Below are 57,671 nucleotides of genomic sequence, written 5' to 3'. Positions count from 1 at the left end.
TGCTATGACGAAAATAAATAACATTAGCATCGCTGCAAAAATCGTTCCTTTCACTTTCATCGCATATTGAAACAATCGTTTTGAAACACTCATATTTTCACCCCACTATCCGCACTTTCACTTTCACCTTGTTGTCTTTCAAACTGCTCCGCATACCAGCCTCCGCTTTTGATAAGCTGATCATGCGTACCCTCTTCTATTACTTCACCTTCATCCATAACGAGAATCCAATCAGCATGTTGTACGGCAGATAAACGGTGCGTCGTAATAATCGTCGTTTTTCCGCTTCTTTCTGTTCTTATATTTTCGATAATCGCTGCTTCTGTACGAGCATCAACAGCTGATAAAGAATCATCCAAAATTAAAATTTCTGGATTTTGAATAACAGCTCGCGCAATCGAGATCCTTTGTTTTTGCCCTCCTGATAAAGAAACACCTTTCTCTCCAACGAGCGTTTCTAACCCTTCTGGTAAAAACTCTAAATCCTTTTTAAACGCCGCAATTTCAATTGCTTTCTCAAGCTCTTCTTCCGTCGCTTCCCTGTTCCCAAACAAAATATTTTCCTTCGCTGTTTTAGAGAACAAAATATGCTCCTGCGGTACATAACCAATCCATCCAAGTACATTTTCATTCGTTATTTTATCTAACGTCACATCAGAGACTGCAATATCCCCATCTCCAAGCGGATATTGGCGAAGAAGCTGACGTACGAGCGTCGTTTTTCCGCTTCCTGTTTTTCCAACAATCCCAAGTGTTTCCCCTTGTTTTAATGTAAACGAAACCTTCTTTAAATTTGTTTCAGTTGATGAAGGATATGAAAAGGTAACGTCATCAAACTGAATATAATCCGGCTCTTGTACAAGCTTTGGATTTTCAGGATTTTTCACATCTGGTTCATACGCTAACGTTTCATTCACACGATCTAATGAAGCATTTCCTCTTTGCATAACATTAATTAATTCGCCAATTGCAAACATCGGCCAAATCATCATCCCTAAATACACGTTAAAGGAAACAAGTTCGCCAAGTGTCACCTTTGATTGAAATACAAGATATGCGCCGTACACTAAACCAATTAAATAACTAAGGCCAACAAGCATTTTCACAGTTGGTTGGAATAGTGCATCAATTCTAGCTACCTTCATATTTTTTTCGTAGACGTCATCTCCTAAATGATGAAATCTTTCTTGATCTGCATTTTCTTGTACGTATGCACGAATCACGCGCACACCAGCTATTGACTCTAGTACTTTATCGTTCATATCACCGAACGCATCTTGCGCAACTGTAAATCTTTCATGCAATTTCTTTCCATATATATTCATTGCATACGCCATAATCGGAAGCGGTATAAGTGCCGCAAATGTAAGCTCCCAACTAATTGTAAATCCCATCATAAAGACAATCGTAAGCATATATAAACTAGAATCAACGAGCGTTAATATACCGAAACCAGCTGTCATAGCGATTGCTTTTAAATCGTTTGTCGCTCTCGCCATTAAATCACCAGTACGATTTTTTTGATAAAATGTTGGCGTCATCTTAAGTAAATGCCCCATAAATTTAGAACGCATCGTTTTCTCAAGTACGAATGCTCCGCCAAACAATTGATGTTGCCACACAAAAGTAAGACCATATCCAACAATCGTAACCCCTATTAAAATAAGAATAGACTGCATAATTGCTTCGTTCGTTAACGTTCCTGTTTTTATATTATCAATCGTAACCCCTAACACTTTCGGGGGAATAACCTCAACTATATTCACAATTAAAAGAGCTCCAATGGCGATACTATATCTCTTCCAATGCTCTTGAAAAAACCATTTTAACTTTAGTAATACTGATAACAATGTAACCTCTCCCTTCTCGTTCTCGTTTCAATCTCATTTCTTTATCCGCTATCCAGACCCATCACATTTACATTTCGTAACCCATACAATCTCATCACATTTTTCCACCTTCCAAAATTTTATATAGTAACATGGAAAATAAACAAAAAAAAGCATACCGTCGCTTGACGATATGCACAAAAATGCATAAAAAGCGTACGTTACGATATACGCAACGTACGCTTTTTATAAGACAAAGATGCCCTATATATCCGCACGGGTTGCGTAATGATATAAATGTTTTCTGCCATTTAACAGAGCTAAGCCCTTTACATTTACGATTACAATCATTACGCACACCCCCTTCATTTATTTTCCATTTATAATCTTACAACTTTATTGAGTATTCTGTCAATTATTTTTTCACACATTAAACAAAAATATATGATACACCATTTTGAAATAAGGGAATCTTCTGTAAGAAAGGGCATACAAAATAAAAAAAGAATAAGAAATCGTTTTCACAAACATTTCATTTGAAAAATGTTATCAAACCCCCTACAATCACCTTATACTCACTCTTACAAGTTGCTATTTTAGGAGGACTAATCATGACAACTAGCAATACGTACAAATTTTATTTAAACGGAGAATGGAGAGAAAGCTCTTCAGGAGAGACAATTGAAATTCCATCTCCATACTTACACGAAGTAATTGGACAAGTACAAGCAATTACTCGCGGAGAAGTAGATGAAGCAATTGCATCTGCAAAAGAAGCTCAAAAATCATGGGCGGAAGCTTCTCTACAAGATCGCGCAAAGTATTTATATAAATGGGCTGATGAGCTCGTAAATATGCAAGATGAAATTGCCGATATCATTATGAAAGAAGTCGGTAAAGGATATAAAGATGCGAAGAAAGAAGTTGTTCGTACAGCTGACTTCATTCGTTACACGATCGAAGAAGCTTTACATATGCACGGAGAAAGCATGATGGGCGATAGCTTCCCTGGCGGAACGAAATCTAAACTTGCGATCATCCAACGTGCACCACTTGGTGTTGTATTAGCAATCGCACCATTTAACTACCCAGTAAACTTATCTGCTGCAAAACTTGCACCAGCATTAATTATGGGTAACGCTGTTATTTTTAAACCAGCAACTCAAGGTGCAATTAGCGGTATTAAAATGGTTGAAGCACTTCATAAAGCTGGCCTTCCAAAAGGTCTTGTAAACGTAGCGACAGGACGTGGTTCTGTAATTGGTGACTACTTAGTAGAACACGAAGGTATCAATATGGTATCGTTCACAGGTGGTACAAACACAGGTAAACATTTAGCAAAAAAAGCTGCAATGATTCCACTTGTATTAGAACTTGGTGGTAAAGACCCTGGTATCGTTCGTGAAGATGCTGACTTACAAGACGCTGCAAACCATATCGTAAGCGGTGCATTCTCTTACTCTGGTCAACGTTGTACAGCTATTAAACGTGTACTTGTACACGAAAACATAGCGGACGAGCTTGTTAGCTTATTAAAAGCGCAAGTAGCTGAGCTATCAGTTGGATCTCCAGAACAAGACAGCACAATCGTTCCATTAATCGACGACAAATCTGCTGACTTCGTTCAAGGTTTAGTTGACGACGCTGTTGAAAAAGGTGCAACGATCGTTATCGGTAACAAACGTGAGCGTAACTTAATTTACCCAACATTAATCGACCACGTAACAGAAGAAATGAAAGTTGCTTGGGAAGAGCCATTCGGCCCAATCCTTCCAATCATCCGTGTTTCTTCAGATGAACAAGCAATTGAAATTGCTAACAAATCAGAGTTCGGTCTGCAAGCAAGTGTCTTCACTAAAGACATTAACAAAGCATTTGCAATTGCTAACAAAATCGAAACTGGTTCTGTTCAAATTAACGGACGCACAGAGCGCGGCCCTGACCACTTCCCATTCATCGGTGTAAAAGGTTCAGGTATGGGCGCACAAGGTATTCGTAAGAGCCTTGAGTCTATGACACGCGAAAAAGTAACTGTATTAAACTTCGTTTAATCTTATATGTAGAAGCTGATCTAGTTTTAGATCAGCTTCTTTTTGTATACATACTTCAAAAAACAGAGTATGTAGTTCTACTTCTGATTTGGTTTCCCAAACCGAACTAAAACATGCCATAATAATTTTAATTCCTGAAGCACTTCCTCATAAGTTCCACGATCACTCCAAGATAATGGATTGTGTTTCAAATCCACTACAGCAGGGCCAATTATATTTGCATCGATACAATTATTCCGTGCAATGCGTCTTGCTAAAGATGGCATTTTTGAACCTCTAAAATCCATTGGAACTTCATCTACCATAAGTACAAAGCCCATGTGCCAATACAAATCAATAGTATACTTCATACAAATTTCTTCTAAAGTTCTTCCTACATCCGTACCCTTAAATGAAGGATCCGCAACAAGCGCTTCCACGTCTTCTTTAAGAGAAATATCTCCATGAACTTGCGCTTCAATATAATGATTAAGATTACGGGCTGGCTCTTTGTCTGCTGAATCTATTAACGGCCTTTCCAGATTAGCCAGTAAATGATTAATGAATCTTGTTGGATTCAAATTCCCTTCCCCAATTGCAAACTCTCTTACGAATGTCTCTTCCAAAAGAGCAGCTAAAATCATATCAAACTCTTCATAAGTCCCCTTTTCTTTTGGATCTTGATGCGAATCTAAATACGTATATGTAGAGCGATAAGAAACTTTTGGAGATAAGAGAAAGTAACATGATCCAAAACGCGGAGCAGGCCCATCTGGGTGTAACATCAAATTTAGCGCTCCATACTTTGGCCGTTGGTTATTCGTTACACCCTCTAGTTGATATGCTCCTCCAAATATTCTCTTTTCCCAAAGATCACGCTCACCACCAGGGTAAGCAGATACACTTCCATTAGACAGCAATGTTTCAAACTGACTTTTATATATTCCTTGCTCAAGCAGTGCTTCAGCAATATTTTTCATATTCGAATCTAGTCTGTCTGGATGAAAGTGTAAAGCAATCCTTGCATGAGATTTTAAATTAGCAACAGCTTCTTCAAACATTTCATCTGTAATATTAGACATTTTAAGTATATGATTAATTGTTGCTTTAGCCCCGCGTTTTTCGTTCTCTGCATATTTTGAAATATACTCTAAAGCAAATAATTGAGACCTTGATAAATCCATGATCAAACCTCTCCTTTAATTGAAATGACCTTAATCCTTTCAATTAAAGGTGCATTTTTTCCTTCTTATACAAATTGAACAAAAAGCACTTTAACAAATCCTAGTTATAGATACGAGCCTTTTTTATAGGTAAATTCACACATTCTACAGAAATTTGATACCCTAGCCATCGCTCAGCAATATGTTCAAATGATAAGGCAGAGCCTGTTGTAAAAAAGCGATGCTTCGGATTCAGGTTATCAGACAGGATTCCTTTGTGCTGTAAAATTGTGCTTAACTCTATCGCTGTTTCTTCTGCGGAACTAATAATCGTTACATCTTCTCCTAGTTCCTTTTTTATATAGGACTCTAAAAGTGGATAATGCGTACATCCAAGAATTAACGTATCTATATCTTCTTTCGTTAATGGCAGTAAAGCTTGTTTCACTTGCTGCGTTACATATGCAATATCTTCTAATTGATTTTCTACAACTGTAGCTAAAGTCGGGCACGCGTGACTATGTACTTCCAAATATGTATCAAGCTCGTGCAATGCTTTTTCGTACATATTAGACTGTATCGTACCTACAGTTCCAATTACTCCGATTTTCCCTTTCTTTGTCACTTTAATTGCCGCTCTTGCTCCCGGATGTATAACGCCAATAACCGGAATGGACAGTGCTTCTTGTAGCGCAGTCAATGCAGCAGCTGCTGCAGTATTACATGCTACCACTAGAGCTTTTAACGGAAATTGTTTGAGGAACTCAACCATTTCAAATACGAAAGATTGTACCTCTTCTACACTTCTTGGCCCATACGGACAACGCTCATTATCACCAAGATAATAAATGCTCTCTTTAGGCAATTGTCTTATAATTTCGCTCGCAACTGTTAATCCCCCAACTCCCGAATCTAACACACCTATCACTGAATGTTTATGACATACAGACATATACTTCATCCCCTTTTCAATCTTCTAGCGTCAATAACATTTATTATATTATGAAAATTCAATATTACATAATAATCCCTCTCCCTTTTAATCACAAACTCTTCTCTATAATCTGATTATTACTATATCCATTGACGTATAAAAATTCATTTGTTACTCTTAAAGACGTTAATTTAATATTTAAATCCTCATTCGTATCTCGGTGAGGTAGAGGTTGCAATCATTAAGAGTATCATTTCAGGAGATGTAGTGGCATTGATGAAGGAATGAGAAAGGAATGATTGCCGAAGTAAGCCCGTGTCCACCATGCACGCTTGCTGGGTCTGCATTTAATAAGTGCAGAACTGTCACAAACGAAACGTTTCGTTTGTGGAGAGCTATCGAGAGGTATGTCGTGGGTTTCTTATAAGATAGAAAGCATGTAGCGGCAGATTACGTGCTTTTTTTGTTTTGTTTGGGACTTCTCTTCTCTACTAAGAAGACATACATATCTCCTCGCTTGACTTGGTTATACTAACTTTGGAGGTATTTTCTATGCAACAAAAAAAATGGGGCTTTTGGGTACTAACAGCTTTCGTTGTCGGTAACATGGTTGGCGCTGGGATTTTCATGGTGCCAAGTACGTTGGCACAAACAGCAAGCCCTCTCGGTGTCACTTTAGCTTGGTTAACAACAGGGTTTGGTGTTTTAATGCTAGCTCTTGTTTTCGGTAATTTAGCAATTCGTCGTCCTGATTTAACGACAGGACCACAAAGTCATGCATATGCTTTATTCTCAACACCAAAAAAGAAAAAAATGGCTGGTTTCAGTATGGTATGGGGATATTGGGTTGCAAACTGGGCAAGTAATGTTGCCATCATTACATCTTTCGCGGGATACTTATCACTCTTCTTCCCAATTATGAAAGATACACGACTACTATTTTCAATCGGTTCTTTTAACATAGAAGTCGGAAAACTAATTACATTTACGATTTGTTCCATCTTACTTTGGGGAACTCATATTATATTAACAAACGGTGTAAGTGGAGCTGGAAAACTAAACTTCTTAGCAACAACAACGAAAGTAACTGGATTCCTTTTATTCATCGTCGTTACGTTATTTGCATTCGAAGCTTCTAAGTTTGGACAATGGTACACACCGATGATCGATAAATCAGGTGTATCACACGGTCTTCTTTCACAAGTAAACTTAGCTGCTCTTACAACGCTTTGGGCATTTATTGGAATTGAATCAGCGGTTCTTTTATCAAACCGTGCTGTTTCTCCAAAAACGGTAAAACGCGCAACAGTTGCTGGATTACTTATTACAGTTGCGATTTACTTAGGAATTACAATTTTAACAATGGGTGTACTTCACGTTGATAAATTACAAGCTTCAGAACGTCCATTAGCAGATGCATTAAACGCTGCAATGGGTCATGGCGGCGGGAAACTGATGGCATTACTTGCTCTTACTTCCCTATTCGGTTCGATCTTAGGCTGGATTTTATTAAGCTCAGAAGTACCTTATCAAGCAGCAAAAGAAGGTTTCTTCCCTTCCTTCTTCACAAAAACAAACAAAAAAGGAAGTCCAATTTACTCATTACGACTAACAAACATTATGTCGCAAGTATTCTTATTCTCAACATTATCAGGAACAATTGCAGAGGCTTATACATTCGTTATTACCGTATCAACACTGGCCTACCTCATTCCATATCTCGTTTCACCAATCTTCCAGTTAAAACTAGTCGCTACTGGTGAAACATATAAAAATGAAATGCGGGCAAGAATTACAGATGGCATAGTCGCAGTGATTGCACTTTGCTACGCACTATGGGTTATTAAAACGGGTGCATCGGATATTAAAACGTTCCTTCTCGGAATTGGTTTATTCGTAATTGGCTTTGCCTTCTATCCACTAATGAATCGTGACCAGAAAAAAAATAACGAAAAGAAAAACGGGCAAGTTGCATAACGCAATTTGCTCGTTTTTTCTTTTGTAAAACATATATAATAGAACAAAGAGGTGAAAAACATGTCAATTGAATCACTATGGAGCAGCCGCTTCCAACAACATATTCAAAATATCATTACATACTTTGCACGTATGATTAACGGTTTACTATATAGCTTTATCTTTATTTCATGCGTTGGTGCATATTACTATGCTCAGTTTCTAAAAACATCTCCTTCTAAAGGAATATCTTTACTACTCATAACGCTCGTACTTACATTCATTATAACGAGATGCCCGATCCGTACATTTATCCAAAAGCCTGATGCTGTCTATTTACTAGCACTAGAAGAGAAATTAACATCTTATTTTAAAAAATCTCTTCTATATAATTACATCATTCAGCTTTTCCCATTGTTATTTACATTCCTTATTCTCGTTCCACTTGCCATGCAACCCTTACAATTAACTGTACCTTTCTTATGTACAATCTTTATCGTTTTAATGATTACGAAAGCTTGGAACATATACATACATTGGATGTGGCGTGATAGTTATGAAAAAAACATATGGCTTATCATTCGTATTGCTTGTAACGCACTCCTTATTTACATGCTGTTTTATGCGGCAAATGTTCTCATATTAGGCGGATTACTCTTGCTACTTACTTTCCTTTTTCTATATACGAAAAAGCAACCTACAAAACGAATACCGTGGGATTACATAATTGAACAAGAAGAAAAAATGAACGTTCGTTTCTATCAATTTGCTAGCATTTTCACCGATGTTCCGCAACTGAATAAGCAAGTAAATAAACGAAAATGGCTTACAAATTGGATTGAACCTTTATTACATAAAAAGCAAGCAACTTTCTTCTATTTACATACACTAGCATTTTTACGTGGGAATGATTATTTCGGTATATATATTCGCTTAGGGTTAATCGGTGCTTTCGCCCTATACTTTATTCCAAATATATACGTAAAAGGTGCTATTGCTTACATCGTCCTATATATGATTTCTATGCAGCTCCGTTCCCTGTGGAAATATTTTTCAGGAAATATTATTGTAGCATTATATCCAATTGATACTGAAAAAAGAATGAATCAATTTCTTCGCTTAATCTTTATATTACTAAGCATTCAACTCATTGTATTTTCAATTGTTATACTCATTGCTACCGTACAATTTTTACATAGCCTTATCATTATGATTATCGGGTTACTCTGGATCAAATTTATTATTGTACCAAAAACGAAGCAACGCATTTCTTCGTTTTAACGAAAAGAATTATCTTAAAAGCCAAGGAGAAAATAAATTATCTCCTTGGCTTTTTTATTTTTCTTCCTCAAACAAGAATAACTGAAACAACCGATATTTTATGATTTTTACATACAAAAACGATAATACATGTTTACGTCCTAATAAAAAGGGTATTTATTAAATTAACAGGGCAAAGGAGGGGCCTATATTGTGAATAAAAAAATTGAACAACTGGAACAACACGTTACCAATAATCAATGCAAACATGCTTTAACAACAAACCAAGGATTAAAAATAGCCGAAGATGAATTTTCTTTAAAGATGGGCTTAAGAGGCCCAACCTTAATGGAGGATTTCCACTTTCGCGAGAAAATGACCCATTTTGATCACGAGCGAATTCCCGAAAGGATTGTTCATGCACGCGGAGTTGGCGCTCATGGTTATTTTCAGCTTTATGAATCGTTAGAAGCATATACGAAAGCAGATTTTCTTACCAATCCTTCAAAGAAAACACCTGTATTTGTACGGTTCTCGACCGTTCAAGGTTCTAAAGGATCCAACGACACAGTAAGAGATGTACGCGGATTCGCCACAAAATTTTATACAGATGAAGGAAACTATGATTTAGTGGGTAATAATATGCCAGTATTCTTTATCCAAGATGCTATTAAATTTCCTGATTTTGTCCATGCAGTTAAACCAGAACCACATAATGATATTCCTCAAGGAGCTAGCGCTCATGATACCTTTTGGGACTTTGTTGCGCATAATCCTGAGTCCACTCATATGGTCATGTGGCAAATGAGCGACCGAGCTATTCCGCGTAGTTTACGAATGATGGAAGGTTTTGGAGTTCACACATTTCGACTCATTAACGCAGAAGGAAAAGCCCATTTCGTAAAGTTTCACTGGAAACCTGCCCTTGGGGTTCACTCATTAGTGTGGGATGAAGCTCAAAAGATTGCTGGGAAAAATCCTGATTTCCATCGTCAAGATTTATATGAAGCAATTGAAAAAGGGGATTATCCGGAATGGGAGCTCGGATTACAGCTAATTCCAGAAGAAGATGAGCATACATTTGATTTTGATATTTTAGATCCAACGAAATTATGGCCGGAAGAAGAAGTTCCTGTAAAACTAGTTGGTAAAATGACATTGAACAAAAATGTTGATAACTTCTTTGCGGAAACGGAGCAGGTAGCTTTCCACCCTGGTCATGTCGTACCAGGTATTGATTTTTCAAATGACCCTCTTCTTCAAGGAAGATTATTCTCCTATACAGATACACAATTATCTCGTTTAGGAGGCCCTAATTTCCATCAAATCCCTATTAATCAGCCCGTATGTCCTTTTCATAATAATCAACGTGATGGTATGCATCAAATGCAAATTCATCGTGGTCAAACAAGCTATCATCCTAATGGCTTAAATGATAGTCAACCAGCAACCGTCCAAGCCGAACAGGGCGGATATGAGCATTATCAAGAAAAGATTGATGGACATAAAATTAGAGGCCGCAGTAAAAGCTTCCTTAACTTTTATTCGCAAGCTAAACTTTTCTACAATAGTATGAGCCCTATTGAAAAGCAACATATAAAAGAAGCTTTTTGCTTTGAAGTTGGGAAGTGTAAATCAAACATGGTGAAGGCAAATGTAATTGCTCTACTGAATCATGTTGATCGTCAATTAGCACAGGAGGTCGCTAACATTATTGGAGCTCCCTTGCCTAAGGAAAATCACGAAGTAAATTTAGATGCAAAATCACCTGCACTAAGTATGTCCAACACTATTTTTAAAGCTGATTCCAAAAATGTTGCAATTCTATTAAATGATGACCCAAGCATCTCCCTGCTATCCGAATGGATTCAAGCTTTTGTACAGCATCGCATTAACTATAGCATCATAGATAATAAAATTTATCAGTTCAATGATTCCATTAAAGTAACTGATACTTATACAACAACAGACTCCTCCCTTTTTGATGCAGTATTAGTGTTTAGTAGTGAGTCTGTCATTCACCCCCCTGTTTTAGAATTTGCAGAAACTACTTTTAAACATTTTAAACCGATAGCTCATGTCCTTAGTAATCCCCATGCTTTGGACCATATTAAGGTTAAACTGGATGGAGCAGGAGTTTACAACTTAACAAACACTTCAATTGAATCATTTATAGAAGGCATTGCCCAAGGACGATTCTGGAACCGATAATATAATGTAAGGAGCGGATTAGAATGAGTAAAAAAATTGCTATTTTAATAACGGATTATTTCGAGGACACAGAATACACAGAGCCAGTAGAAGCTTTTAAACAAAAGGGATATGAATTAAAAACTATTGAAATGGAAAAAGGGAAAACGGTACACGGTAAGCAAGGAAAAAGTGAAGTCGTCATTGATAAAAGTATTGATGATGTTTCTCCAGAGAACTTTGATGCCCTCTTCATACCAGGCGGTTTTTCCCCAGATATACTTCGTGCAGATGAGCGTTTTGTTCGCTTTAGTAAAGCATTTATGGATGCGGAAAAACCTGTTTTCGCTATTTGTCACGGACCTCAGCTACTCATCACTGCACAAACACTTGAAGGACGCGATGTGACTGGATATAAATCCATTGAGGTCGATTTGAAAAATGCCGGTGGAAATTTTCATGATAAAGAAGTCGTCGTATGCCAAAATCAGTTAGTCACAAGTAGACAACCGGAAGACATCCCCGCGTTTATTGAAGAATCGTTGCGTATATTAAGATAGCTACTTTGGTTAACCTCTTTTATTTGTATGAAAAACAAAATGTAATCAGTGGGGTTTTATTCATTCTCCACTGATTATTAGCCCTCACCAACTGGTCGTTTACAGGCAATCCGACCTCCACAAATAGCGGGATAAATAAAAAGAAGGGGATCCAAAAGTTCAGTTTTAATAATCTTTTGGATTTCCCCCTTTTCTCGTCCCAAAATTTCTTATCACTTTTCATAGGCAGTTCTCATATGGTGAAAATGACTATATAATTCCTATCCATAAGTTAAATAATGATTTCGCACATATATAAATACAAAAGATGGGAGCCTTATTTATGAATAACAGTCCACCTTCAACGCCCCCAAATCCAACAACAGCAACAACGAAGAATCGTGAAGTGAGCTTACAAACGTTACGCGTCATCGGACTTATTGTACTGATTAGTAGCTACATATTAGTCGCTCTTTCTGAAGTAAGCACATTAAAAAATCTTTTGCTACAGCCGAATACCACTCCAAATTTAGCTGAAGTTGATCCATTTTAAAAATTATATAAAAAGCGAGTCCCAGTATAACTGGTTCGCTTTTTGTATAGTGTTATCCAATCTGAGAAACATTTCTTTCATTCTCATACTTCTCTTTCCCAATCGCCTTCATAAATAATAAAATACTGCTCATACCAACGATAAAATATAGAGCACTCATGCCCCAAGATGCAATAAATGAACCTAGCATAACACCTAATGCCCCGTTCATTTTCGCCATTTGAAAGACCATCCCGTTAATCGCCATATAAGAACCTCTCGCCTCATTTGGTACCATATCTGCCATAATAGATTGACGTACTGGCACATACATCATCTCACCTACCGTTTGGAAAAGCCCTGCGATTAATAAGATCCATAAACTATTGCTCGTTCCGAGTATTGTAAATCCAATTGTATAAATGAATAAACCTACATATAAGATTTTCAAATCGTTGAAGCTTTTCAGCATTTTAATAAGAAGTGCTGAACATAACACAACTAAAATTGTATTCTCTGCAGAAATCCAGCTCAGCATGCGAATACCTGTTAAATCAAAAGTAAACCCATTCCCGAATAAAAAATGCACCGTTTCAAACTCCTTCTGCAAGCGTACCCCTAAATAATTATTAATTTGAAACTCTAAAGACAATGTACATATACTCGCTACACAAAAAATTAAAAACGCTCTATCTTTCATCACAACTTTATAACTATCTGCCATATCTTTTAATACATTTTTCTTCTCTACTGTTTTTCTCGCTACATACACTTCTTCCATATATATAGCCATCACATATAAAGTAATAATCGCAACAAGCGTTAATACGATAAACAATTGTAATCTATAGTTTTCAAATAATAATCCACCAAATATTGCTCCAATTGCAATTGATAAATTAATAGCCCAGTAATTTATGCTGTACATCACTTTTCGATTTTCCGGTGTACTCACATCAATTAACATCGCTTCAGTCGCTGGATTCATAAGTCCAGATCCTAAACTATTCACTAACATAAATACAAATGTTAACCACGGTGAATCTACGTAATCCGAATTTGCAACTCCCATACAAGCAATGGAGATGACTTGTATACTTTGACCGATAATCATTACTTTTTTGCGTCCAAGTCGATCGCCAACATATCCACCATATAAACCAATTACTAATGAAGCTATTACATTAATAAGTAGTAAAGCACCAGCAATCGCACTACCTAACTTGATTGAAAAATAAATCGCCATAAATGGAAAAATCATTGTGGACACAGTACGTGTTAAAAACGAAGTTATAATTCTAATTTTAATATTTCGATGCATACTCCAAAATCCCATTGTTTCCCCCTCCTTATGCTTACTTATTTTACTTTGAAAAAGAGGAAGAAAAAGGTTAGAATATTCTAAAGAGTTTCCCCTTTTATTATAGAAGGAAGTGTATATATGAAAATTATGGACTATTACATTAGACTAAGATTACATGCGCAAGATCAACAACATATCAGGAATAGCTTACAAGAATTAGCAGATACTTTATATTGCAGTACGAAAAACGTGAAGATTTTATTAAAGAAAATGAATGAGGAGCAATTAATTAAGTGGACACCAGGGAGAGGTCGCGGGAATAAAACGGAAATTATATTTGTACATAGTTTCGTAGAAGCGCTTGAATCCTATGCAGATGAACTGTTATCGCAAGAAAAATTAAAGGATGTTTTTCTTCTTTTAAAAGAACCCCTGCCTCCTGCACTTCATAAGAACATTGAAAGTAAACTTCATCAGCATTTTGGTTATACACCTTCAAATGATATGTATGACATATTAAAGATTCCTATATCAAGAAAGATATTCCCATTAGATCCGGCTTTTGTGGCTGTAACTACAGAGAGCCATCTTACTAGTCAAATTTTTGATACATTAGTCGTTTATAACGATGTCACTGAAAAAATGGAGCCACACATTGCGCATACGTGGGAATTAAGTGTAGACGGGCTTACGTGGACCTTTTATTTACGAAAGGATATTCATTTTCATAACGAAACAGTTTTAACTTCTAAAGATGTACAATTTTCATTTGAAAGACTAAAAGAAGTTCATTCCCCTTTCGAATGGTTAACAGAAGAAATTGTTCAAATTGAAACACCCTCACCACTGCAAATTCGATTTCATTTAGCAAAACCCAACCTTTTTTTCTTACACTATGTAAGTTCCATGCAACTAGCAATTTTGCCGCGTGATGCGAGTATCGAAAATCATCATTATATAGGTACTGGACCTTTCAAGCTTGCTCATTACTCTGAAGATAATATCGTACTCGAAGCGTTCACTCATTATTTTAAAGAGCGCGCGTTATTAGACCGTATTGAATTTTGGGGTATTCCTGATCATGTACAAATCGATGCTGATTATGAACTACCAAATGAAGAAGAAAATGAAAGACATAATATACAAATAGAAGAAATAGGTTGTATTTATGCTGGCTTCAACTTTACAAAACCTGGTCCCCATCACGACATTTACTTTCGAAAGGCTTGGAGAGAACTATATGATGTTGAAACGATACTTCGTACCATAGAAGGAAGACGAACAATTGCTGCATCAAGTTTTTTCCCTGAAAGAAGTCGCCAAGCTTCTAAAAGATCTCACTCTTTAGAAAAAGCAAAAGAGTATTTAAAAAAGAGCACCTATAATGGAGAAACGATACATATTTACTTCTTCGCATTTAAAGATAGTGCAAATGATGCACATTTCTTAAAAGGACGGTGTGAACAAGTAGGATTACACGTAGAACTTCACCCATTTCTCGTTTCAGATTATATGAATCGTTCTATCGATCAACATGCCGATATTATTTTCATGGGAGAAGTGTTTGCTGCCGATCATGAACTTGCATTCTTAAATGTATTTAAAAATGCAAGCTGCTTCGTAAGCCGTTTCATGGACCCGCACTATGAAAAACAAATTAACTGTTTGATAGATACATTTTTATTAGAAGAAAATAAAGAGAAACGCTATGAGCTCATGTATGAGATCGAAGAATTTTTACAAGCAGAACACATCATTTTATTTAACTATCACGTTTTAAAAAGAAAAACATACCCTTCTTCTTTAAAAAATGTAACAATTGATTCATTCGGCTGGGCAAATTTTGCGAAGTTATGGATACAGCCATCCACGTATTAAATTATGTGAGCTTTTATAAAAGGAGAAAAACATGAAACGCAACCTAGAAAAAAGGCTTTCCTATCTATACACAGGTGAGTTATTTTCAGTCATTACTTTTATTTTCACAAGTTACTTACTTAATTATATTTATCCTACGTTACATTTATATTCCCTGTATTCTTTTTGGGTCTCATTTCTTATTTTAGAATTTATCTTATTACAAGGAACAATTTACTGGTACGTAAAGTGGAAACGATTAAAAAAAGAGAACACATCTGTTACGCCTATTAGGATGATTCAATATTTAAAAACACTTAAAAAGCTAAATATAGCATTAATTATCACGGGATTTACTACGTTTACTATTGATTTTATAATTTGGTATCCCCACTTACCTTTAGGCGGGCTATCATTCACTCTATTTATTTATATTTTTGCATTACTTGAGTACATTAACTATTATCATACTGAGCTTTCATACGATAACATCTCTGATATAAAACATTTAATCAAATCAAAAAAACTAAAACAGTCCTGTATAAGTAAAGATTTTCAACGTATTTCATAAAAGAGAAGGTACTACATCTTTAGTAGTACCTTCTTGCGCACAAAGATGCAAACTATTATTTAATTACTCTATCTAAATGATCATTCAAGTTCAATAAATACTGCTCAATATTCGGATGCTTCACCACATCATAGCAAGCAAAACTCTTTAACGGACTCATCCCAAGAAACTTCTGCACCCGGTGTAAATGACTAAGCGTTGATTCTAAACTTTCCCCTTCAAAGAACTTCGTCTTATCTCCAAATGATTTTTCAGGTGCATTCCAAGTTGTAGAGAACATATATTGCTTCTCTGTTAATAAACCACCTGCGCCATATTCATCTGCGCCTTCAAAGAACAAACCGTATTCATATACTTCATCCATATACGTTTTAAGTAATCCCGGAACACTGAACCAATAAATCGGTGTTTGATAAATCACAACATCCGCCCATAAAAACTTATCTTGTTCTTCTTTTATATTGTAGCCATCTTGAATCGTTGTTGTTTTCACATGATGATTCTCGCTTAATACCGTTACCATATGATCCACTAACGTTTTATTTAATCGTCCTTCCTTTGTACCGTATTTTTCATGTCCATTTATAATAAATATATTTTTCATCGTTTTTCTCTCCCCTACTCTATTCCTCACTTATTAACCCAAGTTGCTGTTTCAACGTAAGATTATCTTCCAAATGCCAATCTTCCGTTATCTTTCCGTCTTTCACATGCAAAATGTCTATTGCAGAAAAGCTAATATTTTTACCGTTATGCGTTCCTGTAAAAGAAAGACGAGCTGTTACTTTATCACCAACAACTAATAAATCTTCAATCTCGCAATGTATATTAGGAACGACTTTACGAAAATTTTGCGCTGCAAATTTTAACCCTTCAACACCTTGTGGTCGCCCTTTCGGCAACGTATTATCGAAAAAATCTTTCGTAACAGTCTGCGAAATAAGCTCCTCTTTACCTGTATCCCAAAATGCGTAAAAACGCTGAGCTGCATGAACCATTTCGGTCGCTTCCATTTTACTTAGTGAAGGATCGATTGTCATTGTTTTTGCCTTTGGCATTTCTTTTAATAACTGGACTCCAGTTTTTTCTTCCACACCGCATGCTACAAGTACAATACAAACAACAAACAAACTAAGGAATCCAAACAACTTTTTTATCCCCATGAAAATCACCACCTCCTCATCTAAACCCTTTGTATTTCGTATTGCTATTGTATATGCACTAACTTCCTTTATGGAAGTAGTGATATTTTTTTCATATAGTTACCAAAAGTATAGTTTTGTGATACTATAAAGCAAATTCATTCAAAAAATTTTATGGAGGCTAGTTCCATGAACAATATAGATCCAGTTGAATTAACGAAAGGGTTACCTGGCATACCTTGTCCTATCGCTAAAACGCTTGATGTAATTAGTACAAAATGGACATTTTTAATCATTCGCGATCTTCTTATCGAAGGAACATTACGCTTTAGTGATTTACAAAAATCAATGGATGGCATTAGTCCGAAAACATTATCGCTTCGACTAAAAGAATTAGAAGCTCAAGGGATTATAACGAGAAAAGTATATCCAGAAGTTCCGCCTCGTGTAGAGTACACATTAACGGATAAAGGAAAGCAATTAGAGGGGATTTTTATTGAATTAAAACGGTTTGGATTAAGTTTATAAAACAAAAACCCCTTACCGTCGTAAGGGGTTTTATTACTTCGCAAAACTTTCAGCTAACTGTTTCTCTCTCCACATAAATGTAATACCGAGACCAACTATTAAAACAACTCCTGAAAATGCATATGGATAATGAATATTCATATCAAATAATATTCCGCCCATCGCTGGTCCTGCTATATTTCCTAAACTCGTATAAGTCGAGTTCATACCAGCAACGAATCCTTGCTCTTTTCCAGCTGCTTTTGATAAAAACGTCGTTAAAGCTGGACGAAGTAAATCAAATGCAAGGAAAATAAAGCACGTAACGAGAAGTACAATCCAATAATTAAAGACAATAGTTGAAACGAATGCTAATACTGCACCTACAATTAAACAGATTTGAATTAACACTTTTTCACCAAACATATCAACTAATTTTCCAAACATAAATACTTGCACAACTACCCCAAAGATTGAACTAATTGTAATAATTGCCGCAATATCTTTCGGTGTGAACCCAAACTTATGATCAGAAAACAGACTAAACACAGTTTCATACGCTGATAGACCGAATGCAAGTACAAATACGATAATAAATGCAATTGCATACATTGGATGTAACGATTTCTTTAAATCCCCAATAAAACTTGATTCTTTCGTATTAGAAGAAATCTCTGCAAGCTCTTCTTTCGTTAATGGTTCTTTTAAAATAAAGATCGAAATCACACATGCTACAAAGGCAATTACTGCTGCAACGAAAAACGGCACACGTATACCGTATTCTGCAATAAATCCGCCAATTCCAGGCCCTATAATAAATCCGGTACTAATTGCCGCAGACAAGTATCCCATTGCCTTTGGACGTTCCTGCATAGATGTAATATCAGCAACATATGCCGTAACACCAGGCATAATAAATGCAGCACTAATTCCGCCTAACACCCTCGCTGCATAGAGCATCCATACATCTGTTCCTAATCCAAAAAGAAGCTCTGAAACACCAAAAATAAATAATCCAATGATTATCATTTTCTTCCTACCATAAAGGTCGACCCAGCGACCTGTAATAGGTGAAGCAATAAGCTGAGCCATTGCAAACACTGCAACGAGATAACCCATCGTCTTCCCTGTTAAACCCATATCATTCATAAAGGACGGCATAACCGGAATGATTAATCCAATCCCTAAAAAAGCAATAAATATATTACTCAAAAGAATGACCAACACCATCTTTTGTTCTTTTATCGGTTTCTTCACTTTTTAACACCTCTTCCCGTAAATTCCTCTCAAAAAATAATGCCCAAGAAGCTTTTTCTTTATCCTGCTCTTTGTGGGCTAATAATGAGTGGAGATGCTCCACTCATTAGAATTTCACTCTATCCTTCCACACATACATAAGTATTAGATGAATGACTATCATTCAGTTTTCCTCAAAAATGAACCTACCTTTTCAGACAGGTTCATCCCACTATTTCTTTATATGTAGTGCATGTGTTAAAAAATCTAGTACTTCTGCCTTTTGTAGCTCGACTTGCTCATCATCTTTATGATCATATAAATAAACTTGTTCCGCTGCTGATTCAACAAGAGCAATAAATAACTTCGCTGTTCGCTCTGCGTGTACTGACTCACGAATTTCACCGGCTTCTTTCGCCTCACTTAAAAATTCACTTAGCCACATATAAAGAGGCTCATACACAGCTTCCCATTCTTTTATATGTTCTGTAGATGCAAGACCCGCATACATTAAAGCTTGTATTTCACGATATTCCTCTATGAAGTGAAACACCGCATCTATTACTTGCGTAACTTTACTTGAGAAAGGCGCATCGTTTTGCACTTTTTCTTTCACTGCAAGTATCATCTTTTCAACCATCACTTCTGCTATTGCAGGCATAACAGATAACTTAGAAGGAAAATATAAATAGAAAGTTCCTTGTGCAATGCCAGCCAATTTCACGATATCAGAAATCTTCGTTTTTTCAACGCCCTTTTCCTGAAACACTTCAATCGCTGCATAGACAATTTTTTCTTTTTTATTCATCATCTAAACCCTTTCAAACACGTATTGAATGACTGTCACTCATTTTATAAGATAATTGATTGTACTGTCAATGATAGTGAACTCTAAGAGGAAATCATTTTTTAATATTAAAAATCTCCTAACAAACCATTAGGAGATCAAATGTAGTATATCTTTACGAAAGAGCCTTTAATCCTGTCACTCCGCATACAATAAGAGCCACACTAATGATACGTGCTTTACTTTTCGATTCACCAAACAGGAACATGTTTAATAAAACGGCACCTGCTGTTCCAATACCAATCCAAACCGCATACGCGACACTTACTTGTAAGAATAAGAACGATGTATACAAGAATGCGAAAGATGTAGCAAAGCCACCTATATAAATTGCACCATTTGCTAACGTCTTATCTTTACTATACATTTTAAGACCGATTACACCGACTATTTCACTAATTGCAGCACAAAATACGAAAAACCAACCCATCTTTAAGCAGCTCCTTCCATAGTTTCTTCTTTATTATCAGCTAGCTTTAAACCGATAACTCCGGCTACAACCATCATGATAAAGAATAATTTCCCTACACTGAAACTGCCGCCAAAAAGAAATACATCCATTAAGAACGTACCTACCGTACCAGCTCCGGCGAACACAGCATATACAGTCCCTGTTGCAAGATGTTCACACGCTTTAGAAAGGAAGTGAAAATCGACAGCAATAACTCCTAAAATAATTATCCAATGCCACCACGTATTAGCCGTATTAAAACCAAACACCCAAAAAATTTCAAAGATACATGTTAATATGACATATAACCAAGCTTTATTTTTCATACCTCTCACCTCTTATGACTGACTATCAGTCATTTTTGTTTTAAAAAAATATACTCTTTCATCCCTACTATATATAAACAACTATCATCCTCATTTACCATTTATATTTGTTCCGTTTTCAAACTAACTACATCCTGCCACAAAAAATGACTGAATGTCATTCATATGTATTGTACATGAATATTTTAAAAACTGTCAATATCGAAAAGTTATTTAAAAATTTATTTCATCCGATTTGTATATTTCCTAATAATCTGTCAATACTGCTAGTAACATAATATTTTCTCCACTCCCCCTTGGAGAGATCCCTTAAATAGAGCAGTTAGCTTTTGCTAGCTGCTCTTTTTTCTTTTGCTTCACCCAACATACCGAATCATCGCCACCTCATCACAATAATCAACTTTTGGACAATGTCTACAATCAATCCATACTTTCTCTGGTAATGCATCTCTATTCACAAAATCAAATCCGCACTTTTGAAAAAATTCCGTTTCATAGGTTAGAGAAATAACTCTACTCACTTTTATTTTCGCTGCTTCATTCATGACATGATTCACTAACATACGTCCGATTCCTTGCCCTGCATATGTATGCGAAACGACTAATGATCGAACTTCTGCAAGGTCCTCCCCTAACACATGTAAACCAGCAACTCCAACGATGTTCTCTCCTTCTTTCATAACATATAAACACTGTAAATATTGATAGAGAGATAAAAGAGAACGTGGTAAAACCACTCCTTCTTTTGCATAAACTTCAATAAGACTATAAATTCCTTTCACATCACTCGTAACCGCATTACAGATTTTCATATGCTATCCCCTTACCCCTGATATTAATATTTATAACTCAAAATGAATTTTAATACATAATTTTATATAATAATACATCTCTCCTTTCTCCCCGTCAATCACTTTTCTTAACCTTACACAAACAAAAAAACCAAGCAATCTAATCGATGCTTGGTTCCTCATTTCGTATCGGCAATACCGTCGAATATTTAATTTCACGAAGTGCCAAACTCGTTTGTATCTTTGTAATACCAAGCTTATTCAGCTTTCTAATAAACTGCTCTAATTCTTTACGATCACGATTTGCAACCTTTAATAAATAATCATACTCCCCTGTTAAACAGTGACATTCTAACACTTCAGGCATTGACTCTAATTCTTTTTCCAACACCTCAAGTTTATCCGATTGATGAATATTCGTACTCATAAAAATGAAGCATAACAAATCAAAACCAAGTTTTTCTTGATTTAAAATGGCTACTTGCTTATCAATGAACCCTTCTCCATCTAATCTTTTTATTCTTGCATGCATCGCAGCCGGTGATAAATTAACGCGTCGCGCAAGCTCTGCATTACTTACATGTGACTCCTTCTGCAATATATCTAAAATTTGTACATCTAAATCATCCAACACTTTAATAACAGACGACTCCATTATAATTCCCCCTTTTTTCTTACCGATGATTCTTCGAAAAAACACCTTATAACTTATATAAAACTGAATATTTTTCTTCAAATGGTATTCATAACAAAATATTTTATCGACTTTTATCCATTATACAAAAGAATATATTACACAATAAAGAAAAATGCTAAAATTATTTACAATTCACATTGATTACAACAAAGGGGATTTTAGTATGCCTTATTTTTATGTCTTTTTACTATTATTAACGAGTTTATTATGGGGAGGAAATTTCGTCGTTGGAAAATCGCTCGTTAATCATGCGTCGCCGATGACACTTACAAACTTAAGATGGATGATTGCCATCGTTTGTTTATTACCGATGGTTTGGTTTAAAGAGAAGAAAATCATTCCACCACGTGCTGCCATACTTCCTTTAATACTAATGGGGATTTCAGGGGTCGCTCTTTTTAACATTTTTCAATTTTTAGCACTAGAAAAAACATCTGCAACAAATGTAGGACTTATTTCTACATTGAACGCAATTTCAATTGCACTATTTTCAGTATTATTTCTAAAAGAAAAAGTAAATACACTTCAAATTCTATCCATGATTCTTTCATTCTTCGGGGTTATCCTCGTCCTATTAAAAGGTGATTTCTCACTATTATTTTCGCTACATTTTAATAGCGGAGATTTATGGATGATTGCGGCAGTTTGTATTTGGGGAATGTATTCTGTTTGCAGTAAGTGGGCAACAAAAACAACTACACCACTTATGGCGACATTATATTCTGGTATTTTCGGCGTTATTTTATTACTGCCATTTAATATAGGGAGTTTCACTGTTTCAAATATAAATACTTCTTTCATCACATCACTTTTATATACTGGACTTATTTCAACAGTACTTTGTATGGTATTTTGGAATATTGGCGTACAAAAATTAGGAGCAACTACATCAGGGATTTTTCTAAACTTCAATCCGATTTTCACAGCTATTTTAGCATTCCTGTTCCTCGGAGAAGAATTAACTTGGATACAAATTTTAGGGACCATTATCGTTGTGACAGGATGTTATTTATTTTCCCATTTCAAAACTGTTGTTGTTCAGCCAACTAGAGCTTTAATGCGAAAACATTCTTAATCAAAAAACATCGCCACCAAAGTGGCGATGTTTTTATTTACGTTTCATTTCTTTCACATACTGCTTTTCTTCTTCTGGCGATAAACGTTCTGTTGCCTTTCCAGTATCACCACCTTGAATTTCCCACAAAAAGTTATGCTCCTCAACCGTTTGTGAGAAATCCCCTTTCTCCCAGCGCTCTAAAGTGGCAAGTAGCTTTGACTTATGTTTAAAATTTGTACTGCTTTCTACTGCGGTCTTCGCACTACGAATTTCCTTATTTGTCATTTCAATAAATCCCCATTTTTCAGAGGATTTCACTTTTTGATGTACCATCCTATGCATGGTAGAAATAATTTCATCTTCACTAAATTGTGGCTTCTCTTCCTCAACTTTCTTTTCCTGTTGGCCCATTACTTTTTGTGTTTTAAGACTCTTCTCCTCTTCCTCTATATAATTAAGAAGTTTAGTAGTACCGAATACAGCCCCTATCACAATTACAATCATTGTAATTGTCCCTATTATCCATTTTTTCATATTATGTACTCCCCATTCCCCTAATAATCACATAAACAAATGGAATCGCCTGGGCACAGTCGATTCCATTTGTTTCCTTATTTCATTTTAAACCTTCATTGCTTCTCGTACAATATAACTATCCACATATTGCTTGAATTTTACAATTTTTCCGTTCTCAAGTTGCCATACATGAACAAATTCTGCTTTAAATGATTTTCCCGTTTCTTTATAAACGCCAGAATACATACCTTCAGCAATAATTACATCTTTTCCGCTTACTTCATGATATGTATTTACACTTGCCTTATAATCATCCCATTCTGATCCTAAACGACCAAATACATTTTCCATTATTGCTTCTACACCTATATAAGTTCCCCCGTACGGGAATCCTTCTGCCTCTGTCCATTCCACTTTTTCAGAGAAGGCTTCTGCTAAATGCTTTGCATTCGAAGAAGCGGATCCTTCATACGTGCTTTGAATAATTTCTAAATTTGATTTAGGCATATTACTTCCTCCTGTTTTATTTATTTTTACACAAGTTGTAACACAAACAGTTACAACTTGTGTAAAAAAATATTTAAATTGTTTCATTCTTAATCTATATGTTGTAATCATTATAGTTACAATCATTCTTCAAGTCAACAATTTATAAATAAGTTTACTTCGTTTTCATTACTTTCTCTTTTAAGAAACGATCTACATATCCTTCTGCTTTTACAACAAATAAATACGCACCCATTGATAATAATGCAAGGTCTAATTCATATCCTGGATTCTTTCCATCTCCTAATAATCCTGCCGCTCCATTTACCTTTACGATAGCTCCAGCTAAAATAAGAGCGAATAACAATCCTACATATCGTACACCTAAACCGATAATTAATAATATACCACCAACTAATTCAACTGTTGCTACGCCATATGCAAGGCCACCTGGTAAGCCGATGCTTGTAAACCAGCCTGCTACGTTATCGATACCTGATTGAAACTTCGCTAAGCCGTGTGCAAAGAATGTCACTCCTAATACGATACGAATAATTAAATTCCCAATATATTGATTCATTTTTTTCTCTCCTTTTTGTTTTGTTATGGTAAACTTTTATTTACAAGTCAAAACAATACGGTATTTCATTTCATTCGTCAAATACTTTTTTAACCAAAACAAAAAACATTATCCCTTTTACGGATAATGTTTTCTTACAAAGTAGCGCTAATTCAAGCTTTTACTCTATCGCACAAAAAAGTTGAAACATTTTTCCAGCGCCAACAAACGGCAATAAAGACAAGTCTTCTTCTACAACCATGCCAACGACGTTCACTTTCTCATCTACAGGCAAATCATGTGTGGCAACTTGCATCTCCCCAGCATATCTACCGTACAGTTCATTATCAATTGTAATGCTACCTTTCTTTCTTGAAATGGTATGCATCGGCTGTAACATCACTTTATGTTCTTCTCGTGATTCTACAGACCGAATGACATCACGAGCCGGATCTAGTCTATTTGTATGCACTCTCTCCACCACTTTTAATACTTCTTTATCACATATAAACGATTTGTACCGCAGCGGAATAATCCCTCTACTCGCACTCGCTATCTCTTGTACACTTTCTAGACTTCCGCTTATATCTCCAATTAACACCTTATCTACACCACAATCTTGTACAAGTTCTAAGTACGCTTCCAGCGGTCGCATATAACGATGTTTTTCTAAAGTTGGTAAGCCTTCATTTAACGGACCACGTTTTTCCCCATCTCCCGGAATAAATGCCATCGTTTTTATCCCGCACTCATGTAAGTATTGGTTTTGTTTTTGCAAGAAAGACTTTGCTAGTCCTGTTTCTGGACGCGGGTAAAAATTATGCCACGCTTCTACATTCTCTACTCGTATATTTTCTGAAAGTAACTCTTTCCAAAAGGAATCTGTAATCGTACTCGCATTTAAAGCTACTTTCATTTTATGAGATACGCGTGCAATTTCTTTCGGCGTGATGCCATAATCCATTCGTAAACCAGTAATGCCCCAGTCTACTAACTCTTCCATATTTTCGTACGTCATACCTAAATGGTGTAGCGATTTTGGAGAAACATCGACCATTAATTCCATTTCATTTTCAAGAGCTTGCTTCCCAAGTATTTGAATTAACTCTTTATACGTACCAGGATCATCCTCCGGTATATGAAGTGATGTAAAAATAGATGAAAACCCGTTTTCCTTCGCCACTTTTAGCCATTCTTCTTGCTTTTTTACTCGTTCTTTTGAAAGATAAATTGAAACTCCTATCATATGAATCTCCCTTTCTATGAATAGAAAAAGAGAAAGGAATCCCTTTCTCTATATGTTTTCTGCCATTTCTTCTTTGAATCCGAAGAAGTACGTAAAGATAAATCCGAAAGTATATGCCACTACTAATCCAAGGAAATATAATAAATACTTATTATCAGCAATTAACGGAATTAATGATAATCCTGATACACCAATTCCAAGTGCAGCTGTTTGCATAACTGCTTGGAATGCACCGCCGACAGCTGCCCCTAAACAAGCAGTGAGAAACGGTTTCCCAAGTGGTAATGTAACCCCGTATAATAACGGTTCACCAATTCCTAAGAACCCAACTGGTAATGCACCTTTAATTACGTTACGAAGTCGTTTGTTTTTTGTTTTTACAAAAATCGCAATGGCTGCTCCTACTTGCCCAGCACCAGCCATTGCGAGTACTGGTAATAAAGGTGTTACGTGCGTTTGATTAATAAACTCCATGTGAATTGGTGTTAAACCGTGATGCAATCCGACCATAACGAGCGGTAAAAATGTTCCAGCAAGCACTGCTCCCGCAAACGCGCCGCCAATATTTAAAATGCCATTAATTCCGCTAGTAATTCCTTCAGATAAGAAACCGGCTACCGGCTGAATTGCCAACATCGTTACGATACTCACCACTAACACAGTAATGAGTGGTGTCACGATAATATCAACTGCATTTGGTACTGCTTTTCGAACTTGTCTTTCCACTACAACCATAAGCCACGCTGCAAAAATAACTGCAAATAATCCGCCCCGTCCGGGTACGAGCGCTTCACCGAATAATTTCACATTCGCCATCGCCGGGTTAAAAATTAAAATACCAGCAATTGCCCCAAGAACTGGTGTCCCGCCAAACTCTTTCGCTGTATTCCAACCGACTAAAATCCCTAAAAATGTAAAGATACCGCCGCCAATGAGTAGTAACATTTGTAGCCACGTTGCATTCGGGTCAGCACCTGCGTTTTTCGCAAAGTTAGCAACCCCGTTTATAATACCTGATGCAACAAGACCCGGAATTAACGGAATAAAAATACTTCCTATTTTTCTTAAAAAGTTTTTCACTGGTGTATTATTTTTCTTCTTAATCTCTGACTTCATCTCTTGCCCAAGATCTTCAAGATGATGATCTGCCACTTCACCGATTCGGAGTCCTGTTAAACCTTCCATTTCAGCTGCTACTTTATTTACTGTCCCTGGCCCAACAACAACTTGAAGCGTCTCATCTTCAATAACACCCATAACCCCTTCAACCTTTTTCAAAAGGTCCATGTTTACTTTACTTTCATCATGAAGTGTTAATCGCAGTCTCGTCATACAATGAGCAATGCCACGAATATTTTTTACTCCCCCAAGTTGCTCTGAAATTTCTTTCGCCATTCTCTCTTCTTTCCTCATAATAGAATCCCCCTCCCTATTATTTTATAGTGCCTTCTTCACAAACCCTTTCGCTTCTTTTAATTTCTTCAGTGCTTCCCCATACTCACACTGCAATAACACCATAACAATCGCAGCTTTCACGTTACGTTCTGCTTTCTCATAATGCTCTGCTGCTACTTCATAACTAGCGCCTGTCGCTTCCACAATAATTCGTTTTGATCGTTCTACTAGCTTTTCATTTGTAGACTGAACATCTACCATTAAGTTTTTATATACTTTCCCCACACCAATCATAGAAGCTGTTGAAATCATATTCAGCACTAATTTTTGCGCTGTACCAGCCTTCAAACGCGTTGAGCCTGTTAAAATTTCTGCGCCTGTTTCTACTTCTACATTTAGTTTTGCATATTTACTTATTTCAGCATTTTTATTACAAGAAATACTCGCCGTGCTCGCTCCCACGCTATGCGCGTATTTCAAGCCACCAATGACATAAGGAGTTCTACCACTTGCCGCAATTCCAATCACAGTATCTTTCTCGTTTAATCCAATACTTTTTAAATCTTCTTCTGCTAACTCTTCGCGGTCTTCGGCACCTTCCACCGCTTTAGTAAACGCTTTCAAACCACCTGCTATAAATCCCTGCACCATTTTATCATCTGTGCCAAATGTCGGCGGACATTCCACTGCGTCCAAAATACCTAAACGACCACTCGTACCAGCCCCAATGTAAATTAAACGTCCCTCTTCTTCAAAAGATTGAATAACAGCCTCTACAACCTTTTCAATTTGTTCTATCTCTTTTTCAACTGCTAATGCAACAGTTCGATCTTCTTCATTCATACTTTTTAAAACTTCTTTTATGCTCATCTCGTCTAAATTCATCGTCTTCTCATTACGATGTTCTGTCGATAAATTCTCTAACATATTACCACCCACTTTGAAATTTAATTTCATACTTTTATTATAACTTTAAGAAATTTAAAATCAATATTACTTTATTATTTTATGAAATTTAATTTCTTTTCATGACGAATTTATGTCAGTACAAAAAAAAGATGGGTTTCCCCATCTTTTCATTTTAACTTCCGTAACCTCAAAGCTTCTTCTCTTGTCTCCATAAATTGATCCAACACTTTATTACCAATACGATTAAAAGTAATCACATATAAAGCATCTATCATATTCAATTGTGTCATTCTTGAAGCAATACTCGCAATACGATGATCTTGTTCTACATCTGGCATACAAAGACGGATGTCTGCCTCTTTATATAACGGTGATGATTGATCAAGCTTCGTAATCGCAATAACTGTTGCACCTTGTCTCTTCGCATATTGCGCCATTTCAAGTACATCTTTCGTTCGACCAGATGTTGAAATCGCCACAAATATATCGCCTTCTTTTAAATTTGTCACAAGCGGCAACATCATATGAAAATCAGATAGCATCATTGCAGTAAATCCGAGCCTTGTAAATTTATAAGCCCCGTCCATCGCTGGGGTAGCTGATCCGCCTACTCCGTAAAATATAATTTTATCCGCATTTACAATACGATCTGCAGCTTTCTCAAGCTCCTTCTTATCAATAGCAGTAACGCTCGCCTCAATTGCAGCTTTATTCACATATGTAACTTTATTAAACAAGTCATACGGTCCATCTTCCGTATTCATTACTGAAAAATCGTTAATATTATAATCAGCAATCGTTAATTCGCGAACGAGCGCTATTTTAAATGCTTTAAAACTTCCAATTCCAATCGACTTACAAAAGCGAACAACACTCGCCTCACTTGCGCCTGCATTCGTTGACACTTCTTTCGTCGTTAAGTTCGGAACAATCTCTGCATTCTCCATTATGTACATGGCAACCTTCTTTTCAGCTGGTGAAAATTGATCCATATTACTTTCAATTTTAAATAGTAATGTAGAAGCTTTCACTATTTAACCTCCACTTCTTACGGTTGCGTATATTCTCTAATCTCTTTTGTATCATAAAGATAAAAACCATCATTATCCGGTGGATGGTGAACAATTACAGTTCGATCCCCTTTTTTATATGACGTTATTTCACCTTCAGATTGCTGTTTTTCCCAACCACCTATCCAAACTGCAAAGTCAGGTACAAAAGCAGTGTACTTATAGTCTTTCGGGTTTTCGTCTTCTACATAGAAAGAAAAAATAGAAACCGGAAAATCTTTCACTTTTGATTCTTTCCATGCAGTAAATGGTATGCACAACAACAGGAATATCATTACACCTATAACCTTCCCCTTTGTAACCTTCACACTTCCCTCTCCTTGCCCACATCATATACATAGATTTTACCATACTTACAAACCTTCTATGCTACAGGATCATTGCTTTTTAGAATAAAAAAAGAGCTTATCTACATCAGATAAGCTCTTCTCCTCTATACAAAATACTTCTTCAAAAGCGGCGGCGTAATAATCGTCGTCAATATAACAACAATAACAATCGCTGTGAAATTTTCTTTCGCTAATAGATTCGCCGTAAGTCCATTTGCTGCGATGATAAGTGCTACTTCTCCGCGCGACACCATTCCCGCACCGATACTAATAGAAGATTGTAAGTTGAATCCTGTTAGTCTTGCTCCTAAACCTGATCCGATTAACTTTGTGAAGATCGCAACGAGCGTCATGATGATAATGAACCAAAGCTGACTTCCGATACCTTGAAATGTAATTTCCATTCCAATACTTACGAAGAAAACTGGTACAAATATCGCATAAGCAATCGGTTCAATTTTATGTTCTACTTCGTGCTTATACTCTGTTTGAGAAATGGCAATTCCGGCTGCAAATGCTCCAATAATACCTGCAATCCCCATCATTTCACTGTAATACGAAAAAGAGAAACAAATAATAAGAGCCGAGCTAATTAACGCTTCTGTTACACGAAGTGGCACAAGCATTTTCATAATCCACGGAACAACTTTCCATGCGATAAAAACAATGCTAACAAAGAAAATAATTTTCTTTACGATAACAAGTGTTATATTCACATCTTGTGTTCCTAAAAAACTCATCACAAAAGCTAATAAAATAACGACGATGACATCATCAAATACAGCTGCACCTAAAATCGTTGTACTTTCTCTCGTATTCATTTTCCCTAAATCACGTAACGTTTGCACCGTAATACTAACTGACGTTGCGCAAAGTAATAAACCTAAAAAAATCGCATGAGATTGCATCAATCCAAACAACAATCCTGTTACATAACCACCGATGAAAGGAAAAATAATTCCACCAGCCGCTACTGCAAATGATGATTTCAAATTCCGATTTAACTCTTCTAGATCTGTTTCAAGCCCCGCCATAAACATAAGGAGTAAAACACCAATCTCACTCAATTCATCAATTAGTTCAGAACTATTAATAATACCAAGTACAGCCGGACCGATAATAATACCAACAAGTAACTTACCAAGTACAGAAGGCTGGCCGAGTCTCACGCTAATATCACCAGCTAATTTCGTACAAAGTAAAATGACGACAAGTTCAAAATAAAATAACATAGCATCTTCTCCTACTTTATAAAGTGAAACTTTTATGAGTGGGTTTTTTCACTCTGTTAACCCTCGTCCATTCCTGCAAGTAGTTTCTCCTATTCATCCGCATTTTATTTGTCATATTTTTATTTGACAAAATATTCTGAATTATATTAAGATTAATCCAGCAATTTTAAAAAACTACGCACCATAACTGTACCTCCATTTACTTACATACTCTTTTCTAGTGGGCTCATACTATATTCGCAGTTATGGAAATGAAAAAACGGGGGGAGAGTCCAAAGTGAAGTCATTATTACGAAAAAAACCGCTTAGTACTGAATCACCACGGCAATTAGAGAGAACATTGACCGCACTTGATTTAACGTTTTTAGGAATTGGCGCCGTAATTGGGACAGGGATTTTTGTATTAACAGGTATTGTCGCAGCAAAACATTCTGGTCCTGGTATTATGCTATCATTTCTTATTGCTGCATTTACTTGTGCTTGTGTAGCCTTTTGTTATGCCGAATTTGCTTCTTCTATTCCTGTCTCAGGAAGTGTGTATACTTACGCATACATGACAGTTGGAGAAGTCGTCGCCTTCATCGTCGGCTGGTGTTTAATGCTCGAATATTTACTTGCAGTCGCAGCAGTAGCTGTCGGTTGGTCTGGTTATTTACAATCTTTACTACAAGGATTTAACATCCATCTGCCCGCCATAATCGCTTCGGCCCCTGGCGTAGGAAAAGGTGGTCTCATCGATTTACCAGCTGTTTGTATTTTACTACTCATTACTGGTCTTTTAAGCTTTGGTATACGCGAAAGCGCACGCATTAATAATATTATGGTTCTTATCAAGTTAGCTGTTATTATCGCCTTTATCGTAGCAGGCGCAAAATATGTAAAACCTGAAAATTGGACACCGTTTATTCCATTCGGATACGACGGTATTATTACTGGGGCTGCCACTGTGTTCTTCGCCTTCTTAGGATTTGATGCAATCGCAACCGCTGCAGAAGAAACGAAAAAACCACAGCGTGATTTACCAATTGGCATTATCGGTTCCCTTCTCATTTGTACCGTTTTATATATGATTGTATCTTTCGTTTTAACAGGTATGGTTCCGTATACACAATTAGACGTTTCTGATCCAGTTGCGTTTGCTTTACATTTCGTTGGTGAAGATGCCATTGCAGGATTACTCGCTGTTGGGGCAATGACTGGAATGACAACCGTTCTCTTAGTCGTTATGTATGGACAAGTTCGCGTTTCGTATGCGATGAGCCGCGACGGTTTACTTCCAAAAGCGTTAGCACGTGTGAATAAAAAAGTAAAAATCCCTTTATTAAACACGTGGATTACTGGCGTTGTGTCGGCTTTATTAGCAGGACTTTTAGACTTACATGTATTAGCTAACTTAGTGAACATCGGTACGTTAACAGCCTTCACATTCGTTTGCTGCGCTGTACTTATTTTACGAAAAACTCATCCTGACTTAAAACGCGGATTCCGTGCACCTTTCGTACCTGTATTACCAGTTGTTGCAATTCTTTGCTGTTTATATTTAATGATCAATTTGTCTAAAACGACATGGATTAGCTTTGCGGTTTGGCTTCTAGTCGGCTTATGCTTCTATTTCTTCTACTCTAGAAAACATAGTCACTTAGCTAGCGAAAAAAAGAATGATGAACAGAAAAAAGCATAACAAAAGAGCTCGCCGATAAAACGGCGAGCTCTCTTCATGTCTGATTATGCTTTTTCGTTAACGATTGTAAAGTGAAAAATATGCCGATGCAAGCTGTAAACCATGCCCAATTTCCTATTGGTGTAGAATATTTAAAAACGCCAATACCTACAAGTACTATGAAAATAATCACCTGATATATAAGCTTCCACTTTTGCATATATTCCCTCCTTTACTTCGTTCCCTTCTTTTTCTTCTTCCATGCATTTAAACTATCAAAGAAAAAGTTAATAAATAACGTGCCTAAACCCGCTAATAAAAACGTCATTAAAAATAGAATCCATATACTTTTATCTTTTAATAAATAATATCCTACAAGGAGCACAACCGCGATCCATACATATTCAAGAATTCTTTTTAGCTTTTTCTGTTCCAAATTATTCGCTCCCTTTTTCTATGCTATTTTTAGTATAACAAAAAAGAAGCCCATCATGATAAGCTTCTTTTTCTTCTCTCTTATTTGTTTATGCTTTTTTCAACGAGTGAAATCGTATACTCTAATGTACGATTCATCGTTTCTACCTGTGCATCTTTTACTTTTACATCTTTCAATACAGCTTCTGCCACCGTAATTTTTTGACTCAGTGCTTTCACTGAACCGTCCGTTACATTTGCAGCTTGTGCTTTTTTCACTACTGCTTTTGCAGATTCAATATTAATTTGTAATTTCTCTTTCGGTGTTTTCGGTTGTTCTACTACTTTAGATTGTATAAATGTTTGATTTGCAGTTTTTAATTCATTATATGTTTGAACAATTTGTTCCCCAGTACTTGCTAGATTTTCAAACACTTGCTTTGCATGATTATAGCTTTTCTCTAATTCTTGAAATGCTTCCTTTGAATATTGACCTGGCTTATCACCAAATTCATACGTACCAGCTAACACTTCTTTTACTTTTCCAAGCTCTTCATATAACGCGTTCACTTGCTCTAACTTCGTTCGGTTAGAAAACTCATTGTAAGCTGCTAATACTTCTGAAGAACTTAACGCTTTACTATACAATTTCGCAAGCGCAATTTGTCCGTTTAACGGAATACCGCCATTTCCATTACTATCAGGGTCAGCTCCAAATGCAAATGGTACGTTCGGATGAGACACTTTCCCTTTAGCTGGTTGGCTATTTACTTTTTTACCATCTACATAAATAGCTACTTCACTTCCGTTATACGTTCCTGTTAAGTGATACGTTTTGTTCGCTTCTAATTGAACTCCAACACGTTTATAGCTACCACCAATATGAGCCCATAATTCAACATTTCCACTTCCTGTAGATTCAAAACCAATTCCGCCACTCTCTGTATTTTGTAAAATACCTTGTCCGCGAATTTCATTCATTGAAAATACAGTTTCTAGCGTAAACGTATTTGCTACTTTCTCTTTTTGTGCTGCTGAAAACGGAAGATATCCAAATGTATTAGCTTGTCCATTCAATTTCATTACATTTGTTTTTAAAGCTTTATCATATGCAATAGATACATTTCCTTTCACATCACCTTTTACTCCAAACGGTGAGTTATCTTTAAATGTACCGTCTAAGAAATTCACATCAAAAACGTCCGCCTTTGGCACTTTTACATTCGGATCAATATTATCTTTCTTCGTAGTAACTTCTGCTGTTAAAGGCTGCACACTTTCATTACCAAATGAATCAATTGCAACTACTTCAAGCGTATATGTTTTTCCGCCATCTAATCCTGCCAGTGTAAATGTAAGGTCTTTCGGCACTGGGTCACGGTAAAACTCTGAGAATGCTAACAACTTATTCTTAATTTCTCCTGTTTGCTTATCTCTAGCTTGTACACGATAAGAGTGAACAAGAAGGTTGTCCAATGCTTGAGAAAATGTTACTGTTGCTGCATTTTCTGTTATATTTGATACTGATAACTTCGCATCTGCCGAAAAAGATGGTTTTTCTTTATCACGATCTTCTACATGTGTAAATGTTTCTTTCTTTGATGGTAATTTAATTTTCCAAGGCTCGCCTGTCCAAGAATTTGTATGGAAATCACGACGATTAATCGTTACTTCTTCATCATCTACTTCTACTAGTAAACCTTGGCTTAACGTGCTAGCTCCTGGCGGGATATTCCCTTGTACTTTACCACCTTCAACTTCCATATAACTTACTGAAGATGTACCAACTGATGTAAAGTCTTTTTGATGAATTGATCTTGGATCATCTAGCGGATAATGTGAATGACCTGAAAACGTAATAGCTTGCGGATATTCTTTTAATACCGCATTAATTTTTGCGCTATCTTGTGTTCCCCATTCATGACTACCGTAAACTGTCTCTTTAATGTGTTGATGTAAAAATACGAAAATCGGTTTTTCTGGGTCATCTTTTTGTGCTTTCACCATCTCTTCTTTTAACCAATTAATTTGCTTATCTGAATAATATCCGTGTGTTGTCCCATTTTCTGGCGACATAACAAGAAAGTGATACCCTTTTATCACTTTATGATAATAAATTGATTCCATACCTGTTTTTTCTAAGAAACGCTTCTGCGCTCCCTCTACAGATAAACCGTTCCAATAATCATGATTTCCTAGAGAATTCATTCGTACTGCATCTTTATTTGCATTTTCGTTATACACTCGCATGAAACGATCATATTGCTGCACAGACCCTGTATCTGTGAAATCACCTACGATAACAAAAGCATCTTGCTTTGGTGCAAGCGTATTGAGCTGTTCAATCGCTCGTTTCCAGCGAAACGTATCGTCAGTTCCACTATTTTTAATATGTACATCACTTACAACTGGAAAAACTATCTTCTTTTCACTAGGTGCCTTTTCTTGCTTCTTCTCTTCCGCTTTAACTGATGTACTCCATGGAAATGATACAAATGCTAATACAAAAACCATTAATAATCCAATAAGACCTTTTACTTTTCGTAAAGCAGTTCTGTCCACGTGAATCCTCCTCATAATAATTAATTCATTACAAGGGCTATTTTATCTAAAACATATTAATGTCGTTTAAATAACAAATGAATTTTGTTAGACTTTTGTAAATATATAGTTAATTAGAAATGAAGTCCAACATTCCTTGTATTATCTTATACAACCACTTTTTGTCTAAAAGAGTCTGAGCATTCTTTTCCCATGTCTATTCACATATAATCTTTTCTATAACATGAATAATAATTTAAGTTTTAAGCCTATTAGACAATCTTAATTTTTAACATTTTCTTCGTTTTTTAACACATCGGCCATGCTTCTACATTTAATAGTAGTAAAAGACTACTTAAAAAGGAGGGGGTTGTATTGAAGAATAAAAAAAACATTGGCTGTTTTGCTCCTTTGTCTATCATTTGCCCAGACCCTTGTCCACCGACCCCTCCCCCAAATCCAAATTGCGAGCGAGTAACAAATGAATTTGCAGGGAATTTCCTCATAACGAATAACACCATTCCCTCTGCCAAAGATGCATCACAATCAATGATACTGTGGCAAAGTGATGGAATACTACCTATATCAGGTACTGTCTCGGTTTACAATAGTACTAGCAGCACAGAAGCAATTACAATTGAAATTGTTGGAGCAGTAACCAATATTTTCACCGTGTTTCCTGGTAATACAATATCGTACACAGGAAAAGACTTACAGTCAGTCAGTCTTACTAATATACAAAATAATCCTTCACTATATTTAGAAGGCAAGTACTGTTGCCAATTTACATGTTGCTTATAGAATACCAATTTCATTACTTCCTTAATTAAAAAAGCATACCATTTACGGTATACTTTTTTTATGAAATCGGATAACGTACTGTAATACAAAACTCGCCTTGATTAACAGTTGTTCCTGTTGTAGTAATTCGAACAGTCGTAAAATAACGTACAGTGAAAGTACCACTACTTTGTGGTTGTACAGTAATTGTGTCAACTACTGTAGCACCTACTAAAAAATCAACTGTAATTGGAGCCGCACCTACATCATATTTCACGTAACCTGAACCATATACTTCTTGCGTAATATTATTTGTATATACAATTTGAGTACCAGCACCTGTAATAGACCAGTCTGTACATACTTGATCTTGTACAAGCGTTTTATTAGAACAACAAGACAAACTGGAACTTCTCATTCCCATTTTGATCCTCTCCTATTCTGCTATGAAAGTGGATAACGTGTTGTAATACAAAATTCTCCTTGATACGTTCCAGCAGGTGTTGCAGGTAACACAACTTGTATACTATCAAAGCGGCGATACGTAAAAGCAATACTCGTTCCTGGGTTTAATGTTTGTGTATCTATTACAGTACCAGCAGAATCCAGCGCTTCTACAGTAATTGGGCCTGGTCCAACATCATATTTAACAAAACCAGTACCCACTACGTTTTGGTTAATATTATTTGTATAGAGAACATTATCAATTGCTGTTGCAACTACAGTACCAGACCACGGACTACACACTTTATCTTGCACATAATTTTTATCTGGACAGCAAGTTAATGCTGACCCTGAGCACTCACAAGACATAGTTGTTTCCCCTCTCTCTTTTATATTCCCTATATGTGTATGTCCTTCAGAGTCTTTTGCCTGTACTATTCATCTATTTTCAAAAATTTAACCTGATTACTACTGACTAGATAGATTCCGTTCTGTTTCTTTTTTTCATAAATTTATAGATTAATATACCACCTACAACAATAACCACGACTAGTAATATTGGTAACATATATTGTCCAACAACATCTGCAGCCTTTGCCCAATGCGGACCTAATTTCATTCCAAAATAGACATATAAAGTCGTTAACGGGAACATTGCTACAAATGTATATATACTAAATTTCCATATGTTCATTTTCGCCATACCACATGGAACAGAAATAAGTGTTCGAACTCCAGGTACAAAGCGTCCAACAAACGCTACAACTGGTCCATACTTCTCAAAGAAATCATCTGCTTTTTGAATTTGTTCTTCTTTAATAAAGAAGTATTTCCCGTATTTTATTAATAGAGGACGACCACCGTAATAACCGAGTGCGTATAACGTTAATGGTCCTGTCGTTCCGCCAAGTGTTCCAGCTAATACAGCTAGCCAAAAATTCATATCTCCCTCGTACACCCAATACCCAACCATGGGCAAAACGACTTCTGCCGGAATAAATTCAAACGTTAAAGCCAATACAACTCCAAAATAAGAAAACTGCTTTAAAAACTCAATTATATCTAAAATAATTTGCTCCATATTTTCTACCCCAACTCCTATCCTACGTTTACGTTATGCTTTTCTTGTAATTGAACTGGCGCCATTTTTACAATTCGGTTCAAAATAAATAACACAATTCCAATATCATCTAAAATACCGATAAACGGTAAGAAGTCTGGAATTAAATCGAGCGGCATCACTACATAACCAACTAAAAAAGCAATGGATAAGATTTTCTTCTTTATTGAAACCTCTTTTGAAGTAAAAAAGTCAAATAGGAATGGAACAAATCGGCGAACATGAAATACAACTCTTAATCTACTAATAAGTTTTTTCATTTTTATATCTCCTCTCCTTGTATACAAAAAGGCCCCCACCAAATATGGTAAGGGTCCTAAAAAAGACAATAAGGGGCCTTTACCATTGCTGGTAAAGGTCTCACTAACAACGAAACGTTGCCAATAAAGCCGAGGGTTTCTCCCTGTAATGACGACTTTACTGTAATAAGTTACTCCCCTTTATATACACAATTTTATACAATCACATTAAAATATTTTGGAGGGCTTGTCAATATATTTTATATCCCACACCCTTCTGCTTAACCTTCCGTAAAAACAAAAAACGTATAGGAAATTTCTTACTATCTCATAATATACATAATCATTTTTAAGGAAAGGAGAGGCTTTATTTGCATACCGTATGGAAAGGTGCACTCTCACTTGGACTATTAAATATAGGAATCAAACTATACAGTGCCGTAGAAGAAAACGATATAAAATTTTTGAGTCTCCATAAAGAATGCTTAACACCTATTAAATACAAAAAATTTGCTCCTGATTGTACGGATGAAGAAATTGATGATAAAGATATTGTAAAAGCCTATGAATACGCACCTCATAAGTACATTATTATGGATGAAAAAGAATTAGCTGCATTGCAAAAAGCTCACGAACCACGATCTATTCGAATTATATCTTTTGTCCAAAATAACGAAATTGATTCTGTTCTCTATGATCGTTCTTATTTTATAGGCCCTACTCCAGGACACGAAAAATCGTATCTATTATTAAAAGAAGCTCTTGAACGTACGAATAAACTTGGTCTTATCCATATTTCCATTAGAAAAAAACAACATTTAGCTATTATCCGTAACTTTGAAGATGGGCTTATGTTACAAACCATTCACTATCCTAATGAAATTCGCGATATAACAAAAACACCTAACTTACCAAGTAACGAGAATTATCCTATCCAAAAACAAGAACTCACCGCGGCAATCAATTTAATCCACCATCTTACAAATCCTTTTGAACAAGAAATGTATACAGATGAGTATAAAGAAGCTCTTACCGAATTAATCGAAAATAAAGTTGAACAACAGGAAAAAACGGAAACAATCTCTCCTGCTCCAAACATCATCAATATTATGGAGACATTACAGGCAAGTATTGAACAAGCACAAATAAAAAGAGAAAATAAAAAAGAACAAGAGGCCAAATGATATCGGCCTCTTGTTCTTTAAAGCGGATTACATTTCGGCATTTCGAGTCCAGATGATTGAGCTAATTTTAATAAATAATAACATTCCTCTCTTGCCATATGATCTGCCATTCTCGCTGATAATGCACTTAATATTTCATTCGACAACTCCAATTCTTCAACTTCATGTAAAAAATGTGAAAATAATTTTAGTTCAAGTGAAACATCTTTTGTAAACTTCTTTAATGCAGGAAAATGATGAAGCTCTGTTCTTAAATACCCTGTCATTTCAACTGCCTTCAAATAAAATTGTTCAAAGTGCTTCTCGAATTCTTCACTTTTCTCTTTTAATCTTTTTTCAACAAGATCTAACCCACCAGAAATAGAGCCTGCATGACCAGCTGCATCTGTTAACCAAACGAGATGATAATGCAGTTCATGAAAAACAGGTGGAATTTCCCCTTTCTTCAAAAACTCTAAAACCGTTATATACTCTTCCACTTCGTTTACCATATGATTAATAAAAGTTGGCGTAAAATGAATTGTAATCTTCCCTTCCAACTGTTTCTGTATAATATTTAATTTAAATGTTCGTATTTCCTTTGCAGCTTGTTCTGCCTCTTTTGAAAATGTAATAAGATTGACATTCTGAACTTTATTTAACAAATTCTTAAATGTTTCAACAAAGTAAGTAGCTTTTTTTATATCCTCTTTTTCCTTTGAAGCTAACGCATCAAGTAAAAATTGCGAGTGATCACTTAGCACTTTTAGCCAAAATTGATGCTCAAATAACGCACTTTCTTCATAATTCCTCTCCACTAAATCCCCTCCGTTTATTCATCCTTTTCTATTACTTCAAGTTTATATCCATCTGGGTCTTGTACTACAATACTCTTCTCACGTTTATTTTCTGTATATAAAATTTCATAAAACGCTAGCTTCTTTTTTAACTTCTCTATGTTAGAAATCGAAAATGTTATAACCTCACATGAATTCATAACACTCTTCTCCTGCCCACCCAACATGCGATTCATAACAAAACTAATTCTCGTTGAATCAGCATCATACCAAACCCCTGTTACATCTGATTGTGGTCTTTCTAAACTAGGTTTGATTCCTAAAATCCCTTCGTAAAAATACAAAGTTTCCTTTAAGTTTTTCACTTTCAATACAATGAATTGTTTCACAGTCTCCACATTCATTCCCCCCGTACCTATTACTTTTTTATATGTGTCATAAATGCTCATTATGTCTGAATAGAATACATAGTAATGAACATTTAAGGAGGTTTATTCGTGAATAAATATATGAGATCATTCGTGCCCTATCATAGTCCTCTCGATCCTTGTCCTCCTATCGGAAAAAAATATTATTCTACTCCTCCTAATTTATTTTTAGGCTTTCAACCGCCAAACTTACCGCAATTCACGCCAAAAGAAGCGCTACAAAAAGGGACTTTATGGCCTGTTTTTTATGACTATTATGAAAATCCTTATAAAAAAGGGCGGTGACTATTGACGTGAATCAATCGCTACCAGAAGAATACTATCAGCTTTTACTGGAGCTTCAAGAACTGGACTTTGTACTAGTTGAACTTACTCTTTATTTAGATACACATCCAGATGACACCGCTGCTATTAATCAATTTAATGACTTTTCCTATAAACGAAGAGTATTAAAACAAAAGATGGAAGAAAAATACGGACCACTCCAACAGTTTGGAAATAGCTATTCTAATGCCCCTTGGGAATGGAGTAAAGGTCCTTGGCCATGGCAAATATAAAGGAGAGAAACTATGTGGATTTATGAAAAAAAATTGCAATACCCAGTTAAAGTAGGAACTTGCAATCCAGCACTCGCAAAATTATTAATTGAACAATATGGCGGTGCAGATGGAGAGTTAGCTGCTGCACTCCGTTACTTAAATCAGCGATATACAATTCCCGATAAAGTCATTGGCCTCCTTACCGATATTGGTACAGAAGAATTTGCTCATCTTGAAATGATTGCTACGATGGTTTATAAGCTGACGAAAGATGCGACTCCTGAACAGATGAAGGCAGCTGGTCTCGATCCTCATTACGTCGACCATGACAGCGCACTTCACTACCATAACGCAGCTGGTGTTCCATTTACTGCAACCTATATACAAGCTAAAGGCGATCCAATTGCCGACCTATACGAAGATATTGCGGCTGAAGAAAAAGCACGTGCCACATACCAATGGCTTATTAACCAATCTGACGATCCCGATATAAATGATAGCTTGAGATTCTTACGCGAACGAGAAATTGTCCATTCACAACGTTTCCGAGAAGCAGTTGAAATTTTAAAAGAAGAACGTGATAAAAAAATATTTTTTTAAAACACATATCCTAGCGATATGTGTTTTTTTACGTTTAAAGTTAAATCCTTCCTATATTAAGCATATAAATAGTATATTTATTCAATTTTACGCATTATTTTAAAATGTTTTTAAAATTCCCTATTGCTTTCTAGTCATCAGACCTTTAAAATAATAACAGTTACTCGACAAATTGTTTGAATTTTCGACAAAAACACTCATTAGGAGGAGTTTCTTTATATGCGTACAACTTTAAAACCAGCGCAAATACTTTCGATTAGTTTATTACTATTCGCAGTTTTCTTCGGTGCTGGTAATATGATTTTCCCGCCTCTTCTCGGTCTTTCTTCCGGAGAAAATATGTGGATTTCCATTACAGGATTTATTATTACAGACGTCGGTTTATCTTTACTAGCTATCGTCGCTGTTGCCCTTGCCGGTGGTAGTTTTAACACTTTAGCAAGCCGTGTTCATCCAAAATTCGCAGCAGTATTCGCTATCATTATTTATCTTTCAATCGGCCCACTATTTGTTATTCCACGAACTGGATCTGTATCTTACGAAATTGGGATTGCACCACTTTTCCCAGACCAATGGTACTCTATGTTAGTTTTTAGTGCGATTTTCTTTACAGTCGTCTACTTCTTATCATTAAATCCATCAAAATTAGTAGATCATATCGGAAAAATATTAACGCCAATTCTACTTGTAATTATTGCAATTATGGCAACAAAAGCGATTCTTTCACCAGGAACGTTTGCAGAACCTGTTGGTGACTATAAAGAAATTCCATTTTTCAAAGGATTTCTTGAAGGATTTTTAACATTAGATGCAATTGGTGCTCTCGTGTTATCAACAATCGTTGTAAATGCAATTCGCCAAAACGGTATACAAGAGAAAAAATCGATCGCAAAATATACAATTATTTGTGGGAGCATTGCAGCTCTATTCTTAACAATTGTTTATTTCTTACTTGGTTATATCGGCGCTTCAAACGGCAACTTAGGACAATTCGAGAACGGTGGTCAACTATTAGCTACTGTTATGTACCAGTTCTTTGGGACAAGCGGTAATGTTTTATTAAGTATCGCAATTATTTTTGCATGTTTAACGACAGCAATTGGCGTTGTAAGTGCATTCGCAAACTATTTCGCAACAGTACTAACAAACGTTTCTTACAAAAAGCTCGTACTATACGTTTGTATCTTTAGCTTCGTTATTTCAAACTTAGGCTTAAGCTTACTAATTAAAATTACATTACCTGTATTAATTATTTTATATCCAATTACAATCATTTTAATTTTCGTATCATTTATTGATAAATATACGAAACGTAAACCTTCTGTCTACATCGGAGCAATGATCGCAGCATTCATTATTAGCTGTGTTCACGCACTTGATAATGTGGGAATGATACCAAACTTTATCGCTAATATCGTACACACCATTCCTTTTTATAACTTAGGAATCGGCTGGATTATTCCAGCAATCATCGGTGGTATAATTGGATACTTTATTCCGCAAACAGAAGCTGAAGGCGAAGTTTCTACAAAATAAAGAAAAGAAGCAAGCATGAAATCCGTGCTTGCTTCTTTTTCTCTTCACATCGTATGTTTAAAAGTAAATAACTCTTCTTTTGACTGCACAGCAGATTGTTCCTCTTCTACAACATCCCTCTTTATCTCTCCCCCTAACCTTACTTTCATCATCGCCTCTTCTATACTTTTTACAATCATATTTCCTGAAAAAATAGTGAGTCCAAAAAATGTAATGGGAACGAGAGGAATCCACGGATTCACTGTTAATGATCTAAAATAGACTCCAATTAAACCTGACCATAAAAAATCGCTAGGTTATGACCCTAACGATTCTTTGTGTACCTGTTTTTCTCTTTTCGCAAACGGCATATACAAAATAAAACATCCAATAAGCGCTGCGAGTTCTAATGAAATAATATAGTAAGGATGCGGCCCTAACATATCAAGTAATGAAGCAGTTTCTGGCTTATGAGCTAAAAACATATAATTTCCACCCGTTTTGTAATTCACAAAAGAAACAATTGGAATCAATATGTTTAAAAATATCATCGTGCGTTTAATAGATTGTACTGTCGGACGATACCCTTCTACCCAAGTCATAAAGAGCGGTGCCCAAATGAGTAATACATGCGCGATGAAATATTCAATGAATCGAAAATGCGGAAAAGCATACTGCAAGTTCGGCGTTAAAATAGCTTGTGATGCACCAATAATTCCCGTAAAAAATACAATCTCATATATGCGATAACTTTTCGTTACAATCATAATTGACGCTAACAACAAACTAATCGTACACAACTCAAACGGTAATGAAGTGGCTAGCTCAAAAATCCCCGCTTTCCACTCCCACATATGAAGTCCAATTTCACTCCCTATAAATAGAAATGCAATCGCATATCGAACCGTTATATTCCACTCACTTTGACGCAATAAATCTTGATATTGATACAGAAAAAATATCCCCACCAACATAATAAATAATATAAGGACATGTTGCCTTGAGTATGGAATAAATGGTTTTAATGGATGCGCACTAAAATAAGCTTCCATCTTCCTTCCTCCTCTCTTCCATACAATATTATTGTAAGAAAGAAACGACGAGTCAATTCATTTGCTTACACTAGGACAACCTCTACCTCACATTTACATATTCATACCTTACAAAACTGTAAGGTTATTGTAAGCTAAAACGATTTGTCAGATTCTTTACCTCTTCTATACTGAATGTAGATACTAAAACGAACGAAAAGGTGATAAATAGATGAAGAAGAAAAATAAAGTGTTAATTACTAGTGTAGTAGCAATCGGTATTGCAGCTGGATCATATTTTGCATTTGCTGGCGGTGGTTCAGATGTTGCAATGGCATATAGCGGATATAAAGTAACAGAAAAACAAATTGAAAACGCGCAAAAATTTGGCGGTGAAGTCATTCCAAGCGGAATTGAAACAATTTCATTTGATCCAACAAAAGGTACGTATGAATTATCTGTAAAAAAAGGTGATGAAGTGAAAAAAGGTCAACTCCTTTTTAAATATAATGACCCTACTGCAAAACAAGGTGTAACAGAAGCAGAAATGCAAAAGAAAATTGCACAAAAAGAAGTAACATTGTTCCAAAAACAAATTGATACAGCGAAACAAAAATTACAAAAAGATAAAAATGCAGGCCTTCCCGCTGAAGCATTAAAAGCATCCGAAATCGAAGTGCAACAACTAGAATCACAACTTGAAATGAAAAAGTTTGAAGTTGAAAAAGCTGATGAAATGATTAAAGCAGCAAAAGAGAAAGTAAACACACTTTCTATAACAAGTCCTGCTGATGGCGTAATTGATGATATCGTAAAAATTGCTGATGAAAAAACAGGTATGAGCGGCATTACACTTCGTCACGCTGGTCCATTTAAAGTAAAAGGTCAACTTTCTGAATATGAGCTTGCTAGTATGAAAGTTGGGCAAGAAGTAACTGTTTCATCAAAAACGGTCGCTGGTAAGACTTGGACAGGAAAAGTAACAGAAATCGGTTCTACACCATTAAAGAGTATGGATGAAAACAAAACAGTTTCTAACTATCAATTCACTGTCACATTAGATAATAGTGAAGAATTACAAAACGGCTTCCACGTTTACGTAACAAGTAAATCTGGCGAAGCAACTGGTACGATTGTTCCGAAAAGTAGCATCGTGAAAAAAGGTGACAAAAATATTGTCTTCGTTGTAAAAGATGGCAAAGCGAAAGAACAAGCGGTTACTATTGAATTCGAAACAGATAGCGAAGCAAAAGTTTCTGGAGTGAAAAAAGGAGAACAAATTATCTCTAAACCTGAAAAAGACTTAAAAGATGGTATGGAGGTTGTCGTTGAATGATTAACTTAAAAGGCATCACGAAATCTTTCCAAAATGGTGCAGAATCCGTTCAAATATTACACGGCATTGACGTAACACTGAACCAAGGAGAATTCACTTCTATTATGGGACCATCTGGTTCTGGTAAATCAACATTAATGAACATTATCGGTTGCTTAGATAAACCGACGACAGGTGCATACGAACTAGCTGGTCAAAATATTTCAAACATGTCTGAGACAGAACTTGCACGCGTTCGTAATAAAGAGATCGGGTTCGTATTCCAAAACTTCATGTTATTACCGAGACTTACAGCACTTCAAAATGTAGAGCTACCTCTTATTTACGCTGGAGTCGATAAAAAAGAAAGACGTGAGCGCTCATTAGCTGCTTTAACAAAAGTAGGTTTAGCTGATCGTGCTACTCACCTACCGAACGAATTATCAGGTGGACAAAAACAGCGTGTCGCTGTTGCACGTGCAATTGTAAATAATCCAAAGTTCATTTTAGCCGATGAACCGACGGGGGCACTTGATACGAAAACAAGTACACAGATTATGGACCTCTTTTACGAATTAAATAAACAAGGCTCAACAATCATTATGATTACCCACGATCGTGAAATTGGGGAAGCAGCAGCCCGCCAAATTGTAATTCGTGACGGAAATATCGTCCAAGATTGGAGAGGTTAATTTTGAACACGAGTGAAAATATACGCATGGCCCTTTCCTCTATCTTTGCTCATAAAATGCGTTCTATCTTAACGATGTTAGGTATTATTATCGGTATTAGTGCCATTATTACTATCATTTCAATGGGTGATGGTACTAACGCAAAGTTTAAAAAAGAATTAGGCCAAGGAAAAGATAACGAAGTAACGATTTACTACAACAATCCTGACTATGGAACAGATAATGCCAAAATTACAGCTGATATGCTAAACCGTCTGCAAACTGTACCAGGCGTTAAAGATGTGTATCCTGATGTAAGTATGAAAGTAAAAGCATCTTCTGGTTCAAAAGATGTAAATCTTGATTTAAAAGGTGGAACAGGCGCCTTTATGACAGATTCGAAAATAAAATTAGTTCACGGTCGTGAATTAAACGACAGCGAATTAAACCAAGCAATCCCTGCTGTTATATTAAATGAAGAAGCTTTCAACAAATTATTTAGTGGTTGGGAATCAAATCAATACACAGATATAAAAGGAAAGCCGTATAAAATAGTCGGTGTATACGAAACGAAAAACGACTTCGGAATGCCTATGCCTGAAGGTTATACGTCACTTGAAAACGCGCCTGTCATTTCAGGAGTAAATGAGTATGACTCTGTAAGATTAACAATGACCTCTCCGACAGAGCGTAAAAGTGTAGAAAAACAAGCCGTTTCTGTTTTAAATGAAATGAAAGCTCCTAAATTTGAGCATAAATTCGAAGCACAGGACTTAGGTGAATTTACGAAGCAATTAGATGAATCAATCGGTATGATGAAGATGGTATTCGGTGGTATTGCCGCTATTTCCTTACTTGTTGGTGGTATCGGTGTAATGAACATTATGCTTGTATCTGTAACAGAACGTACACGTGAAATCGGTATTCGTAAAGCACTTGGTGCAACGCGCGGTAAAGTGTTAACACAATTCTTAATCGAATCTTGTATTTTAACAGGACTCGGTGGTTTCATCGGATTCATGCTCGGTATCTTCTTCGCTTGGATCGTCTCAATCTTTGCCGGATGGCCACTCGTTGTCTCAAAAGAACTTGGACTTCTTGCAGTAGGTATCTCAATGTTAATCGGTATTATATTCGGTCTACTACCAGCTAACAAAGCTGCAAAACTGGATCCAATTGAATGTTTACGATATGAATAAATAAAAAACGTAGGAGTTTACACTCTTACGTTTTTTATTTATCTATTAAATCGTGTTTCTTCTATTATATATGTTTCACGTTATAAACACCTTTAATTATTTTAACCTACTAAAGCTATTATAGAATCCTATTATTGCAAAAATAATATGTGACAGACCAAAATCAAGGCGTAATTTTTTCCATACCTCGACTTATTTTGTAACAATTATGGCGATTTTTTATTAAATTTCACCTCATTTATATTCCTCCACAGCCAAAATAGTTATTTTTACATAACTAATCACCTGTTCCAACAGCAAAATACGTCGTTTTTGTAACAGTTAAGAAATATTTATGTAACACTACAGAAACACTATTAACCTATTAGAAATTGAAATACCATCCATTTTATGTATAACATGCTCAAACCTCCCCTAAAAACTATAAGAAAGCGCTTTTAGGATATTACTGGAATTATTACAGAATATTAATGCCCCGTTACGAAAGCTTTGTAATTCGATGTTTTTCGCAAATAAGAAAATAATGGTTGCTATAATGAGGTCAACGAAAACAAATGCAATGGAGGCTATTATGAAAAAATTTATGGGTATAGCAACAGCAGCGGTTTTTGGTCTTGGGATTTTCACAACATCTGCTAAAGCAGAAACAATCGTAACGACTGATGTACTAAATGTACGAGAAAACCCAACTACTGAATCAAAAGTTGTAGGAAAATTATTAGATGGATATAAAGTTAACGTTTTACATACAGAAAACGGATGGTCAAAAGTGAAATTGAATAGCGGTAAAGAAGCTTTCATTAGCGCTGACTACACAAAAGACACTTACTACGTAACAGCTAACGTATTAAACGTACGTGCTGGTGCAAACACAGACTCAGAAATTCTTGGTAAATTGAAACAAGATGATGTAATTGAAACAACACACCAAGTTGAAAATGATTGGATCCAATTTGAATATAACGGAAAAACAGCTTATGTTCATGTTCCTTACTTAACAGGTAAAGCTCCAATTAAAGTACAACCAGTAGTTAAAGCTGAAAAAACAACTAAAGTTCAAGATACAGCTAAAGTTCGTGAAGCAGTTAAAGCTGGTGAAGTAGCTGAAACTCAAGCAAAAGCTAAAGCTCAGGCAGCAACTGAAGCTCGTGAAGCAGCTGAAGCTCAAGCAGCGGCTAAAGCTCAAGAAGCAGCTAAAGCTCGTGAAGCAGCTAAAGCTCAAGCAGAAGCTAAAGCTCAGGCAGAAGCTGAAGCTCAAGCAGAAGTTAAAGCTCAAGAGGCAGCTAAAGCTCGTGAAGCAGCTAAAGCTCAAGAAGCAGCTGAGGCTCAAGCAGCGGCTAAAGCTCAAGAAGCAGCTAAAGCTCGTGAAGCAGCTAAAGCTCAGGCAGAAGCTGAAGCTCAAGCAGAAGTTAAAGCTCAAGAGGCAGCTAAAGCTCGTGAAGCGGCTAAAACTCAAAAACCAGCTACACAACAACCTGTTGCAAAAGAAACTGAAACAAGTGCACCATCATCTTCTCGTGAGTTACGCGTTGTAGCAACAGCTTACACAGCAGATCCACTTGAAAATGGTTATAAAGCAGGCGACCAAGTAAAATCAGCTTTAGGTCACAACTTAACAGCTAATCCAAACATGAAACTAATCGCAGTTGATCCAAGTGTTATTCCATTAGGTTCAAAAGTATGGGTTGAAGGTTATGGAGTAGCAATCGCTGGTGATACTGGTGGAGCTATTAAAGGAAATAAAATCGACGTTTTAATGCCAGACAAAGGTACATCAAATAACTGGGGACGTAAAACAGTTACAGTTAAAGTATTAAACTAGTTAGTAAAAAAGAGTCAGTCTCATTGAGGCTGACTCTTTTTGCATTCCTTCTAAAGGAAAATATACTTCTACCTGAAATTATATCAACGATTTTTCGAATATATCTATCGTAACTTATAATATATCAACGATTCGACAAGGGATATCGATGTACCGACAAACTTTGACATTACAAAGTACTTTATGATAAAAAGGCTGCCCAAAATTCGGACAGCCCCCTATACTTCCCTATTCCACACAAGTAAACTGTGTCCAAGCTCCTACATAATCTAGTAAGAATAACTCTTCTTCCGCTATTGTACCGACGATATTTTTCCGTTCATCTATCGGCATTTCTTTTAGAATGATTTGTAGTTCGCCTTTATACTTACCAAATGAGTTGTTACCAATTACAACTTGCCCTCTTTCCTGTAGTACACTTTCGCGCACCGGGAAGTCATAGTCTTTGTATTTTTTACGTACTTCTGTAGAACGTACCATATATTCTGTTATGTCACCGCGTCTTACGTGTAATTCTTGCAGTGTCGCTCTCTTCTCTACTTCAGTCGCTTCGTCTACAAAGTTTACTTTTAGCTGTAACATGTAACGATTTAAGTTTCCTAGTTTCTCTAACTCTTCTTCACTTGCATAAGCATTTCCGATAATCACATCATCAATAAGCCCTGTTGCCCATAAATGTTTCGCTTGTACTTCAATTGGTAAATTACGATGCCCTTCTAACGTACATAATCCGTCGTTAATATCCCATGGACCGATGTTAGCTGCATGTGACGTAATAAAGGCTGCTGTGCGAATACCATGCTTTTTAAAGCGTTCACTACAGCGAATGAAATAGTCATACGGAAGTCCAGTAAATTTTTGCGGATAGAAGTTATGACAACCAATTAAAGCTGATTTATTCGCTTGATGCGAAAGAATATTTTCTAAGTACGCAATATCGTTACTTACATTTAGCTCAATTTTTAAGCCGTATGGGTTATTCGTCATTTTCGCTTCAGTTAATCCGTCAAATCCTAAATCTAAACGAATACCATCTGCACCTAACTCTGCGAAAAATGATAGATCACTATAACTAATACCGAGCTGATCAAAGACAGCCGGAGCTACATCTAAAATAACTTCCATATTGTTATCTTTTGCATGATTAATAATTTCTTTAAATTCAGCTACAATTTCTTCTTTCGGACGATTCACAGATAATAGACATGTGAATATTCTTGAAAAACCGTGGCGTGCCGCTGCCGAAATGTATGCCATATCTTTTTCTTTCGTTGAATGCTCTGGATAAAGTGAAATTCCTAATTTACGCTCCATGCTTTTGCATCTCCTTCACACGTTGTATTAATGCCATGCTCGTAAATCTATATTTTGCAGATAAACATGTTGCACATAAAATCGTTGGTACAATGATAACGTACGGTGATTGTAAGCTTAGCATTACATAGGCACCCATTGAACTACCGATAAATAAAATTGATACGAGTAGTAACACTAATAACGATTTACTTTGTACCCATTTTGAATAATGTGCTATGCACTGTCCCGCTACAAATGTAATTAAGATGATAATTGCTCCGAGCATTCTGTTTTCTCCTCTCCTGCTAATTGTTGTTTCTCATACATTTTGAAGAATGGATAGTAAATAACGAATGAGATAACAAAGTTAACAAGTACAAGTACACCAGCCATAATTGTCCAGTCCGTACTAATAATCGCTGCAATTGGTGCTAACATCGTAAATGGCAATTTCGCCATCATCAACGGAATCATACCTGAAACAACTGCGAAATATGATACTGTCGTTGTAACTAGCGGTGTAATAACGAACGGAATAATTAAGATTGGGTTCATTACAATCGGTGCCCCGAAAATAATTGGTTCGTTAATATTGAATAAACCTGGTACGAATGATAATCTACCTAACTCTTTTAGGAACTTAGATTTAGAGAACATAAACATAATTACTAAAGCTAACGTTGAGCCTGATCCACCGATCCATACGAACCATTGAATAAATTGCTCTGTAAATAAGTTTGGTAACTGATGTGCATTTCCTGTAGCTGTGAATACTTCCATATTTTCAAGAATTGCTGAATCCCACATCGGACGAATGATTGGTCCTAAAATTGCTGGTCCATGTATACCGAATGACCAGAAGAACACGATTAAGAATACTGTTAATAAACCGCCGAATAAATTATTTCCTACTAATACTGATTTTAATGGTGCGATTAAATATGTGATCGTTGTATTTACATCAAATTTTAAACCGTAACGAATACCCCAGAATAAAAGAATAACGACTAGAGTTGGAATTAATGCTGCAAACGAGTTTGCAACTGCTGGTGGTACACTCTCTGGTAATTTAATCGAGATATTATGCTTAATCATAAAGTGATAAATTTCTACTGCAATTAATGCTGTAACAATTGCGCCGAATAAAGATGTTGCACTTAATGTTCCTACTGAAATGTATCTACCTGCATCAATAACACCTGGCACAGCTTTCGTGATTTGAATTGGTTCAACCGATGCTAGTAAAAAGGCGAGTACGGATAATAATCCTGCACTTAATTGATTGAGCTGATAAAAGTTGGCGAGCGAAGCCCCTACCCCAAATGCTGCGTATAATGCCATTAATCCTACTGTAAATCGGAATGGAATATCTAAAATATGACGAAACGGTGCAATCCACTCCATATATGCATCAATCGGTAAATTTAAAAAGATAACGAAAAATGATCCGACAATCGTTAACGGTAATGTAGAAATAACCCCGTTTCGAATTGCTAATAAATGTCGCTGTCCCGCAATCTTTTGCGTTGTTGGCATAATCTTTTGTTCCATAAAACTCATAAATCCATTCATCAATACCCCTCCTCTTTCTCTTTTCTATGAAAGAACGAAATAAAGTTATAACATTATAATGTTTATATTTAAAAAAATATAATTATGCTAAAACTAATTGTTCTGCTTGCTTAAGCACTTTCAAACCATCACACATGCCATAATCTCGTTGGTCTATAATCGCAACTGGTATATTATATGAATTTGCAAGAGACTCTACCGCTGGAAATAAATATTTCACTTGCGGACCGATTAAAACGACATCAGCTTCCTTAATTTCAAGCTTCACTAGTTCTGAATCAACCGCCTTAATTTTATAATTCTTTCCTTGCTTCTTTGCTTCTTCTTGCATTTTTCTTACGACCATACTCGTTGACATGCCTGCTGCACAACATAATAAAATGTACATCTTATACTGTCACTTTCTCTTCCACTCGTTTATGAAGAGTAATAAATTCTTCCGCAAGTTCTTTCACTGTAATTGCATTCATTAAATGATCTTGTGCATGCACTAACAGTAAACTTATTTCTGCATGATTTCCTCTTGCTTCCTCTTGAATTAAATCCGTCTGAATACGATGAGCTGCTGAAATTTCTTCACTAGCAAGTTTCATCTTTTCACTCGCATTCTCAAAATCTCCTTGTCTTGCAAAAGCAATTGCTTCAAGCGATGCGCTTCTCGCGTTGCCACCATGTAAAATTAACGCAAATGGAGTTTGCATATCAGTCATTTTAAATTCCCCCAAGCTATCTTTTTTCTATATTTTTATCTTATTATGAAAACGCATACAATTAAACATAAAAAACTTCCGTTATGTAACGGAAGTTTTTATATACTTTTTTAAACCAATAGTAAAATCTCTTGAAAATCTTCAATACCTTCAGTTTGATTTAGTTTCTCTATCGTACTTTGACTAGACATAATATCATATAAAAAATCATAAAGCCGTTGTAAATCTTCATTATTATTGCGCTTTACACTAAATAAAATAATTAGTTGTACTTTTTTATCTCCCCAATCAACAGCCTTTTCAAGTGTACAAAACATCAAAAATGTTTCCGCACTTAATAACTGCATCGGATGAGGAATCGCAACTAAATTCCCAACCGCTGTCGGAGATGTATTTTCTCTTTCCATAACAGAATCATAAAAGTTTTCTGGTACATAGTTTTTCTCAGCAGCTTTCTCACATAAAAACTGAATTACCTCTTCTTTCGTAGAAGCACTATGATTTAAAAAGATTAAATCTTCCTTAATATATTGCTGTACACTATTATTCACATGCGTAAACAACTGCTGACCAATCGATTTAATCTCTGTATCATCAAATATTGAGTTCACTTTTATAACCGGCACAGGCAAACCACTTGGTATATGAATTGTACTAATAATACAATCTATTTTATCTTTATAAAGGTCTTCTACTTTCAATTGATAATAACCTGTAATACCTACAATCTCTAATTTATCTCGGAACTGTGATAAAATTTTATATTTCAATAGCTGGGCGCTTCCTTGACCAGTCGCACAAACTAATAAACATCTTTTCTTTTGATTCTGTTCCTGTAAACGGCTCATCGCTCCGCCGAAATGAATCGCAATATAACCAATTTCACTTTCCGGAATCGACTCACCTGTATATTCACCAATTATATCTCCAACGAGAACCGCAATTTCAAAAGCATACGGATAATTCTTTTTTACTTCTGCCAAAAGAGGATTTCTCGTATTTAACTTATACTTCAAACGGTTTAATAACGTTTTTAAATGAACACCAAATCCAAATAATAATTCTTCATCATAATAAAAAATAAGATTCCGTTCTTCTGCTACTTTAAAAAGAATATGTTGCATGAATGCATATAGATCTTTCCCTACTAGTTCTTCCACATTTTCATAACGATCTTTCGCTGTAACAGCAGTGCTTAATAAATGCATTGTCACATATAAAACTTCTTCTTCTGGAAATGAAAGATGCAACTCTTTCTCTAAATCCCCTACAATCTGTTTCGCAATTGCATATTCTTTCTTTATTATAAGTTCAGCTTGCTCCTTATTCAGCCCTTTCATATAATGCTGATCTTCACAACGCTTTAATGCGATTGCAATATGAATGACTAAATTATCAATTTCTATATCTGATAAATATATCGTCCCTCCCTCAATATACTTTAATATAACCGAACGGATAAGCGGTATATGAGGTAACGATAAATATGTATCACTCTGCTCAAATTGCTCATGAAACGGAGTATGGTCATAACGCGGTAAACCATATTGTGATAAACAAGAACGAATATGAAACTCCTCACCCACAATACGTATACCATAATACGGTCTCTTTTCAATTTGCAGTTTATAGCGACCACATATATCTGTAACATCTTTCATAATTAAATTCACAGTCGATTTACTCACATAAATCTCCTCTGCTAACTGTGAAAGCTTCACATATCCCTCTGTCGTTAAAATACGTTGCAGAATGTAAGCTACCCTTTCTTCATAAGAAGATGGGATCTTTTCCGTCTGCTTTTGAAATAGACTCATGCAAAACTCTTCAAACTTCTTCGTTTGTATAATTTCTAGTTCGTATCCAGTCCCTCTTTGCGATTCAATTTTCGCTCCGTTTTCTTCCAATATATCATTTAATAATTTTATATCTTTTTGAATCGTCTTCGTTGATACATGTAAACGGCTTGCTAAAAAAGCTCGATTTAACATCGATTTCTCTTCTAAAAACTCTTCTAAAATAGAAATTAATCGCTGATGCACCTTTGTCATAGCTCTTCCTCTCACTATATATATATAAAAGGGAAAAAGCTGCTGAAGTCAGTAGTTTTTCCCTTTTATTTTATCTATTTCTTTAATGTAAATCCGAATTTATCCCATGCTTGTAAATAATCTAATAAGAAAATTTCCTCTTCCACAATTCGGCCAACTACATTTGTTTTTCCTGTATTCACCATGTCTTTTAATGCAATTTGTAATTCGCCTTTATATTGACCATATTGCTCATTATCAATTAAAAGATCGCCACGCTTAATTTCGCACGTATTATGAGGTTTAAACTCTTCTTTTTTATATTTCACACGGCTTTGTGTCGAGCGAATCATATATTCAGATACATCCCCGCGATAAAAATGAGGTTCGTCTAATACGATAATTCTTTCTAGTTCTGTCGTTGTATCATATAACTCTATATCAAATGTTTGTTTCTCTTTATTTAATGCACCTAGTGCCTCTAATTCTTCTTCTGACGCATATGCATTCGCAATAATAACATCATCAATTAATTCCGTCGCAAATAAATGCTTCGCTTGTGTTGTCATTGGTAATTCACGATGCTGCTCTAACGTACATAATCCTTCTGTTACTGGCCAAGGTCCATATGTTGCATCAAATGATGAAATAAAAGCAGCCGTTCTCATACCGTAATCTTTAAATTGTTTCGAGCATTTAATAAAATGATCGTATGATAATCCTGAATAACGATGCGGATAAAAATTATGGCAACCAATTAAATTTTCACGATTTGGTCTATGACTCATAATATTATCTACATACTTCGTACCGTTACTCATATTAATCTCAATTTTTAAGCCGTATGGATTGTAAGTCATGATCGATTCTTCTAAACCAGAGAATCCAACATCTAAACGAATACCGTACGCACCTAGTTCATGGAAGAACGATAAATCATTATACGAAATACCTAGTTGTTCAAAAACAGCTGGACTAATATCAACTAACACTTGGAAACCTAATGCATTTGCATGAGAGATCGTTTCTTTAAACTCTTCTATAATTTTCTCTTTTTCACCATCTACAGATAATAAACATGTAAATACACGATTAAATCCGTATTTACTTGCTAATGTTAAATACTCCTTGTCTTTCTCTACTGTTGAATGTTCTGGATAAATAGAAATACCTAATCGTCTCATATGTACACGCCTCTTTCTTCATCATATTGTAAACCTTTTCAAATATATGTAGCGAAAAAGTATATATCCCCTTCTCTTCCACTATCCTTTGAATCCGCTTTCGTTAAAGAAAAAACAATTTCTATCATTCATAACAATTACTAGTCTATACATCTATACTTTACATCTTTTTTTCATAGTTGTGTAGTCTTTCCACAAATTTGTCAGTTTTTTTCCCTCGAAAATTGTTGTACGTTTTCAAGGCACCTTCCTTGACTGTTACATTGACCAATACATATACTCGAAAGAAAAGAGAATTTTTTTATATAGGGGATGAATATATGGGAGAAGCAATACTCGTAAAACGAGAACCGTTATGGACGAAAGAGTTTTTTGCGCTAATTCTGGCAAACTTATGTATGTTTTTAGGGTTTCAAATGTTAATTCCGACTTTACCTGTTTATGTGAAAGAAATTGGCGGCACAAGTTCCAATATCGGATTTGTTGTCGGTATGTTTACCGTTGCAGCACTTTTTGTTAGACCGCTAACTGGGAACGCCTTGCAGAAATTCAATAAAAAAATCATTTTAATGATTGGCACTGCTATTTGTTTACTCGCTATGGGTAGTTATCTTTTCGCTTCAACTGTTTTCCTATTGCTTGCCGTTCGAATTTTACATGGAGCTGGTTTTGGTATTACAACGACTACATACGGAACTGTCGTTTCAGATTTAATTCCGCAAGCTCGCCGCGGTGAGGGCATGGGATATTTCGGACTTTCTGGAACGATTGCAATGGCGCTCGGTCCACTGATCGGACTTTGGCTTATGCAAACATATAACTTCACGATTCTTTTTTTATGTGCACTTTCCTGTACAATTGTTTCATTAATATTAACGAAACTACTTCAAATCAAAAAATCGCCACAACCACCGAAGCAAACATCCGGTACCTTTCTCGATGGATTTATTGAGCGCAAAGCTTTACTTCCTTCATTATTAATATTATGTATTACATTAATGTACGGAGGAATCGGAAGCTTTATTACGTTATTTGCTACGGAAGTCGGCATTGCTGATATAAGCCTCTTCTTCTTATTTAATGCACTTGCAATCGCTGTTACTCGTCCATTTTCTGGAAAGTTATATGATGCGAAAGGTCATGCATTTGTTATTATTCCAGGAGTTATCATTACGTTTACAGGTATTATTTTACTGTCGTATACAACTACAATTCCGAGTTTAATTATTGCAGCAGCATGCTACGGAAGTGGTTTTGGAGCGATTCAACCTGCACTACAAGCATGGATGATTGACCGAGTAGCACCGCACCGACGAGGAGTTGCAACAGCTACATTCTTCTCCGCATTTGACCTTGGAATTGGTGCTGGCGCGATTATTTTTGGATTCATTGCACATTTTACAAACTACGCAACTGTATATCGTTATTCCTCTCTATTACTTATTGCTTTCCTGTTCATTTACATTACAAGTATAAGAAAGCAAAAGCATGGAGATAAAAACAGAGAAAAAGCTGCTGGATAATTTCAGTGGCTTTTTTTATCGTATTTTTGCTGTTATAAAACCACATGCATTTTCCTACATATTTTTTTACCTTTCATCAAAAAATATACGATGAACTCGCAGACGCTTTCCTTCATAT

62 protein-coding genes, 1 pseudogene and 1 riboswitch (1 of these 64 running past the window's edge) are annotated in these 57,671 nt (G+C 35.9%); of the genes and pseudogenes, 22 read left to right on the top strand and 41 right to left on the bottom strand.

Going from position 1 to position 57,671, the window contains the following annotated elements; all coding sequences use genetic code 11:
* Together ACYVEC_RS22415 and ACYVEC_RS22410 are read right to left on the bottom strand one after the other, a co-directional pair.
* Nucleotides 1-93, bottom strand: the 5' portion of a protein-coding gene (locus ACYVEC_RS22415) for an ABC transporter ATP-binding protein (protein WP_063223809.1). 1,908 nt of this gene lie to the left of the window's left edge; only the first 93 of its 2,001 coding nucleotides appear in the window; the start codon lies at nt 91-93; its stop codon lies off the left edge, out of view.
* Nucleotides 90-1,850, bottom strand: a complete 1,761-nt coding sequence (locus tag ACYVEC_RS22410) for an ABC transporter ATP-binding protein (RefSeq protein ID WP_063223807.1) — start codon at nt 1,848-1,850, stop codon at nt 90-92. Before ACYVEC_RS22410 ends, ACYVEC_RS22415 begins: the two co-directional genes overlap by 4 nt.
* Nucleotides 1,851-2,440: 590 nt before the next feature.
* Here ACYVEC_RS22410 and gapN point away from each other — a divergent pair.
* Nucleotides 2,441-3,880 (top strand): NADP-dependent glyceraldehyde-3-phosphate dehydrogenase, encoded by a 1,440-nt coding sequence (gene gapN, locus ACYVEC_RS22405; protein WP_063223805.1) that lies wholly within the window; start codon nt 2,441-2,443, stop codon nt 3,878-3,880.
* Nucleotides 3,881-3,957: 77 nt separating this feature from the next.
* On the opposite strand, the gene ACYVEC_RS22400 is transcribed toward gapN, so the two are convergent.
* Complete coding sequence (locus ACYVEC_RS22400; RefSeq protein ID WP_063223803.1) at nt 3,958-5,043, bottom strand: DUF3626 domain-containing protein; 1,086 nt, start codon at nt 5,041-5,043, stop codon at nt 3,958-3,960.
* Between the two features lie 100 nt (nt 5,044-5,143).
* On the bottom strand, nt 5,144-5,974 hold the full coding sequence (racE, locus tag ACYVEC_RS22395; protein ID WP_063223801.1) for a glutamate racemase: 831 nt from the start codon (nt 5,972-5,974) through the stop codon (nt 5,144-5,146).
* Between the two features lie 200 nt (nt 5,975-6,174).
* A riboswitch (Lysine riboswitch) is annotated at nt 6,175-6,362 on the top strand.
* Between the two features lie 146 nt (nt 6,363-6,508).
* Between racE and ACYVEC_RS22390 the strand changes: the two genes are divergently transcribed.
* From ACYVEC_RS22390 to ACYVEC_RS22370, 5 genes are all read left to right on the top strand, one after another.
* On the top strand, nt 6,509-7,933 hold the full coding sequence (locus ACYVEC_RS22390; RefSeq protein ID WP_001186292.1) for an amino acid permease: 1,425 nt from the start codon (nt 6,509-6,511) through the stop codon (nt 7,931-7,933).
* Nucleotides 7,934-7,993: 60 nt separating this feature from the next.
* Nucleotides 7,994-9,193, top strand: a complete 1,200-nt coding sequence (locus ACYVEC_RS22385) for an ABC transporter permease (protein ID WP_098555720.1) — start codon at nt 7,994-7,996, stop codon at nt 9,191-9,193.
* A 192-nt stretch (nt 9,194-9,385) separates the two neighbouring features.
* The gene (locus ACYVEC_RS22380; RefSeq protein WP_142332732.1) at nt 9,386-11,383 is read left to right on the top strand and encodes a catalase; all 1,998 of its coding nucleotides are present in this window, start codon (nt 9,386-9,388) and stop codon (nt 11,381-11,383) included.
* Between the two features lie 23 nt (nt 11,384-11,406).
* On the top strand, nt 11,407-11,922 hold the full coding sequence (locus tag ACYVEC_RS22375) for a type 1 glutamine amidotransferase domain-containing protein (protein ID WP_063223795.1): 516 nt from the start codon (nt 11,407-11,409) through the stop codon (nt 11,920-11,922).
* Between the two features lie 322 nt (nt 11,923-12,244).
* Nucleotides 12,245-12,454, top strand: a complete 210-nt coding sequence (locus tag ACYVEC_RS22370) for a hypothetical protein (RefSeq protein WP_063223791.1) — start codon at nt 12,245-12,247, stop codon at nt 12,452-12,454.
* 52 nt (nt 12,455-12,506) lie between these two features.
* Here the strand turns inward: ACYVEC_RS22370 and ACYVEC_RS22365 are convergent, their stop codons facing one another.
* Entirely contained in the window at nt 12,507-13,769 is a 1,263-nt protein-coding gene (locus tag ACYVEC_RS22365) for an MDR family MFS transporter (RefSeq protein WP_063223790.1), read from the bottom strand.
* A gap of 84 nt (nt 13,770-13,853) precedes the next feature.
* On the opposite strand from ACYVEC_RS22365, the gene ACYVEC_RS22360 reads away from it, so the two are divergent.
* Together ACYVEC_RS22360 and ACYVEC_RS22355 are read left to right on the top strand one after the other, a co-directional pair.
* A complete protein-coding gene (locus ACYVEC_RS22360; protein WP_142332733.1) occupies nt 13,854-15,614 on the top strand; it encodes an SgrR family transcriptional regulator in 1,761 nt (586 codons plus the stop codon).
* A 31-nt stretch (nt 15,615-15,645) separates the two neighbouring features.
* On the top strand, nt 15,646-16,164 hold the full coding sequence (locus ACYVEC_RS22355; protein WP_063223786.1) for a hypothetical protein: 519 nt from the start codon (nt 15,646-15,648) through the stop codon (nt 16,162-16,164).
* A gap of 55 nt (nt 16,165-16,219) precedes the next feature.
* Here ACYVEC_RS22355 and ACYVEC_RS22350 read toward each other — a convergent pair whose 3' ends face one another.
* On the bottom strand, nt 16,220-16,768 hold the full coding sequence (locus ACYVEC_RS22350; RefSeq protein WP_063223784.1) for an NAD(P)H-dependent oxidoreductase: 549 nt from the start codon (nt 16,766-16,768) through the stop codon (nt 16,220-16,222).
* A gap of 19 nt (nt 16,769-16,787) precedes the next feature.
* Nucleotides 16,788-17,327 carry an ester cyclase gene (locus tag ACYVEC_RS22345; RefSeq protein WP_098555722.1) on the bottom strand — a complete coding sequence of 180 codons (540 nt, stop codon included), beginning with the start codon at nt 17,325-17,327 and terminating at the stop codon, nt 16,788-16,790.
* A gap of 168 nt (nt 17,328-17,495) precedes the next feature.
* Here ACYVEC_RS22345 and ACYVEC_RS22340 point away from each other — a divergent pair, with 168 nt between their 5' ends.
* Nucleotides 17,496-17,834, top strand: coding sequence for a winged helix-turn-helix transcriptional regulator (locus ACYVEC_RS22340; RefSeq protein WP_063223780.1), 339 nt, complete (start codon nt 17,496-17,498; stop codon nt 17,832-17,834).
* Nucleotides 17,835-17,867: 33 nt separating this feature from the next.
* Here ACYVEC_RS22340 and ACYVEC_RS22335 read toward each other — a convergent pair whose 3' ends face one another.
* The 6 genes from ACYVEC_RS22335 to ACYVEC_RS22310 all read right to left on the bottom strand — a co-directional run bounded on the left by ACYVEC_RS22335 (nt 17,868) and on the right by ACYVEC_RS22310 (nt 22,119).
* A complete protein-coding gene (locus tag ACYVEC_RS22335; RefSeq protein WP_063223777.1) occupies nt 17,868-19,070 on the bottom strand; it encodes an MFS transporter in 1,203 nt (400 codons plus the stop codon).
* A gap of 211 nt (nt 19,071-19,281) precedes the next feature.
* Entirely contained in the window at nt 19,282-19,860 is a 579-nt protein-coding gene (locus ACYVEC_RS22330) for a TetR family transcriptional regulator (protein WP_000981271.1), read from the bottom strand.
* A gap of 151 nt (nt 19,861-20,011) precedes the next feature.
* Entirely contained in the window at nt 20,012-20,326 is a 315-nt protein-coding gene (locus ACYVEC_RS22325) for a DMT family transporter (RefSeq protein ID WP_000539670.1), read from the bottom strand.
* A 2-nt stretch (nt 20,327-20,328) separates the two neighbouring features.
* A complete protein-coding gene (locus ACYVEC_RS22320; protein ID WP_063223775.1) occupies nt 20,329-20,673 on the bottom strand; it encodes a DMT family transporter in 345 nt (114 codons plus the stop codon).
* A gap of 356 nt (nt 20,674-21,029) precedes the next feature.
* Nucleotides 21,030-21,485, bottom strand: coding sequence for an N-acetyltransferase (locus tag ACYVEC_RS22315; RefSeq protein WP_063223773.1), 456 nt, complete (start codon nt 21,483-21,485; stop codon nt 21,030-21,032).
* A 139-nt stretch (nt 21,486-21,624) separates the two neighbouring features.
* Complete coding sequence (locus ACYVEC_RS22310; RefSeq protein WP_098555725.1) at nt 21,625-22,119, bottom strand: Lrp/AsnC family transcriptional regulator; 495 nt, start codon at nt 22,117-22,119, stop codon at nt 21,625-21,627.
* 205 nt (nt 22,120-22,324) lie between these two features.
* Between ACYVEC_RS22310 and ACYVEC_RS22305 the strand changes: the two genes are divergently transcribed.
* On the top strand, nt 22,325-23,236 hold the full coding sequence (locus ACYVEC_RS22305; protein ID WP_098555727.1) for a DMT family transporter: 912 nt from the start codon (nt 22,325-22,327) through the stop codon (nt 23,234-23,236).
* 33 nt (nt 23,237-23,269) lie between these two features.
* Here the strand turns inward: ACYVEC_RS22305 and ACYVEC_RS22300 are convergent, their stop codons facing one another.
* The 9 genes from ACYVEC_RS22300 to ACYVEC_RS22260 all read right to left on the bottom strand — a co-directional run bounded on the left by ACYVEC_RS22300 (nt 23,270) and on the right by ACYVEC_RS22260 (nt 30,960).
* Nucleotides 23,270-23,752, bottom strand: a complete 483-nt coding sequence (locus ACYVEC_RS22300) for a PRK06770 family protein (protein WP_063223767.1) — start codon at nt 23,750-23,752, stop codon at nt 23,270-23,272.
* 87 nt (nt 23,753-23,839) lie between these two features.
* Nucleotides 23,840-24,241 carry a nuclear transport factor 2 family protein gene (locus ACYVEC_RS22295; RefSeq protein WP_063223765.1) on the bottom strand — a complete coding sequence of 134 codons (402 nt, stop codon included), beginning with the start codon at nt 24,239-24,241 and terminating at the stop codon, nt 23,840-23,842.
* Nucleotides 24,242-24,395: 154 nt separating this feature from the next.
* Nucleotides 24,396-24,800, bottom strand: coding sequence for a DoxX family protein (locus ACYVEC_RS22290; protein ID WP_001077751.1), 405 nt, complete (start codon nt 24,798-24,800; stop codon nt 24,396-24,398).
* 160 nt (nt 24,801-24,960) lie between these two features.
* A complete protein-coding gene (locus ACYVEC_RS22285) occupies nt 24,961-26,025 on the bottom strand; it encodes a DUF871 domain-containing protein (protein WP_199677936.1) in 1,065 nt (354 codons plus the stop codon).
* A gap of 48 nt (nt 26,026-26,073) precedes the next feature.
* Nucleotides 26,074-27,438 (bottom strand): PTS transporter subunit EIIC, encoded by a 1,365-nt coding sequence (locus tag ACYVEC_RS22280; RefSeq protein ID WP_063223761.1) that lies wholly within the window; start codon nt 27,436-27,438, stop codon nt 26,074-26,076.
* 24 nt (nt 27,439-27,462) lie between these two features.
* Nucleotides 27,463-28,347, bottom strand: coding sequence for an N-acetylmuramic acid 6-phosphate etherase (gene murQ, locus ACYVEC_RS22275; protein ID WP_063223759.1), 885 nt, complete (start codon nt 28,345-28,347; stop codon nt 27,463-27,465).
* A 149-nt stretch (nt 28,348-28,496) separates the two neighbouring features.
* Nucleotides 28,497-29,360, bottom strand: a complete 864-nt coding sequence (locus ACYVEC_RS22270; protein WP_000648163.1) for a MurR/RpiR family transcriptional regulator — start codon at nt 29,358-29,360, stop codon at nt 28,497-28,499.
* A gap of 17 nt (nt 29,361-29,377) precedes the next feature.
* On the bottom strand, nt 29,378-29,707 hold the full coding sequence (locus tag ACYVEC_RS22265; RefSeq protein ID WP_098555731.1) for an outer surface protein: 330 nt from the start codon (nt 29,705-29,707) through the stop codon (nt 29,378-29,380).
* Nucleotides 29,708-29,832: 125 nt separating this feature from the next.
* Nucleotides 29,833-30,960 (bottom strand): cation:proton antiporter, encoded by a 1,128-nt coding sequence (locus tag ACYVEC_RS22260; protein ID WP_080468592.1) that lies wholly within the window; start codon nt 30,958-30,960, stop codon nt 29,833-29,835.
* Between the two features lie 277 nt (nt 30,961-31,237).
* Between ACYVEC_RS22260 and ACYVEC_RS22255 the strand changes: the two genes are divergently transcribed.
* A complete protein-coding gene (locus ACYVEC_RS22255; RefSeq protein ID WP_063223753.1) occupies nt 31,238-32,641 on the top strand; it encodes an amino acid permease in 1,404 nt (467 codons plus the stop codon).
* A 34-nt stretch (nt 32,642-32,675) separates the two neighbouring features.
* On the opposite strand, the gene ACYVEC_RS22250 is transcribed toward ACYVEC_RS22255, so the two are convergent.
* The 4 genes from ACYVEC_RS22250 to ACYVEC_RS22235 all read right to left on the bottom strand — a co-directional run bounded on the left by ACYVEC_RS22250 (nt 32,676) and on the right by ACYVEC_RS22235 (nt 36,081).
* Nucleotides 32,676-32,840 (bottom strand): hypothetical protein, encoded by a 165-nt coding sequence (locus ACYVEC_RS22250; RefSeq protein WP_098555733.1) that lies wholly within the window; start codon nt 32,838-32,840, stop codon nt 32,676-32,678.
* A 12-nt stretch (nt 32,841-32,852) separates the two neighbouring features.
* On the bottom strand, nt 32,853-33,056 hold the full coding sequence (locus tag ACYVEC_RS22245; protein ID WP_063223751.1) for a hypothetical protein: 204 nt from the start codon (nt 33,054-33,056) through the stop codon (nt 32,853-32,855).
* Between the two features lie 80 nt (nt 33,057-33,136).
* Nucleotides 33,137-35,596: a LamG-like jellyroll fold domain-containing protein gene (locus tag ACYVEC_RS22240; RefSeq protein ID WP_460508347.1), complete on the bottom strand. Its 2,460-nt coding sequence runs from the start codon at nt 35,594-35,596 to the stop codon at nt 33,137-33,139.
* Between the two features lie 287 nt (nt 35,597-35,883).
* Entirely contained in the window at nt 35,884-36,081 is a 198-nt protein-coding gene (locus tag ACYVEC_RS22235) for a hypothetical protein (RefSeq protein WP_228490043.1), read from the bottom strand.
* Here ACYVEC_RS22235 and ACYVEC_RS22230 point away from each other — a divergent pair.
* Nucleotides 35,987-36,376, top strand: a complete 390-nt coding sequence (locus ACYVEC_RS22230) for an S-Ena type endospore appendage (protein ID WP_231428401.1) — start codon at nt 35,987-35,989, stop codon at nt 36,374-36,376. The genes ACYVEC_RS22235 and ACYVEC_RS22230 overlap by 95 nt on opposite strands.
* A 58-nt stretch (nt 36,377-36,434) precedes the next feature.
* Here the strand turns inward: ACYVEC_RS22230 and ACYVEC_RS22225 are convergent, their stop codons facing one another.
* The 4 genes from ACYVEC_RS22225 to ACYVEC_RS22210 all read right to left on the bottom strand — a co-directional run bounded on the left by ACYVEC_RS22225 (nt 36,435) and on the right by ACYVEC_RS22210 (nt 38,179).
* Nucleotides 36,435-36,779 carry a DUF3992 domain-containing protein gene (locus ACYVEC_RS22225; protein ID WP_000525812.1) on the bottom strand — a complete coding sequence of 115 codons (345 nt, stop codon included), beginning with the start codon at nt 36,777-36,779 and terminating at the stop codon, nt 36,435-36,437.
* Nucleotides 36,780-36,799: 20 nt separating this feature from the next.
* The gene (locus ACYVEC_RS22220) at nt 36,800-37,168 is read right to left on the bottom strand and encodes a DUF3992 domain-containing protein (protein WP_336448194.1); all 369 of its coding nucleotides are present in this window, start codon (nt 37,166-37,168) and stop codon (nt 36,800-36,802) included.
* 106 nt (nt 37,169-37,274) lie between these two features.
* Nucleotides 37,275-37,880, bottom strand: coding sequence for a DedA family protein (locus ACYVEC_RS22215; RefSeq protein ID WP_071711315.1), 606 nt, complete (start codon nt 37,878-37,880; stop codon nt 37,275-37,277).
* Between the two features lie 17 nt (nt 37,881-37,897).
* Complete coding sequence (locus tag ACYVEC_RS22210) at nt 37,898-38,179, bottom strand: YkvA family protein (RefSeq protein WP_048526326.1); 282 nt, start codon at nt 38,177-38,179, stop codon at nt 37,898-37,900.
* A 350-nt stretch (nt 38,180-38,529) separates the two neighbouring features.
* Here ACYVEC_RS22210 and ku point away from each other — a divergent pair, with 350 nt between their 5' ends.
* Nucleotides 38,530-39,342, top strand: a complete 813-nt coding sequence (ku, locus tag ACYVEC_RS22205) for a non-homologous end joining protein Ku (protein ID WP_098555738.1) — start codon at nt 38,530-38,532, stop codon at nt 39,340-39,342.
* Between the two features lie 17 nt (nt 39,343-39,359).
* On the opposite strand, the gene ACYVEC_RS22200 is transcribed toward ku, so the two are convergent.
* Together ACYVEC_RS22200 and ACYVEC_RS22195 are read right to left on the bottom strand one after the other, a co-directional pair.
* Nucleotides 39,360-40,139: a DUF2935 domain-containing protein gene (locus ACYVEC_RS22200; RefSeq protein WP_199677939.1), complete on the bottom strand. Its 780-nt coding sequence runs from the start codon at nt 40,137-40,139 to the stop codon at nt 39,360-39,362.
* A 14-nt stretch (nt 40,140-40,153) separates the two neighbouring features.
* Nucleotides 40,154-40,567, bottom strand: a complete 414-nt coding sequence (locus tag ACYVEC_RS22195) for a VOC family protein (RefSeq protein ID WP_142332735.1) — start codon at nt 40,565-40,567, stop codon at nt 40,154-40,156.
* Nucleotides 40,568-40,615: 48 nt separating this feature from the next.
* On the opposite strand from ACYVEC_RS22195, the gene ACYVEC_RS22190 reads away from it, so the two are divergent.
* The 4 genes from ACYVEC_RS22190 to brnQ2 all read left to right on the top strand — a co-directional run bounded on the left by ACYVEC_RS22190 (nt 40,616) and on the right by brnQ2 (nt 43,221).
* Nucleotides 40,616-40,831 carry a spore coat associated protein CotJA gene (locus tag ACYVEC_RS22190; RefSeq protein ID WP_001046257.1) on the top strand — a complete coding sequence of 72 codons (216 nt, stop codon included), beginning with the start codon at nt 40,616-40,618 and terminating at the stop codon, nt 40,829-40,831.
* 8 nt (nt 40,832-40,839) lie between these two features.
* A complete protein-coding gene (locus ACYVEC_RS22185; protein ID WP_001076510.1) occupies nt 40,840-41,103 on the top strand; it encodes a spore coat protein CotJB in 264 nt (87 codons plus the stop codon).
* A 12-nt stretch (nt 41,104-41,115) separates the two neighbouring features.
* Nucleotides 41,116-41,685 (top strand): spore coat protein CotJC, encoded by a 570-nt coding sequence (gene cotJC / locus ACYVEC_RS22180; RefSeq protein ID WP_000265276.1) that lies wholly within the window; start codon nt 41,116-41,118, stop codon nt 41,683-41,685.
* 219 nt (nt 41,686-41,904) lie between these two features.
* Nucleotides 41,905-43,221 carry a branched-chain amino acid transport system II carrier protein BrnQ2 gene (gene brnQ2, locus ACYVEC_RS22175; protein WP_063223738.1) on the top strand — a complete coding sequence of 439 codons (1,317 nt, stop codon included), beginning with the start codon at nt 41,905-41,907 and terminating at the stop codon, nt 43,219-43,221.
* A 44-nt stretch (nt 43,222-43,265) separates the two neighbouring features.
* Here brnQ2 and ACYVEC_RS22170 read toward each other — a convergent pair.
* Nucleotides 43,266-43,502, bottom strand: a pseudogene (locus tag ACYVEC_RS22170) (peptide ABC transporter permease); the annotation flags it as partial.
* 15 nt (nt 43,503-43,517) lie between these two features.
* Nucleotides 43,518-44,252 carry a YwaF family protein gene (locus tag ACYVEC_RS22165; protein ID WP_063223734.1) on the bottom strand — a complete coding sequence of 245 codons (735 nt, stop codon included), beginning with the start codon at nt 44,250-44,252 and terminating at the stop codon, nt 43,518-43,520.
* Between the two features lie 211 nt (nt 44,253-44,463).
* Here ACYVEC_RS22165 and ACYVEC_RS22160 point away from each other — a divergent pair, with 211 nt between their 5' ends.
* From ACYVEC_RS22160 to entC, 4 genes are all read left to right on the top strand, one after another.
* A complete protein-coding gene (locus tag ACYVEC_RS22160) occupies nt 44,464-45,567 on the top strand; it encodes an efflux RND transporter periplasmic adaptor subunit (RefSeq protein WP_063223732.1) in 1,104 nt (367 codons plus the stop codon).
* Complete coding sequence (locus tag ACYVEC_RS22155) at nt 45,564-46,238, top strand: ABC transporter ATP-binding protein (protein WP_000609098.1); 675 nt, start codon at nt 45,564-45,566, stop codon at nt 46,236-46,238. Before ACYVEC_RS22160 ends, ACYVEC_RS22155 begins: the two co-directional genes overlap by 4 nt.
* A gap of 26 nt (nt 46,239-46,264) precedes the next feature.
* Complete coding sequence (locus ACYVEC_RS22150; RefSeq protein ID WP_412678171.1) at nt 46,265-47,416, top strand: ABC transporter permease; 1,152 nt, start codon at nt 46,265-46,267, stop codon at nt 47,414-47,416.
* 448 nt (nt 47,417-47,864) lie between these two features.
* Nucleotides 47,865-49,238 (top strand): cell wall-binding protein EntC, encoded by a 1,374-nt coding sequence (gene entC / locus ACYVEC_RS22145; protein ID WP_460508392.1) that lies wholly within the window; start codon nt 47,865-47,867, stop codon nt 49,236-49,238.
* A 228-nt stretch (nt 49,239-49,466) separates the two neighbouring features.
* On the opposite strand, the gene ACYVEC_RS22140 is transcribed toward entC, so the two are convergent.
* From ACYVEC_RS22140 to ACYVEC_RS22110, 7 genes are all read right to left on the bottom strand, one after another.
* Nucleotides 49,467-50,552 (bottom strand): DUF871 domain-containing protein, encoded by a 1,086-nt coding sequence (locus tag ACYVEC_RS22140; RefSeq protein WP_199677940.1) that lies wholly within the window; start codon nt 50,550-50,552, stop codon nt 49,467-49,469.
* Nucleotides 50,542-50,820: a hypothetical protein gene (locus ACYVEC_RS22135; protein WP_151631572.1), complete on the bottom strand. Its 279-nt coding sequence runs from the start codon at nt 50,818-50,820 to the stop codon at nt 50,542-50,544. Before ACYVEC_RS22135 ends, ACYVEC_RS22140 begins: the two co-directional genes overlap by 11 nt.
* Entirely contained in the window at nt 50,796-52,106 is a 1,311-nt protein-coding gene (locus ACYVEC_RS22130; protein ID WP_063223724.1) for a PTS sugar transporter subunit IIC, read from the bottom strand. The genes ACYVEC_RS22135 and ACYVEC_RS22130 overlap by 25 nt, the downstream gene beginning before the upstream one ends.
* 82 nt (nt 52,107-52,188) lie before the next feature.
* Nucleotides 52,189-52,494 carry a PTS sugar transporter subunit IIB gene (locus ACYVEC_RS22125; RefSeq protein WP_063223722.1) on the bottom strand — a complete coding sequence of 102 codons (306 nt, stop codon included), beginning with the start codon at nt 52,492-52,494 and terminating at the stop codon, nt 52,189-52,191.
* 1 nt (nt 52,495) lies between these two features.
* Entirely contained in the window at nt 52,496-52,816 is a 321-nt protein-coding gene (locus tag ACYVEC_RS22120) for a PTS lactose/cellobiose transporter subunit IIA (protein ID WP_199677941.1), read from the bottom strand.
* A 110-nt stretch (nt 52,817-52,926) separates the two neighbouring features.
* A complete protein-coding gene (locus ACYVEC_RS22115) occupies nt 52,927-54,867 on the bottom strand; it encodes a BglG family transcription antiterminator (protein WP_460508330.1) in 1,941 nt (646 codons plus the stop codon).
* Nucleotides 54,868-54,941: 74 nt separating this feature from the next.
* Nucleotides 54,942-56,030: a DUF871 domain-containing protein gene (locus tag ACYVEC_RS22110; protein ID WP_063223718.1), complete on the bottom strand. Its 1,089-nt coding sequence runs from the start codon at nt 56,028-56,030 to the stop codon at nt 54,942-54,944.
* A gap of 320 nt (nt 56,031-56,350) precedes the next feature.
* On the opposite strand from ACYVEC_RS22110, the gene ACYVEC_RS22105 reads away from it, so the two are divergent.
* Nucleotides 56,351-57,553 carry an MFS transporter gene (locus ACYVEC_RS22105; RefSeq protein ID WP_098557082.1) on the top strand — a complete coding sequence of 401 codons (1,203 nt, stop codon included), beginning with the start codon at nt 56,351-56,353 and terminating at the stop codon, nt 57,551-57,553.
* Nucleotides 57,554-57,671: the final 118 nt, after the last annotated feature.

The sequence above is a fragment of the Bacillus sp. MN7755 genome (genome assembly GCF_054771475.1).
Note: the sequence above shows the minus strand (reverse complement) of the source record. Positions and strands in the feature narration are given on the sequence as shown.

Excerpts from the sequence above, each read along its gene's own strand:
- gapN (WP_063223805.1), top strand. The coding sequence starts at position 2,441 with ATGACAACTAGCAATACGTACAAATTTTATTTAAACGGAGAATGGAGA.
- ACYVEC_RS22400 (WP_063223803.1), bottom strand. The coding sequence starts at position 5,043 with ATGGATTTATCAAGGTCTCAATTATTTGCTTTAGAGTATATTTCAAAA.
- racE (WP_063223801.1), bottom strand. The coding sequence starts at position 5,974 with ATGTCTGTATGTCATAAACATTCAGTGATAGGTGTGTTAGATTCGGGA.
- ACYVEC_RS22390 (WP_001186292.1), top strand. The coding sequence starts at position 6,509 with ATGCAACAAAAAAAATGGGGCTTTTGGGTACTAACAGCTTTCGTTGTC.
- ACYVEC_RS22385 (WP_098555720.1), top strand. The coding sequence starts at position 7,994 with ATGTCAATTGAATCACTATGGAGCAGCCGCTTCCAACAACATATTCAA.
- ACYVEC_RS22375 (WP_063223795.1), top strand. The coding sequence starts at position 11,407 with ATGAGTAAAAAAATTGCTATTTTAATAACGGATTATTTCGAGGACACA.
- ACYVEC_RS22370 (WP_063223791.1), top strand. The coding sequence starts at position 12,245 with ATGAATAACAGTCCACCTTCAACGCCCCCAAATCCAACAACAGCAACA.
- ACYVEC_RS22365 (WP_063223790.1), bottom strand. The coding sequence starts at position 13,769 with ATGGGATTTTGGAGTATGCATCGAAATATTAAAATTAGAATTATAACT.
- ACYVEC_RS22355 (WP_063223786.1), top strand. The coding sequence starts at position 15,646 with ATGAAACGCAACCTAGAAAAAAGGCTTTCCTATCTATACACAGGTGAG.
- ACYVEC_RS22350 (WP_063223784.1), bottom strand. The coding sequence starts at position 16,768 with ATGAAAAATATATTTATTATAAATGGACATGAAAAATACGGTACAAAG.
- ACYVEC_RS22345 (WP_098555722.1), bottom strand. The coding sequence starts at position 17,327 with ATGGGGATAAAAAAGTTGTTTGGATTCCTTAGTTTGTTTGTTGTTTGT.
- ACYVEC_RS22340 (WP_063223780.1), top strand. The coding sequence starts at position 17,496 with ATGAACAATATAGATCCAGTTGAATTAACGAAAGGGTTACCTGGCATA.
- ACYVEC_RS22330 (WP_000981271.1), bottom strand. The coding sequence starts at position 19,860 with ATGATGAATAAAAAAGAAAAAATTGTCTATGCAGCGATTGAAGTGTTT.
- ACYVEC_RS22325 (WP_000539670.1), bottom strand. The coding sequence starts at position 20,326 with ATGGGTTGGTTTTTCGTATTTTGTGCTGCAATTAGTGAAATAGTCGGT.
- ACYVEC_RS22320 (WP_063223775.1), bottom strand. The coding sequence starts at position 20,673 with ATGAAAAATAAAGCTTGGTTATATGTCATATTAACATGTATCTTTGAA.
- ACYVEC_RS22315 (WP_063223773.1), bottom strand. The coding sequence starts at position 21,485 with ATGAAAATCTGTAATGCGGTTACGAGTGATGTGAAAGGAATTTATAGT.
- ACYVEC_RS22310 (WP_098555725.1), bottom strand. The coding sequence starts at position 22,119 with ATGGAGTCGTCTGTTATTAAAGTGTTGGATGATTTAGATGTACAAATT.
- ACYVEC_RS22305 (WP_098555727.1), top strand. The coding sequence starts at position 22,325 with ATGCCTTATTTTTATGTCTTTTTACTATTATTAACGAGTTTATTATGG.
- ACYVEC_RS22300 (WP_063223767.1), bottom strand. The coding sequence starts at position 23,752 with ATGAAAAAATGGATAATAGGGACAATTACAATGATTGTAATTGTGATA.
- ACYVEC_RS22295 (WP_063223765.1), bottom strand. The coding sequence starts at position 24,241 with ATGCCTAAATCAAATTTAGAAATTATTCAAAGCACGTATGAAGGATCC.
- ACYVEC_RS22290 (WP_001077751.1), bottom strand. The coding sequence starts at position 24,800 with ATGAATCAATATATTGGGAATTTAATTATTCGTATCGTATTAGGAGTG.
- ACYVEC_RS22285 (WP_199677936.1), bottom strand. The coding sequence starts at position 26,025 with ATGATAGGAGTTTCAATTTATCTTTCAAAAGAACGAGTAAAAAAGCAA.
- ACYVEC_RS22280 (WP_063223761.1), bottom strand. The coding sequence starts at position 27,438 with ATGAGGAAAGAAGAGAGAATGGCGAAAGAAATTTCAGAGCAACTTGGG.
- murQ (WP_063223759.1), bottom strand. The coding sequence starts at position 28,347 with ATGTTAGAGAATTTATCGACAGAACATCGTAATGAGAAGACGATGAAT.
- ACYVEC_RS22260 (WP_080468592.1), bottom strand. The coding sequence starts at position 30,960 with ATGTTATTTTATTTTGAACTTGTCGTCATTTTACTTTGTACGAAATTA.
- ACYVEC_RS22250 (WP_098555733.1), bottom strand. The coding sequence starts at position 32,840 with ATGCAAAAGTGGAAGCTTATATATCAGGTGATTATTTTCATAGTACTT.
- ACYVEC_RS22235 (WP_228490043.1), bottom strand. The coding sequence starts at position 36,081 with ATGAGGAAATTCCCTGCAAATTCATTTGTTACTCGCTCGCAATTTGGA.
- ACYVEC_RS22225 (WP_000525812.1), bottom strand. The coding sequence starts at position 36,779 with ATGGGAATGAGAAGTTCCAGTTTGTCTTGTTGTTCTAATAAAACGCTT.
- ACYVEC_RS22220 (WP_336448194.1), bottom strand. The coding sequence starts at position 37,168 with ATGTCTTGTGAGTGCTCAGGGTCAGCATTAACTTGCTGTCCAGATAAA.
- ACYVEC_RS22215 (WP_071711315.1), bottom strand. The coding sequence starts at position 37,880 with ATGGAGCAAATTATTTTAGATATAATTGAGTTTTTAAAGCAGTTTTCT.
- ACYVEC_RS22210 (WP_048526326.1), bottom strand. The coding sequence starts at position 38,179 with ATGAAAAAACTTATTAGTAGATTAAGAGTTGTATTTCATGTTCGCCGA.
- ACYVEC_RS22195 (WP_142332735.1), bottom strand. The coding sequence starts at position 40,567 with ATGAGCATTTATGACACATATAAAAAAGTAATAGGTACGGGGGGAATG.
- cotJC (WP_000265276.1), top strand. The coding sequence starts at position 41,116 with ATGTGGATTTATGAAAAAAAATTGCAATACCCAGTTAAAGTAGGAACT.
- brnQ2 (WP_063223738.1), top strand. The coding sequence starts at position 41,905 with ATGCGTACAACTTTAAAACCAGCGCAAATACTTTCGATTAGTTTATTA.
- ACYVEC_RS22165 (WP_063223734.1), bottom strand. The coding sequence starts at position 44,252 with ATGGAAGCTTATTTTAGTGCGCATCCATTAAAACCATTTATTCCATAC.
- ACYVEC_RS22160 (WP_063223732.1), top strand. The coding sequence starts at position 44,464 with ATGAAGAAGAAAAATAAAGTGTTAATTACTAGTGTAGTAGCAATCGGT.
- ACYVEC_RS22155 (WP_000609098.1), top strand. The coding sequence starts at position 45,564 with ATGATTAACTTAAAAGGCATCACGAAATCTTTCCAAAATGGTGCAGAA.
- ACYVEC_RS22150 (WP_412678171.1), top strand. The coding sequence starts at position 46,265 with ATGGCCCTTTCCTCTATCTTTGCTCATAAAATGCGTTCTATCTTAACG.
- ACYVEC_RS22140 (WP_199677940.1), bottom strand. The coding sequence starts at position 50,552 with ATGGAGCGTAAATTAGGAATTTCACTTTATCCAGAGCATTCAACGAAA.
- ACYVEC_RS22135 (WP_151631572.1), bottom strand. The coding sequence starts at position 50,820 with ATGCTCGGAGCAATTATCATCTTAATTACATTTGTAGCGGGACAGTGC.
- ACYVEC_RS22130 (WP_063223724.1), bottom strand. The coding sequence starts at position 52,106 with ATGAATGGATTTATGAGTTTTATGGAACAAAAGATTATGCCAACAACG.
- ACYVEC_RS22125 (WP_063223722.1), bottom strand. The coding sequence starts at position 52,494 with ATGTACATTTTATTATGTTGTGCAGCAGGCATGTCAACGAGTATGGTC.
- ACYVEC_RS22120 (WP_199677941.1), bottom strand. The coding sequence starts at position 52,816 with ATGACTGATATGCAAACTCCATTTGCGTTAATTTTACATGGTGGCAAC.
- ACYVEC_RS22115 (WP_460508330.1), bottom strand. The coding sequence starts at position 54,867 with ATGACAAAGGTGCATCAGCGATTAATTTCTATTTTAGAAGAGTTTTTA.
- ACYVEC_RS22110 (WP_063223718.1), bottom strand. The coding sequence starts at position 56,030 with ATGAGACGATTAGGTATTTCTATTTATCCAGAACATTCAACAGTAGAG.
- ACYVEC_RS22105 (WP_098557082.1), top strand. The coding sequence starts at position 56,351 with ATGGGAGAAGCAATACTCGTAAAACGAGAACCGTTATGGACGAAAGAG.